The sequence below is a fragment of the Paraburkholderia sp. J63 genome (assembly GCF_905220245.1).
Taxonomy (GTDB): domain Bacteria; phylum Pseudomonadota; class Gammaproteobacteria; order Burkholderiales; family Burkholderiaceae; genus Paraburkholderia.
In genome coordinates, this window is record NZ_CAJMZF010000006.1 from 228352 (window position 1) to 281330 (window position 52979).

Sequence of the window (52979 nt, forward strand, 5' to 3'; positions counted from 1 at the left end):
GACTGCGCTCGGCGAACTGCTCGCCGACATCGTCAGCGGCGCAGATTCCCCGCTGCTCGCCGAAACCCTGCGCTTCGCCGATCCCGGCTTCATTCCGCCGGAACCGATCCGGCGCATCGCCGTGCATCTCAACCTGAAGCGCTTCGCGCGCGAACTCACTTCCGGAGCTCCGTCTTGAACACCTCATCAGCACCGCTCGAGCTGGTTCGATCGAAGATCGTCAATCCGCCTTCCACGCCGATCAGCAACGCGCTCATCGGCGGCAACACGGTCTACACGGTTCAGGTGCCGCGCGATCCGGCGAGCTTCGCGGCGAGCGGCGAGGGTGACATAGAAGTCCAGGCCGCGCGCGTCTTCGATCAGCTGGCGCACGTGCTCGAATGCGCTGGCTCGAGTCTTGCGCACGTGGCGCAGATCACCCTCTATCTCGTCGACAAGGCCGACGCCGCCGGCATGAACCGCGTCTACGCACGCTACTTCACGACGACGCCGTATCCGAACCGGGCGACCGTCGTCGTCAAGGAGCTGCTCGGCGAAAACTGCCGCATCGAGATCGTCGCGCAAGCGCTGCGGGCCTGACGCGAGAACGCCATGGAACAGGTCAGCATCATCGGCGCCGGCATCGTTGGCATGTGCACGGCGCTCACGCTGCAACGGCGCGGCGTCACGGTGCGCGTGATCGACGAGCGCGAACCGGGCACGGGCACGTCGTTCGGCAACGCCGGGCTTGTCAGCATCGACAGTTGCATTCCGATCTCGATGCCCGGCATGCTGCGCAACGTGCCGAAATGGCTCGCCGACGAAAAAGGTCCGCTCAGCGTGCGCCGCCAATATGCGCTGGCCGCCGCGCCGTGGCTTTTGCGGTGGATCCGCTCGGGCGCGAGCGAAGCGCGCGTCTCGCCGCTCGCCGCGGCGTTGCGCGCACTGCATAAGGATTCGATCGAAAGCTATCGCGCGCTGCTCGGCGCCGAGCAATTCGCGCAGTCGATCAATGTCTCCGGCCAGTTGCACGTATGGGAAACGCTCGCCAAATCGCCGGGCGACCGGCTCGCCGATCGCCTGCGCGAAGAGAACGGCGTGACGGTGCGCGAGCTGACCGGCGACGCGATCTTCGAGCTCGTACCCGGCATGAACCGCGCCGTGAAGCGCGCGCAGCACTACGAACACAACGGCTTCGTCGCGAATCCGTATCAGCTCGTCAAACGGCTGTTCGGCCTGTTCATCGACAACGGCGGCGAGTTCGTGCGCCAGAAGGTCAACGGCGTGAATCCGCTGCCGTCGCGGGCCGGCTATCGCATCATCACTGCGTGCAGCGATCTGAGCGCGCGCGAGCTGGTGGTATGCTCGGGCGCGTGGTCCAAGCGCCTGCTGCAAGGTATCGACGTGCATGTGCCGCTCGAAACGGAGCGAGGCTATCACGTCGCCTTCGATCCATCGGCGCTCGATCTGCGGCTGCCGATTCTGCACAAGGGCCGTGGCTTCGGTATCACGCCGATGATCGACAACCTGCGCGTGGCCGGTTTCGTGGAGATCGCCGGTCTCGACGCCGAGCCCGATATGAGCCGCGAGGCGGCATTGATCGCGCAAGCCAAGCGTCTTTTCCCGCAACTCGACGTCGCGCGCAAGCAGCGCTTCTGGCTCGGCTTCCGGCCTTCGCTGCCCGACAGTCTGCCGGTGCTCGGCGAGGTGCCCGGCATGCCGGGGCTCTATCTCGGCTTCGGGCACGGCCATACCGGCATCACCGGCGCGCCGCAATCGGCGGAAATCCTCGCCAACTTCGTGACGCACGCGCCGCAACCCTTCGATGTTTCCCCTTACCGTATCGACCGATTCAGGAGAGCCTGATGAACAACGATGACCGGAACCCACCGCCGAGCACGCAGCGCCGTGCGCTGCTCAAAGCGGCCTGTGTCGCGGCGCTCGCGCCCGCCGTCTGGACTCGCCGGGCGCAGGCCGCGGAAACCGTTGTGATCCGCTCGCCCGGCGGCGCGTACGACGGCATCCGCCGCAAGCTGATCTACGAGCCGTTCGAGGCGCAGACCGGCATCCGCGTGATCCCGGTCGCGACCACCACGGGCAAGCTCGAAGCGATGATCAAGTCGGGCAACATCGAGATCGACATCATCGACAACGACGACAGCGTGCTGCTGCAATGGGAAGATGCGCTCGCGCCGCTGAACTACAACGCCTTCAAGTTCACCGATCCGGCCGACATTCTGCCCGAGTACAAGCACGACAAATACGTCGGCAATTTCGTCTACGCGGACGTGATGGGCTACAACCTCGACAAGTGGAAGAGCAACACGGTGCCGGCGAGCTGGGCGCAGTTCTGGGACTACAAGAAATACCCGTCGACGCGCGCGCTGGCCGACATGGATTCGGGCGCACCCAATCTCGAGTTCGCGCTGCTCGCCGACGGCGTGCCGATGGACAAGCTGTACCCGCTCGACCTGCCGCGCGCGTTCAAGTCGCTGTCGCGCATCAAGCCGGCAATCGCCAAGTTCTGGTCGTCGGGTGCGCTCTCGGTGCAGATGCTGTCGACGCGCGAAGCGGACCTGAGCTCGATCTGGAGCACGCGGATCCTGCAAGGCATCCAGAGCCAGGCGCCGCTCGCGATCAACTGGAATCAGCACGGCGTGCACGTGCAGGCCTACGCCGTGCTCAAGCAGGCGAAGAACGCCGCGAACGCGCAGAAGCTGGTCGACTTCTGCCTGAGCAAGGAGGTGCAGAGCAAGTTCGCGTCGTACTGGAACAGCGGACCCGTGACCAAAACGGCCTATAACGCGCTCACGCCGGAACTGCGCGACAAGATTCCCGGCGGCGAGCGCACGCGCGAGCACGGCTTTCTACTCGATGCGAAATGGTGGGCCACCAATCGCGCAAACGTGAGCAAGGAGTGGGAAAAATGGACGCTCAACGCGTGAAGTCGGCGGGGCGCATTCGCTTCGAGCACGTCGTCAAGCGTTACGGCGACCAGACCGTTGTCGACGATCTGTCTTTCGTGGTCGAGCCCGGAGAGTTCTTCTCGCTGCTCGGCCCGAGCGGCTCGGGCAAGACCACCACGCTGATGATGCTGGCCGGCTTCGCGCTGCCCGACGGCGGGTGCATCTCGCTCGACAGCACCGACATCAGTTTCATGACGCCGCAACAGCGCAATCTCGGCATGGTGTTCCAGAACTATGCGCTGTTCCCGCACATGAGCGTGCTCGACAACGTGATGTTCCCGCTCAAGGTGCGCAACTTCGACCGCCGCGGCGCGCGTGAACGCGCGCAATGGGCGATCGATCTGGTGCGCCTGACGCCGTTTGCCAGGCGCTTGCCGAAGGAACTGTCGGGCGGCCAGCAGCAGCGCGTCGCGCTCGCGCGCGCGGTGGTATTCCATCCGAAGGTCGTGCTGATGGACGAGCCGCTCGGCGCACTCGACAAGAATCTGCGCTACCAGATGCAAATGGAGATCAAGGCGCTGCAGCGCAAGCTCGAGATGACAGTCGTGTTCGTGACGCACGATCAGGAGGAGGCGATGAACATGTCGGACCGCATCGCGATCATGAACAACGGTCGCATCGAACAGATCGGCGCGCCGCGCGACGTCTACGAGACGCCGCGCAACGTGTTCGCCGCGGGCTTTCTTGGCGAGGCGAACATCCTGCCGTACGCGGGACTGCCGCCCGATCATCGCGAACGGATCGGCATGCGTGACGGCGACAATCTCTTCATCCGGCCGGAGCGCGTGGTGCTGTCGCCCGCGCACGAAGTGCCGACGCCGTCGCACGCGGAGCACGGCCTGAGCGGCCAGGTCGAGACGATCTCATTTCTCGGCCATACGATCCGCTATCAGGTGGCGATCGGCGACGGACTCAAGATCTATGCGGACACGTCGAATCTGGCCGACGCCTGCGCGTTCGAAGTGGGCGATCCGGTGTCGATAGGCTGGAAGCGCCACGCCGACGCGAGGATCATCCAACATGGCTGACGTGCTCTCCGACAATGCCACGCTGGCGATCGCGCGGCCCGCGCGATCGGGACCGGACCGGCTGATCTGGCCGGCGCTCGCGTTCCTGACCATCTTCTTCGTAGTACCCATCGTCTGGTTCATCGCGCGATCCGCGTACACCTATCCGGGCAACTTCGCGCTGATGCTCGTGAAAGCGTTCACCTCGTCGCTGTTCGTCTCGGTGGCGCTGCGCACCGTGTGGATCTCGGCGGTCGTCACGCTGCTCGCGCTCGTGCTCGCCTATCCGGTGGCCTGCACGCTCGTGCAGACCCGCGCGCTGCGCTTCACGCTGATCATCATCTGCGTGGTGATTCCCTACTTCACGTCGATTATCGTGCGTACCTATTCGTGGATGATCATCCTCGGCAACAAGGGCGTGGTGAATAATCTGCTGATATCGTGCCATCTGATCGATCATCCGCTCAAGCTGATGTACAACACGACCGGCGTGGTGATCGGCATGACCTATGTGCTGCTGCCTTATTTCGTGCTGACGTTGTTCTCGACGATGAAGGGCATCGACATGCGGCTGTTGCAGGCGGCGCACGGCATGGGCGCGTCGAAGACTTACGCATTCGGCAAGATCTTTCTGCCGCTCAGCATGCCGGGCATCGTCTCCGGCGGGCTGATCGTATTCATTCTGGCGATGGGCTTTTTCATCACGCCCGCGCTAATGGGCGGACCGGAAGACGTCACGATGGCGATGCTTATCCAGCGCAACATCGAGGTGACGATGGACTGGGCGCAGGCGTGCGCGCTGTCGCTCTTCCTGCTGGTCATCACGCTCGTGATCTACGCCGTCTATTGCCGCTACACGGACCTCGACAGGATGCTCGGAAAATGAACGCGATGGCGATGAAACTCACCGGGCGCTTCGGTTTCGCGCAGACGCTGACGTGGATCGTGTGCGCAATGCTGATGCTGCCGATCGTGATCGTCGTGGTGGTGTCGTTCGGCAAGAGCAGCTTCATGCTATTTCCGCCGACGAGTCTGTCGATCCGGTGGTACACCCAGTTCTTCGAAAGCCCCGAATGGATGAGCGCGCTCTTCACGAGCTTCGTGATCGCGATCATGACGAGCGCGATCGCCACGCTGCTCGGGTTTCTCGCCGCGTGGTCGCTGGTGCGCGGTCAGTTCGGGCGCAAGAAGCTGATCATTTCATTCTGCCTGTTGCCGCTGATCGTGCCGAGCATCATCACCTCGGTGGCGCTGTATTTCGCCTCTGCGCCGCTCGATCTGGTCGGCTCGAAAATCTGGATCGCGGTGTGCCACGCGTCGCTCGCGCTGCCCATCGTGCTGCTGATCCTGATCGGTTCGATGCAGGGCATCGATCCATCGATCGAGCGCGCCGCTGCCGGTCTGGGCGCATCCGGCACGCGTATCCTGTTGACCGTGACGATGCCGATGGTCGCGCCGGGGATCGTATCGGCGGCGTTCTTCAGCTTCCTGACCTCGTTCGACGAGCTGATCGTGTCGTTGTTCCTCTCGGGCCTCACGACCGAAACGCTGCCGGTGCGCATCTGGAACAGCCTGACGATGAATATGGAACCGGTGATCGCCGCGATCAGTTCGTTTCTGATTTTGCTGACCACGGGTCTCCTGTTGCTGGAACTGGCGGTGCGGCGGTTCAGGAAATGAACCAGTAAAAAACGCCCCAGGTCTGGATTGACATCCAACCCTTGGGGCGCAGTCCGCGCCCGCACTTCTTCAAGCCTTGCGCTCGCGCTCCTTGCTGGCGATGGTGGCCAGCAGCCACTCCAGCAGCGGTTTCAGCTTCTCCCGATACTCGTTGCGCGGCGGGTGCACCAGGTAATACCCCGCCCCGGTCTCCACCACGTGCGGGAAGGGCGCCACGAGCGACCCGTTCGACAGATTCTCTTCGACCAGATTGAGGTCGCCAAGCGCCACGCCCATGCCGCGCACCGCGGCGCTGAAGGCGAGGTCGAGCGTATCGAATACCTGCTCCCGATACGCATGGCTGGCGAGATCGCCGTGCTGCTGCAGCCATAGCATCCATCCTCGCCGGCCGAAGCTCGAATGCAACAGGGTGTGCTGCTTGAGGTCCTCGGGCCGCGCGAGCGGCGACGTGCCGCCCGCGACCTGCGGGGCGCAAACCGGCGTCAACCGCTCCCGCATCAGACAGGTCGCTTCCAGCCCCTCCCAGTTGCCGGTGCCGAACAGAATGGCGGCATCGAGCGTGCCCTCGCCGAAATTCGTCGGCAGAAACCACGCCGTGTCGATGTTCAACTGCGTGCCGGGCACCTTCTCGTAGAAGTCGTTCAGGCGCGGCAGCAGCCAGCGCGCGGCGAGTGTCGGCGTGACGCGCAGCGTGACCGTCTGGCCGCCCATGCTCGTGATGTGCATGGAGCGCCGGGCCGTGGCGAGCAGTTCCTCGACGATCGGCACGAGCCGGTGGCATTCCGTGGTCGGCACGACCATGCGCGTATGCCGCACGAACAGCGGGCAGCCGAAATAGTCTTCGATCTGCTGGATGTGCCGGCTCACTGCGCTCTGGCTCAGATAGAGCTGCTGCGCGGCGGCGGTGAAGCTCCCGCAGCGGGCCACGACCAGCAGCGTCTGGAGCACGTTGAATGGGGGATAGCGCTCGATCTTCATTTATGCACATCTCGCATGGCAACCATGAGATTTTACCGTTTGCCACCAGGATATTGGCGGTCTTAAATCGCCTTCACAGAGCAGGTTCAATTGAGTCACGGAGACCCGTATGGTCCAACGAAGCGTCGCACTGACAAAGGCTGAAGCCGGGCAGTTCCCCGATAGCCATGCAGATCTTGCAAGTGGTGCAAATGGCCCCGAGGACTGGGGCGACCTTTCGCAACTGGAGCACGTAAAGCGCCGGTACTGGGGGCGCTATGCGGCATCGGCGGTGATCGTCGCGCTGGTCGCCTACGTGGTGCTGGCATTTGCCCATGGGCAGATCGAATGGCGCTACGTGGGGCGCTTTCTTACCGCGCGCTCGATCCTCGCCGGCCTCGGCAACACGATCGTGATGACGGTGCTGGCGATGGCGCTGGGTATCGTGCTGGGCGTCGTCACCGCCATCATGCGTCTTTCGACGAACCCGGTGCTGCAAGCGCTCGCGCAGGGCTACGTATGGCTCTTTCGCGGCACGCCGGTGATCCTGCAGCTGCTGCTGTGGTTCAACCTCGCGCTGGTGTTTCCCACGCTCGGCATTCCGGGGCTGTTCAGCTTGCGCACCGTGGATGTGATGACGCCATTTCTGGCCGCACTGCTTGGCCTCGGGATCAACCAGGGGGCGTACACGTCGGAGGTGGTGCGCGCCGGGCTGCTCTCGGTGGACACGGGCCAGTACGAGGCGGCCAAGTCGATCGGCATGCCGCGCCTGCAGGCGCTGCGCCGGATCATCCTGCCGCAGGCGATGCGCGTGATCGTGCCGCCTATCGGCAATGAACTGGTGGGCATGGTCAAGCTGACCTCGCTCGCGAGCGTGATCCAGTACGCCGAGATGCTGCACAACGCAGAGAACATCTATTACGCCAATGCGCGGGTCATCGAGCTCTTGATGGTGGCGGGCATCTGGTATCTGGTGGTGGTCACGGTGCTGTCGTTCGCGCAGTCGCGGGTGGAGCGGCACTACGCACGCGGCACGGGGCGCACGGCGGGGCGCCAGGTGCGCCGGGAAAGGAGGAAACCCGAATGAATCCGATCGTACGCGCGGTGAACGTGCGCAAGTCGTATGGCGATTTCAGGGCGCTGCAGGGCATCACGCTCGACGTGGCGCAGGGGGAAGTGCTCTGCGTGATCGGGCCTTCGGGCTCGGGCAAGAGCACGTTCCTCAGGTGCATCAACCAGCTCGAGCAGATCAGCGACGGGGCGCTCTGGGTGAACGGAGAGCTCGCGGGCTACCGCAGGGCGGGCAACCGCCTGCACGAGCTCACGGAGCGCGAGGTGGCGCGCCAGCGGCTGGCCACGAGCATGGTGTTTCAGCGCTTCAACCTGTTTCCGCACAAGACGGCGCTCGAGAACGTGATCGAGGGGCCGGTGCAGGTCCTCAAGCGCCGGCGCGCGGAGGCACGGGAAGAGGCCCGCACGCTGCTGGACCGGGTGGGGCTCGCGCACAAGTGCGATGCGTTCCCCTCGGAGCTTTCCGGCGGGCAGCAGCAGCGCGTGGCGATTGCGCGCGCGCTGGCCATGCATCCGCAGCTCATGCTGTTCGACGAGCCCACCTCGGCGCTGGACCCGGAGCTCGTGGGCGAAGTGCTGGCCGTGATGCGCGACCTCGCGAAGAGCGGCATGACGATGATCGTGGTGACGCACGAGCTGGGCTTCGCGCGCGAAGTGGCGAGCCGCGTGGTGTTCATGGATCAGGGCCAGGTGATCGAGGCCGGCCCGCCCGAGCAGGTATTGGGCGAGCCGCGTCACGCACGAACCCGCGATTTCATTTCAGCGGTGCTGGCCTGACGCTGGTCGTGGTGATTGCGCCGATCGCCGCGATCACCACGATCACCACGACCGTCAAATTCGGCCCGGGCCGGGATACGGCCCAACCTTGAACTGGTGGAGAGTATTGGATGAACGCATCGACTCGACTGCGTGGAGCGGTCACGCCTGTCGATAACGCAGAGCCGGGCGCGCCGCGCTGGCCCGGGAGCAATCGTTCCTGTGTGGCGCTCGCCTTCGATCTGGATGGACCCACGGGCGATGCGATGCTCGACGGCTCGATCTGGCGCAATCCCGCGTATTTCACGCTCGGCAGCTACGGGCCCTGGCGCGCGCTCGCGCGCCTGCTCGACATGCTCGACGAGCGGGGCGTGCCGGCCACGTTCTTCGTGCCCGGGTGGGTGATCGAGAACTGGCCGAGGCAATGCGCGGCGATCCTCGAAGGCGGCCATGAAATGGCCTACCACGGCTACCGCCATGAAGCGTTCTGGACGCTCGACCGCGACGGCCAGCGCGCGGTGATGGAGCGCTGCGTCGAGATCTTCTCGCGCTACCTCGGCATCCGCCCGGTGGGCTTTCGCACGCCGTCCGGCGACTGGGGACCGGACACGATACGCGTGCTGATGGAAGCGGGCGTGCGCTATTCGAGCTCGATGCGCGGCGACGACCGTCCGTATCTGCTGCACGCGCCGGGCTTTGCCGAGCCGATGGTCGAGATCCCCGGCCGCTGGGAGCTCGACGACTACGCCTCGCTGGCGTATCACCGCAACCCCGATTTTCCGTCGAGCCTCGACCGCATTGCGAGCTATGAGACGACGCTCGACAACTGGCGGCGCGAGTTCGACGGCTCGCATCGGGACGGTCTGTGCCTCACGACGCTGTTTCATCCGAAGGTATCGGGCAAGCCCGGCCGGATCGCGCTGCTCGAACAACTGATCGATCACATGCGCGCGCCGGGCGATGTCTGGTTCGCCACCTGTCACGATGTCGCGCAATGGTGGCTGGAGAATGAAGCATCGGCCCATCGGGAGGGGGCTTGCGCATGAAATCACATCGCTGGCCTGGGAACGCGCGCTGCGCGGTGGTCGTCACGGTCGACTTCAACGACGACGAAGGCATTCTCACGCAGGCGCCCGCCATTGCCGGACGCGAGAAGTCGCTTTCGGTATGGCGCTATGGTGCGAAGCGTGGCGTGGACCGCATGCTGGACACGTTTGATGAATTCGGTGTGCCAACGAGCTGGTTGGTGCCTGGGCGGGTCGCGCAGACGCATACGGATCTGCTGCAGCGGATCGCGGCGCAGGAGCACGAGATCGGCACCAGCGGTTTTCGCTGCGAGAACTTCGACGCTCTGACGCTCGACGAGCAGAAGAACGCCTTTCGCGCCGGAAAGCAGGCCATCGCGGAGAAGCTGGGCCGCGACGTGCGCGGCTTCCGTTCGTTCTATGGTAACTGGGCCCCCGGCTTCGCGGACTTCCTGCGCAGCGAAGGCGTCATATGGTCGTCGTCATGGCGCGGCGACGACCTGCCTTACTTCCATCTTCGCGACACCGTGGCGAACGCTACGCACGCCGGCCTCGCGGCGCCGCTGGTCGAGCTGCCGCTGCATTACGAGCTCGAAGACGAGCCGTACTTCGTCTACAACCTGTCCCCCGCGGTGCCCGTGGGCCAGCCGCGCATTCCTTCGTATCGCGAAGTGCTCGGCAACTGGAAGCAGGACTTTGCCGCGTTTCATCGATTCGGCCTGTGCTTCGTGCTGCGCCTGCATCCCGAGATCATCGGGACGGCAGGGCGCATCGACGTATTGCGCGCGCTGCTCGAAGACATGCGCCAGCGCGACGACGTATGGTTCGCGACGGGCGAGCAGGCGGCAACATGGTGGCGTGACAATGTCGATGGCAACGAGCCGGGGCATCCCGTCGAAATCTTTGCACGGCATCGGGTGGCCACGTGATGAGTGCGCGCGATCTTTCTCTTTCCCAGCATCTCGCGGCATTCGTCGCGGGCGTGGCCAGTGAAGCCATCCCTGACGCCGTGGTCCACAAGGCGAAGCAGCACATTCTCGACACCCTGGGCGCGGCGCTCGCGGGCGCGGCGGCTGCCGAGCCGCGCAGCGCACTCGCGGTCATGGGCGCAGACGGATCAGGCGAAACACTGGTTTGGGGTACGAATCAATCGCTGGGCGCACGCGGCGCGGCATTCGTCAACGGCGTAGCCGCGCACGCGCTCGAACTCGACGATGCGGGCGGCTGTGATCACTCGGGCGCGGTCGTGCTGCCTGCCGTGTTCGCCGCGCTCAGTTGCACCGCGCGTCCGGTCTCGGGGCGGGAGTTCATCGCGGCCGTGGTGCTGGGCTACGACGTGGGCCGGCGCGTGCTCGAAGCTTGTGGCGGCTACTCCGCGCACAACGGCTATGGCTGGCACTCGACGATGACCTGCGGCGTGTTCGGCGCGGCGGCTGCGAGCGCGCGGATTCTCGGTCTGGACGCGGCGGGCACCGCGGCGGCGCTGGGGCATGCGGGGAGCTTCAGCGGCGGCCTGTGGGGCTTCATCCACGACGCTTCGCAAACGAAGCGCATGCATACGGGCCGCGCGGCGGAAGGCGGCCTGCTGGCGGCCTTGCTCGCGAGGGAAGGCATCAGCGGACCGACGCAGATCTTTGCGGATGCATGGGGCGGCTTTTTCAACGCGTTCGCGCGCGACACGCGCGAGCCGCAGGCGTTGTTGCACGAACTGGGCGAGACGTGGAAGATCATGCGTTGCTCGATCAAGCCGCATGCGTCGTGCCGCAGCACGCATGCCGCCATCGATGCGACGCTCGCGTTGAGGCGCGAGCAGCCCTGCGATCCGCAGCAGTTGCAAGGCGTGCACGTGCGATTGAGCGCGTTCGTGGCGAATATGTGCGGCGGACGCGATCTGCGCAATCTGGCTTCGTCGCAGATGAGCCTGCCTTTCGCGGTCGGTTCCGCGCTCGTGAACGGCCATGCGGGGCTCGCCGCGTACCTCGATCCCGCGCGGCACGATGCGCGCGTGAGCGCCGTGATGGAGCGCGTCGTGCTCGAAGTCGACCCGTCGATGTCCGACCTCGACGAGCCCGTCATCACGCTCACGACGCCCGATGCCCCGCCTCGCTCGCGACAGGTGCTCACGCCGCTCGGCGACCCCGGCAATCCGCTGCCCGAAGCGGACCTGCTTGCGAAGTACCGCTCGCTGGCGGGTCTCGTGCTCGACGCTGCCTCGGCCGGTGCGCTCGCCCAGGCGCTGCTCGAACTGGAACAGCTCGCCGACGTGCGCGTGCTGACCGGCTGGCTGAAAGGCGAAGCGGGTGCGAGACCCGTGCTCCGTTGAACAGGCGCGTGCCATCTGCGCATAATTTCGATCCACGTTCCATCATGAAAGGTCATTCTCCCATGCACAAGTTCGATCCCCTGCGCCATGCATCGCGAGCCGTGGTGCTGTGTCTTTCGACGCTGCTCTTCGGCGCCGCCGCGCATGCTCAGGCACTGCCCGACGCCATCGCGAAGTCCCGCACCATCAAGGTGGCCGTCAACGCAATCTATCCGCCCATGGAGTACAAGGATCCCGATAGCGGCGATCTGGTCGGCTTCGACATCGATCTCGGCAATGCGATCGCCAGGCAGCTCGGCGTCAAGATCGACTGGCAGGAGTCCGCGTTCGAACAGTTGCTGCCGTCGCTCGAAACGGGGCGGGTGGACATGGTGCTGAGCGGCGTGAGCGACGTGCCGGGCCGTCGCAGCGCGGCGGATTTCCTCGACTACCTCAATTCGGGCGCCCAGTTCTATGTGCTCGCAAGCGCCCAGGGCAACGCTATTCGCCAGCCCGCCGACCTGTGCGGCAAGGCGGTCGGCACGAGCCGCAGCACCTCGTTTCCTGCCGACACCGCCGCATGGAGCGCGAAGAACTGCGCGGGCAAGGCGCCGATCTCGGTCGTCGGCACGGAAGATACGTCGTCGGCGCGCATGCAGTTGAAGCAGGGGCGCATCGTGGCGGGCGTGCAAGGCAGCGAAACGCTGCCGTACGCGATGAAACTGGAGCCGAACACCTACCGGCCCGTGGGCGCGCCGTTCGCGACGTCACCCGAGGGCATCGCCTTCGCGAAGTCCAATACGAAGCTGCGCGACGCGGTGCACGGCGCGCTCGACAAGCTGATCGCAGACGGCACTTACGGCAAGATCGTCGCGAAGTGGGGCTTGCAGTCGAGCGCCGTGCATCAACTGACGATGAACGGGGCGCCCATCGACTGATGGCGCGGCGTGGCACGGTGAGACGCGGCGCGGCGGGTGACGGCGAACGTCCGTCGTGCCACTGATCCGGCGCACCGCAGTCAGGAAAGATGGACTCGTATAGATCAGGAATCCGAACAGATAGAGAGGGCATGACCATGAACAGATCCGAACCCGTCGAACGCTTGTGGGGCGGCCGCTTCAAAACGGGCCCATCGGCCGCGCTGGAGGCGCTGTCGCGATCGGACCCAAGCTTCTTCCGGCTCGTACCGTACGACCTGGCCGGATCGCGCGCTCACGCCCAGGAGTTGCACCGCGCCGGCATTCTGAGCGTAGAGGAGCTGCAGCTTCTGCTGGCCGAAATCGACCGCCTCGAAACGGAGCACCTCGCAGGAGAGATCGCGCCTTCGAAGGACGACGAGGACGTCCACACGTTTCTCGAGCGCGAGCTCACGAAGCGCCTGGGGGCGACCGGAGGCAAGCTGCGCGCGGGCCGCTCGCGCAACGATCAGGCCGCGAACGATCTGCGCCTGTATCTGCGGGCCAAGGCCCGCACGCTGACCACGGCCGTGCTCGATCTGCAGAACGCGTTGCTCGAGCAGGCGAGCGCGCACACGAAAAGCGTGGCGCCTGGCTTCACCCATCTGCAGCCCGCGCAACCGGTAGTGTTCGCGCATCATCTGCTCGCGCACGCACAGGCCATCTACCGGGATCTCGATCGCTTCGCGGACTGGGACCGGCGCAGCGCTCGCTCGCCGCTGGGCGCGGCTGCGCTCGCGGGATCGGCAATCTGTTTGCATCCCGAACTATCGGCCGTGGAACTCGGTTATGACGGCCCCTGCGAGAACTCGATCGACGCAGTGGCCTCGCGCGACCATGTGGCCGAATTCGTGTTCGTCGCGAGCATGCTGTCGGTCAACCTCTCGCGACTCTCCGAGGAGGTGATCCTGTGGACGACGCGCCAGTTCGGCTGGGTCGTGCTCGACGACGGCTATGCAACAGGCAGCTCGATCATGCCGCAGAAGAAGAACTCCGATATTGCGGAGCTCACGCGCGGCAAGGCAGGGCGGCTGATCGGCAATCTCGGCGGCCTGCTGGCGACGCTCAAGTCGCTGCCGCTGGCCTACAACCGCGACCTGGCCGAAGACAAGATCGCGGCGTTTGATTGCATCGATACCCTGGAACTCGTGCTGCCCGCCATGGCCGGCATGATTCGTACGATGCGCGTGAACGTCGACGAGATGCGCAGGCAGGCGCCGCTCGGCTTCACGCTGGCGACCGAAGTGGCCGACTGGCTCGCACTGCGCGGTGTGCCCTTCAGCGAGGCGCACGAGATCACGGGCGCGCTGGTGCGCACGTGCGAGGACCAAGGCATCGAACTGGCCGAGGCGTCCGTTCAGACGCTCGCGCAAGTCGATGCGCGGCTGGAGGCCTCCGTGCTCGCGCACGTCACGCTCGATGCGGCGGTGGCGGCGCGCAGCGGTTTTGGCGGCACGGCGCCGGAGCGGGTCGCCGAGCAGATTGCGCGGCTGCGTCAGGCGCTGGGCAAGCAGGCCGAATGGGCAAGCGGCTATCAGGGGCCGTCGTGGTGAGGGTATGCCGCGCGCTGCGGGCATCGCCCGTAGCGACCCGGTTCAACGAAACGACACAAGGGAGTTTTCATGAGCTCAATTCGCCGTCTGTATAAGGTTGCCGCGCTGCTCGCCGGTCTCGTTGCGCTGCATGCCCCGCTGTGCGAGGCGCAAACCGGCGCGGCCTCCATCGGCAAGCCCGTGCTCGTTGCGGCCATCGTGCCGAACTATCCGCCGTTCGAATACAAGGATCCGGCAACGGACAAGTTGACGGGCTTCGACGTCGACCTTGGCGAAGCGCTTGCTGCAAAGCTCGGCGTCAAGATCGAATGGCAGGAGACCAGCTTCGACCAGATGATGAGCGCGCTGAGCACGCACCGGGTGGACGTCATCCTGTCCGGCATGACTGATTTACCGGCGCGGCGCGGATCGGTGAATTTTCTCGACTACATCGCCACCGGCCCGCAGTTCTACACGCTCAAGGAGCACGCCGGGGCGTTCGCGTCGATGGAGGCATTGTGCGGCAAGGCGGTGGGCACGAGCCGGCGCACGTCGTTTCCCAACGACATCGCGAACTGGAGCAACCAGCATTGCGTGAAGGCGGGCAAACCGGCGATCAAGGTGGTGGGCACCGATGGCTCGTCCGATGCGCGCCTGCAATTGCGCCAGAACCGGATCGATGCCGCGGTGCAGGGCGGCGAGACGTTGCCGTATCAAAACTCGGTGGAGCACGATGCCTACGCGCCGATAGGGCAGCCGTTCCTCTCGCAGTACACGGCTATCGGCATGGCAAAGGACAACAGCGCGCTCAACCGTGCACTCGTGAACGCTTTCAACCAGTTGGTGGACGATGGCACGTATCAGAAGATACTCGCCAAATGGGGGCTGCAGCATCACGCGGTGCCCAAGGCGATGATCAACGCGGGGACTTGAGGCCGCGTGCTGGATTGACGTGGGCGACGGGGCCGGGGGGCGCCGTCACCCGACGCCACTCTGGCACCGCTCGTTCCCGAGGCCCTGTATCCACGCTGACGACGCGGACCGATCGGTGGCCGGCCGCCCAGCGCGCGCTCCGTCCCAGGCCAGCCCGGTTTGCACAATCTGGAGCCCGTCGGATACATTATCGAGCGGGTTATAGAGGCCAGTGCCGCCGCACCCGGCATACAGGAGGCAGCGATGGACGAGCGGCAACGCGATCACATCGAAACGGTAGTCCTGACGACCACCCGTGGGTCCGCGGTCGCCGCACGCGCGCACGATGCGATCATCCAGAGTTCATGGCGGCGTTGCGTGCACCAGTACGGTCTCGATCCGTCGCGCATGCAGGAGGCGCGCATCCTGCCCCAGATGCGCCTGCGCGAACACCAGCAGCGTATCGACGATTTCACGCGGATTGCGCGCCATGGCCTCGAAACCCTGTACGGCCAGGTGGGGGCGATGGGCTACGTGGTGCTGTTGACCGATGCCGACGGCGTCACAGTCGACTATCTCGGCGATGCCAACACGGACGCCGCGCTGCGCCGCGCCGGGCTCTATCTGGGCGCCGAGTGGAGCGAGAACGGCGCCGGCACCTGCGCGGTGGGAACCGCGCTGGCGACCGGCCAGGCCTTGACCGTGCATCAGGCCGATCATTTCGATGCAACGCATATCCCCCTGACCTGTACCGCCGCGCCGCTGTTCGATTCATACGGCCGGCTCAACGCGATTCTCGACATCTCCGCACTGAGCTCGCCGCAGGCCAAGGACAGCCAGATGCTGGCGCTGCAACTGGTGCGCATGTACGCCAACCAGATCGAGGACGCTCATTTTCTGCGCCGGCACCGCCAGGACTGGATGCTCAAGCTCAGTCCGGCGTCCGAGTTCCTCGATGTCAATCCCGAGTACCTGATCGCACTCGACGCCGATGGCCGGATCAGCGGCCATAATCGCCGCGCCCAGCAAATGCTGATAGCCGAGCAGGGCGTGGAAGCGATGGGGCCGTCGCTGATCGGCATGCGGTTCGACGCGTTGTTCGATGCGCGCCCGGAGGACCTGGGCCGCTTCGTCTATTCGCGGCCCAGCGAGCAGCGCGTCGTGCGGCTGAGCTACAGCGGGAAACGGCTCTACCTGAGCGCCATGCCGCCGGTGCTGCGTGTGCACTATGGGACGCAGGACAGCGTGCCGTATCCGCTGCCGCCCGAGCTGGCGGCGCTATGCGGCGGGGATGCAGCATTGCAGCAGCAATTGCAACGTGCCGCCAGGCTGATCGATGCGCCCATCAACCTGCTCATCAACGGCGAGACGGGGAGCGGCAAGGAGTTCCTGGCGAGGGCGTTGCATCGAGCCAGCTCACGCCGCAGTGGGCCGTTCATCGCGGTCAATTGCGCGGCGATTCCCGAAACCCTGATCGAGAGCGAGCTGTTCGGCTATCTGCCCCACAGCTTCTCGGGTGCCGGCTCGCGGCCGAGACGCGGCCTGATTGAGGAGGCCAACGGCGGCACGCTGTTCCTCGACGAGATTGGCGACATGCCGCGCGAGTTGCAGTCGCGTCTGCTGCGGGTGCTGTCCGAAGGCGAGGTGCTGGCGATTGGCGCTTCGCGTCCGGTGCCCGTGGATGTGCGGGTGATTTCGGCCACCCACCATCCGCTCGATCATCTGATTAGCAGCGGGCAGTTTCGCGAGGACCTCTATTACCGTCTCAACGGTGCGCGCCTCGTGCTGCCGCCGCTGCGTGAGCGCAGCGATCTGGACTGGCTGCTGCAGAAACTGCTTGCCGTGCCCGCGGGCGAGCGCGCCTTCACGATCTCGGAGGCGGCGCGTGAGCGGCTGCGCGGCCATCGCTGGCCGGGCAATCTGCGCGAACTGCGCAACGCGCTCGAATATGCGCGAGCGGTCTGCAGCCACGGCCATATCGAAGCGGATGACCTGCCCGACAGCATCGGCGAGCCAGCCGTGGCGGAGCGCGTGGCATCCGGCGTCGCGGTGCATTCGGCCGATATGCCGGAACAACCCACGCTGCCGCCCGAGGGCATCCTGCTCATGCAGCACCTGCGCGCCTCCGGCTGGAACCTGAGCGCCGCCGCGCGCACGATCGGCATCAGCCGCATGACGCTGTACCGCCGCATGGCGCGCTATGGCATCCAGTCGCCAAACCGCAGCGACACCGATGCGCAGGATATCCGTCGCTGAGCGCATGGCCCGCGTTTTGCCGATACATCTGTCCACCGTGATGCACCTGCTGCTGTGACACCTGTCACGGCAGCAGGTCGCGCCGCCGCGTTTCATGTCCACATTTCCCGGGTAATCCCCGAGGTTTTCTGCCCGATTCGGGCGGCTATGGCACTGGCATAACAGTTGCAATACCTGCGCCTGTCAAAACAGGCACATCAGGAGACAGGCATGCGCGAACCTTTGCGGGTTCGTCCTGCGCCGATTGGCATTGTCGCCACTCCCATGCCGGCACGCACTGTCGAGATCCGGTGCGCCGACGCCCCGCCAATGGCATCCATGATGCTTGCCGGCGAAGACAAGCCGGCCGATTTCCCAGGGTGAAGAAAGGGGCGAGATGCCCCGGCTCACCTCATTCGAGACCAACCGAGGAGCTTGAACCGTGAAAGCAGCGCGTTTTTATGATCGTGGCGACATCCGCATCGAAGACATACCCGAGCCCGTCGTGGCGCCGGGCACCGTTGGCATCGAGGTGGCCTGGTGCGGTATCTGCGGCACGGATTTGCACGAATTCATGGAAGGGCCGATTTTCATTCCGCCTTGCGGCCACCCGCATCCGATCTCCGGGGAGTCCGCCCCCATCACCATGGGCCATGAGTTTTCCGGCGTGGTGTATGCCGTAGGCGAAGGCGTGGACGATATCGAAGTCGGCCAGCATGTGGTGGTGGAGCCGTACATCGTGGCCGACGACGTGCCCACGGGGCCGGGCGAAAAATACCATCTGTCCAAAAACATGAATTTCATCGGGCTGGGCGGCCGTGGCGGCGGTTTATCCGAAAAGATTGCCGTCAAACGCCGCTGGGTGCATCCGATCTCCAGGGCCATTCCACTCGATCAGGCCGCGCTGATCGAGCCTTTGTCGGTGGGCCATCATGCCTACACCCGCAGCGGCGCCAAGGCCGGCGACGTGGCCCTGGTCGGAGGCGCGGGCCCGATTGGCCTGCTGCTGTCGGCAATTCTCAAAGCCAAGGGCCTGAGCGTCATCGTCACGGAGTTGAGCGCGAAGCGCAAGGAAAAGGCCCACGAATCCGGCGTGGCCGATCACATCCTGGATCCGTCCGAGGTGGATGTGGTTGCAGAAGTGATGAGAATCACCGGCGGCAAGGGTGTGGATGTGGCGTTCGAATGCTCGAGCGTGAACAAGGTTCTGGATACGTTGGTAGCTGTCACCAAATCGGCCGGCGTAGTGGTGATCGTGTCCATCTGGAGCCACCCGGCCAGCGTGAACGTACACAGCGTGGTCATGAAGGAGCTGGACGTTCGCGGCACGATTGCGTATTGCAACGACCATCGGGAAACCATCAAGCTGGTGGAAGAAGGCAAGATCAATCTGGAGCCGTTCATCACCCAGCGCATTCAACTGGATGACCTGATTTCGCAAGGCTTCGACACGCTGATTCACAATAATGAATCAGCCGTGAAAATCATCGTTCAGCCCAGATTGAAGTGAGCGGGAACGCTTGTGCACAGCGATAGTTCAGGAAATCATCATTAGATCAGGAGACCGTATTTAATCGGCGCGTAAATGGAATGGCGACGCTATGGTTAGCGTCGCCATTTATCTGCCCCTTGCGGACAAGGTGCATGCACTCGATGCCTGCCGGCTCAGTGAGTCGCGTCGAGCACCCGCTGTGCGGGTGCGTCGAGCAGATGACTCATGATGTCGGAGCGTCCGTAAACGAGCGGCCCCACGATCCGGTTTGCCATGCCCGCATAGGCCTCGGTCGTGACCACGTCGCCGGCTAGTGGATCCTTGAAGCTGAGCGTTTGCGGATTGTCCGAACTGGCCCCGATCAGCAGGACGAAGTGCGACACGCTCGCTTCTCCGAGCACGCCGCGCAGGATGATCGGCCCGTTGTCCTGGAGCAGTTTGATCCACTGGTCGGCGGTCGTCGGAATGTCGTAGCTCTCGAGGAGCAGATTCGGGGCGTGCTGGTAGTCGTCGTAGGGGTCGTAGGCGATCCAGTCGCTCAGGCGGCTCACCGGTTTCGGCAGCAGGATGTCCTGATACCGCACGTTAGCCTTCTTCTCGTACCAGTACTTGAGCAGCGACTTGAGGCAGTAGCGGCCGCAGGTCGGGTCGATGATGGGCAGGAACTTCGGCACGTACTGGAATCGCTGCGACACCATTTCGGGTATCGGATTGATCGTGAAGCTCGGCATGGTGGTGCTCCTCGTCGGGTGGAAGCCGTCCCCGCCTTGTATGCTCGACGTTCTGCACGACCGGCGGGCCGCGCGGATCGCGCGCCGGTCCGCCTGAATACCATAGCAAACCTGCCGCGGCGTACAAGGAAAAGCGTCGGCCGCGCGATGCGCCATGGATCGCGCGAAAGTCGCTCGGAGAAACCGCGCGCCGATCGGCGCCAATCCCAACGGATCAGATCAGGGTTGGCGTTTTCCGCGGCCACCAGCAGCGGGTTTGCCAGCCGGCTTGCGCGAACCCGCGGCTGGTTTGCTGGCCGGTTTGCTGCGTGGCTTTTGCACGCTGAATGGGCTGCCGCTCAACAAGCTTGCGGTTTCACCGGTGGCAACATCGCGCTGCGCCACAGGCTTGCGTTTGCTTTCGCCGCTTTGCGGGCGCGGCTTTTTGCTCGCCACCTGCGTGGCGGCCGGTGCGGCTTGCGGCACTTTGGGCTTCTTGGGCTTTTTCGGTTTCTTGATGATCTGGCCCGTCGCACTGGTTTGCGGCACGCGGTGTTCGGCTTCAAAACCCGGCTCTTCTTCGCGGCGCAGCGTTTGCCGGATCAGCGCTTCAATCGCGGCCAGTTGCGGCGCTTCATCGGCACACACCAGCGACACCGCCACGCCGCTGGCGCCCGCGCGGCCGGTGCGGCCAATACGGTGCACATAGTCTTGCGCCACGATCGGCAGATCGACGTTGATCACCAGCGGCAGGTCGTCGATATCGAGTCCGCGCGCAGCGACATCGGTGGCGACCAGCATCTGTATTTCGCCCGTCTTGAAGCGCTCCAGCGCACGCAGGCGCGCGGGTTGCGGTTTGTCGCCGTGAATGGTGTCGACCGCATAGCCCGCGTCATCGAGCATGGCCGCCAGGTAATCCACGCCACTGCGGGTTTTGACGAACACCAGCGCGTGCTTCCAGTGGTTCTCCGCCACAAGATGCATGAAGAGGTCGGGCTTGTTCTTTTTATCGACCGTCACCACCCACTGCTTGATCTTGCTGGCCGTGGCATTGGGCGGACTGACGCTGATATCGAGCGGGCCGCGCAGAATGCTTGCCGCCATCGCGCGGATATCGTCGGTAAACGTGGCGGAAAACAGCAGGGTCTGGCGCTGAGCGGGCAACGCAGCAAACACGGCGTTGAGTTCGCGCGCAAAGCCCAGATCGAGCATGCGGTCGGCTTCATCGAGCACCAGCGTTTGCACCTGATCGAACTGCACGGCGTTCTGGCGGTTGAGATCCAGCAAACGGCCCGGCGTGGCAACGAGCACATCCACGCCTTTGCGCAATTTCATCATCTGCGGGTTGATGCTCACCCCGCCGTAGGCCGCCAGAAATCGTAAGTCGAGGCCTTTGCCGTAAGCGATAAAGCTTTGCAGCACTTGCTCAGCCAGTTCGCGCGTGGGCACCAGCACCAGGACACGCGCGCGGTTGCTGGACACCGCCGGGCCGTGCTGCACCAGCCGCTGCAACAGCGGCAGCGCGAAACCTGCCGTTTTACCGGTGCCGGTCTGTGCCGCAGCCATGACGTCCTTGCCATTGAGCACAGCGGGAATCGCCTTGGCCTGCACCGGCGTCGGCGTCTGGTAATTGAGCTCCTGCAGATTACGCAGTAACGGATCGATCAGGCCAAGCGAGGCAAAAGACATGGACATATTCCGGGCTAAAACCGCAATTCTAGCGGTTACCGTGCTGATTGCACCGCGCGGCAACTTCCCTTATGCGTGGCCCTTGAAATGAAACTGAAGGCGGCCGTCCACAAAGGGCAAGCTCGACAGGTCGTCGTTTCCAACCTCGTCCTCGATCAACCGGGCCAGCTTCGCGTTCATTTCCATCATCAGCGCACCGTGCAGACCGGATTGCGTGGCCAGGTTGTTCGTCTCGCCAGGGTCGGAGTAGAGGTCGTACAGTTCGACGTCGTTATCGGCGAGCAAATCCGCGAGCGTTGTCGGCTCGTTGAAGCGCGATAGCGCGAAGTAGCGGCTGAACCTATAACGCCCGTCGAACACGCTACGAATCGCGCCGCGCAAATTCAGGTCCGGCTGTAACGCCGCTGCTTGCCGATGCATCTCGGCCGCTGCAACGCCGCGTTCGCGCATCGTCTTGAACTCGGCAAGCATCCATTCGCTGTCGTAGTAGAGCAGCATCGCGTAGTTAAAGAGCGCCGCTTCGCGAATGGCGTTGAGTTCCGCACGCTCGGGCCGGGCCAGCAGGTGGGCAAAGCTCGATCCCTTGATGTCGGGGCCGGTAATGCTTGCGCGCGTGTCCGGAGGCGCGCCCGTGAACGCCACGAGTGTCGGCGCGACATCGACGTGAGAGGTCAGGGCGCGGCACGATTTCCCGCCGCGAAATGCAGGATGCCTGACGATCATCGGCACGTGGTTTTGCTGGCGATAGGTGTTGGCGCCTTTGTCGATCATTTGATGATAGCCGGCAAGGTCACCGTGGTCGGAAGTGAGCACCACGATGGTCTTGTCCGCGATGCCGAGGTTATCGAGCTCGTCGAGCAGGCGCTCGACATGCTGGTCGCAGTCGCGGATGCAATTGAAGTAATAGTTCTGGTAGTTCCTCACCGTGGCGTCGTCGAAGCTGATCTTGCCAATCAACGCCTCGTGGGCCGCCGAGTACATCGCGTGCGCCTTTGGCCGGCTCGCTGCATCGAGCGGCTGACGCCGCGAGGCCGGCAACGCAACCTTGTCCCAGCGGGCGTCATAGAGACGGCTGGCGGGTGCTGGCCGTGTCGGCAACAGGCCCGATCCATTCGGCCGGCCCGCAGGGTCGGTGTCGAGCCACATCGCATCGTGCGGATTGACGAGATTGACCGCCATGAACCACGGCTTGTCGGCCGCCGGATTGCGCCTTTGTTCCCGAAGCCAGCTGATTGCCGCCTGGGTGGTCAACCCGTCGAAGTTGTAGCCGCCATGCGCGGAGCCGACCAGGTCGCCTACGCCGAAGTAATCGTCGAAGCCGTATTGACGCATGGTCTCGTTGTATTGGGCGACCGGCGCGTTGTAGGGCACATTGGATTCGTGCATGGTTCCGCTCAAATGCCATTTGCCGACGTAGATGGCCCGATATCCGGCGTCTTTCATCATGTGACCGACCGTGCGGATCGAGGTCGGCATATCCGGTTGCCACGGCAGTCCGGCATTGTCGAATACGCCCGTGTGCTGCATGTGCTGGCCCGTGTAGATCGTCGAGCGCGAAGGCGAGCACACGCATGCAGCAATCTGGTGATTGATGAAGCTGACGCCGCTCTTTTTCAGGCGTTCGCGGCCGGGCACGCTGAACGGCCATTCGTCGAAGTACCGCTCCTGATCGACGAGTACAAAAAGAATGTTGTAGCCGGCGGGCAGATCGGGTTGCGCGGAAGGCGTCTCCTGAGCCGGGATACGCTCCGGCCGTCCGGCGCTCATCGATACCGCAGGCGCCACGGCCGCGGTGACGGCTGCTGCTGACATCTTGAGGAATCTTCGGCGTTGGCCGTGAAGTTGCACGGTTTCGATTTCAGGACTAGGTACGTGCGTGTTCTGGTCTGTCATGGTCACATCCATGCGGTTTGAAGAAAGGCCATTGGGAATCCTCGCGAAGACGACAGCAGTAGTGGAAAGGCCTGGTACGAATTTTAATCAGGATAACTGATATTAGTCCATGGATGGCAATGCTGTTCATATATGAAACAAGAGGCGCCAGCCGGCATCATCAAAAACGGATTCCATCGGAAAAAATGAAAAAACCCATATTGTTAGGAATGCTTGCCTACTGTGTGTGCGGTTCGGCCTCTGCGCAAAGCAGCGTGACACTCTATGGCAGTCTCGATTCCGGGCTTGCTTATGTGAACAACAGTGGCGGTCATGCGTTGTTCAAGGCCAATCAGAGCAACATGCAGCCGGATCGGTGGGGCATCACGGGCGTCGAAGATCTGGGTGGCGGACTGCACACTTTGTTCAGACTCGAAAACGGTTTCTTTACCGATACCGGCGCATTGGTCAACACGAACAGCTTTTTCAACCGCCAGGCCTATGTGGGGCTGGAGTCCGACCAGTTCGGCAGAGTGACGCTGGGTCATCAGAGCGCACTGTCGTTCGACCTGCTCACGCCATTCGCAAACGCCTACGCGGGTAATTCATGGAATATGTTCCATCCTGGCAACGTGGATGGTCTCGCCAACTCGGCAACGTCATCCATCAACAATGCGGTCAAATATCGCTCGCCCACGTGGAGTGGTTTATACGTAGCGGCGCTGTTTGGATTCGGCAACACCACGGATTTCCAATACGGCACGACGTCGAGCGTGGCGCTGCACTATGGCAACGGTCCGTTTGAAGCGTCGGTGTTCTATCAAATTCAGCACAACCAGGCATTCTCGCTGTCTCCACTCGCACTCGGTACGTTTCAGCACCAACCCGCCGCGAGCTACGTTGCCGATCGGGCGCAGTTCTGGGGCGCCGGCGCCTCGTATCGGCTCGATGCGATAAAACTGCATCTGCTCTATACGCGCGTGAAGCTCGAATCGAAAAACTTTGCCGATGTGTATCAGTCCTGGGACTCCGGCGCCGAATGGTCCGTCACGGCGGCGAGCACCTTGACCGCCGGGGCCAATACGACGACTCTCGACACTCATCGCTGGACCCAGGTGGGTCTCGGCTACATCTACTCGTTGTCGAAGCGAACCCAGCTCTATCTGCAAGGCGTCTATGAACACGCGAATCCGGGCAGTCTGGCTTCGCTATCGATCGCCGGGGTTTCGAGCACGAACAACCAGTTGCTGTTACTGACCGGTATTCACCACAACTTCTAGTGCGCCGCGGGGGGCGGTCCCCCCGTCAAGCCAGCGCTTCCATCACACGATGAGCTTCTCACACCTTCGAACGACGGGACACCGCATACCCCAATAGTCCCGAGAGATCCCGTGCCGCGCGCTTGACCTCGCGTTCCGTTCGTTCGCGGAGCTCCGGGTCGAGTTCGAAGCGTTGCCCAGGGCCGGCCACGCTGATCGCCGCGACGACGGCGCCGCTGGCATCGAACACCGGTGCCGCGCACGCATCAATGCCGGGTTCGAAACCCGAGAAACTCCACGCACAGCCGCGCGCTTGGTCGGCGCCCAGCATCTCCATCAGTCGCGCGTAGGACGTTGCGCTCTGCGGCGTTGCCGCGGCGAGCGGCTCCGGGCCGAGGAGATCGCGCACCTCGTTTTCGGGCAGATGGGCAATCAACACGCGTCCCGGCGTGATCTGGTGCACCGGTATACGACTGCCGACCTGAATGTTGCTCACCAGCGCGGTCTGGGGCATGTCACGCAGGAGATAGAGGACATCGCGGCCGTCCCGCACGGCGAGATACGCCGACAGCTTCAGCGACTCGCTCAGCGAGGCCAGGACGCGGCGGGCAAAGGTGGTGAGATCCTGGCCGGCCAGCACACTGGCGCCGAGCTTGAGGAACGCGAAGCCTGCCTGATGCCCGCCTTGCGGCAGGCGTTCCAGCATCTCTTCATGCTCCAGCGTGGCGAGCAGACGCATGACCGTGACGCGATTCACGTCGATACGCCGCCCGAGCTCGCTCAGATTGGAGGTCGATCCCCCCTCGGCAACGAACTTGAGAAGCCGCAGCGCCCGGACGACCGGCGTGACCAGCTGGAGTTTGTCGTCGTCTTCGGCGGGATGGGCATCGCCGGCATGCTTGGGTTCGCTTGGCATCGTGACAGGCAGGTGGGAGCGGGCCAGTATCCCATACGGGATCAGTGCAGCGCCACGTTCCAGGCATCGTATTCATAGACCCAGTCTGCGTTGCCGCCTTCCTTGAGCCATACGTTGCTGCGCGACCCGATCTGGATGCGGCTGGTGCGTTCATGACGGGCCGCCTGGTAGCGCGAGAGCGCGGCCGGCACGCCCATCGTTCCCGCCTCGGAGAGGCAGCGCGCCAGCACCACGGCATCTTCGATCGCCATGCCTGCGCCTTGGGCCATGAACGGCATCATCGGATGCGTGGCGTCGCCCAGCAGCGTGCAATGGCCGACCGACCAGGACGGGAGCGGGTCACGCACATAGAGCGCGGATATCAACACGTCGTCGCAGGCATCGAGCAGTGCGCGTGCGTCTTGATGGAACAACGCGTAGGCGGCTCGAACGTCCTCGACGCGGCCCGGGGTGGTCCACGATTCGTGGCGCCAGCTCTCCTGCGCGACCGTGGCGAAGACGAAGATTTCGCGTCCGCGATTCAGCGGGAACGTGACGATCTGCGAAGTGGGCTCGGGGCCCCACCATTTGGTAAAGGCATCCAGGTTGGGGACCGACAGGCGCTCGGCAGGCACCACGGCACGATAAGCGGCTTGCCCGGTAAAAATCGGGTGCTCGGCGCCGAATAGCGCTGCCCGGACGACAGAGTGAATCCCGTCCGCGCCGATCAGCACATCGACCGTTTCCTCCGACCCATCCGCGAAGTGCAGGGTGGCACCGTCGGCACGCGAGTCGATCGAGAGGGCTTTCGAGCTCAGGCGCACGCATTCCGGCGGCAGTGCCTGCTCGAGCGCCGACATCAGGTCGCCTCGATGCATCGTCAACTGGGGCGCGCCATAGCGGGCCTGCGCTTCGTCGGCCATAGGCAGGCGGGAGGTTTCCTCGCCGGTGTCCCACGAGCGGCTGATACGGTGCGTCGGCCGGGCAGCCGTTTCGCGCAGCGCATCGCCCACGCCCAGGCCGTCAAGGGCGCGCACCGCGTTGGGCGTGAGGTTGATGTCCGCCCCTACGCGCGCGAAGCGGGCAGCCTGCTCGAATACCTGCACCTCCAGACCCAGCTTGCGCAATGCGATTGCTGCTGCCAAACCGCCAATTCCGGCGCCGTTGATACCAATTTTCAGAGAAGTCATTCGATCTGTCCTTACGGGCACCGGGTTGCCGCTGCGCCATGTGTTCAAAAATGAACATAATGTTCATAAAAAGAATATGGCGTGAACAGGCGAACGTCAAGACTCGGGTTTACGAGGAAAGGAGCCGCAGTTCTAGGCCCAATTGCTGCAAAAGCTCGAACTCGATCCGTCCGAGTTTCCGCGGTGGGAGCGCTCACGTTGGCCCGAGATGCGCAAACAGTTCGGCGAAATCTTCGTGGAGCGCACGCGCGCGGACTGGTGCGCGCTTCTCGAAGGAACGGATGTGTGCTTCGGTCCGGTATTGAGCCCCGAAGAAGCGGCCAATCATCCGGACATGCAGGCGCGCAACGTCTACTGCGAGCGTGACGGAAGGCTCGAAGCGCGTCCCACGATGAGGCCGCTTGAGCTGGTCATACCGGAAGCGGCGCAGCACCTGCGCGACCCACTCATGACGTTCGCCGGGGCTGGCAGCCGGAGCAAAGTCGAGCGTATGTGTGCCGTCGAGGATGGCGCGCACCTGGTCCAAAGAGCGGATTTGAGATTCGTTCACCTCGATGATCATCCGAGATGATCACCCATCCCCATTACCCTGACGCCGGTCAACGCGTGCGTGTCGGGTCTACAACGGGCTCATTCTCCGTTGGAAACGCGCCAGAAGCTGCCCGCATACACATCCGAAAACACCCGTTCAGGCTCGTGTGCGGTTGGACAGCACCTCAGAACCGCGTCATCATGCCGAGCGCCAGAACGGTTTCGCTGACGCCGAGTGTACCCGGCGCCGTTGGTACACCGCCAAACGGCACGTATGAACCATGCTTGTCGTTGCATAAATACATGAGATTCGCGAAGAGTGTGGTGCGTTTGGACAGGTAATAGTCGTAACCCAGTTCGTACAAGGTGGCGCCGGTACTACCGCCGCTCGTGGCCTGGCCCACGTACATTGCCGGATTGACGGCGACTTGCCCCGAAGGCGTCCTGACCAGGCCGCTCATCGTGCCGCTTCCGCTCCCGGCGCGAATCAACGCGACATTGATGTCACTGAAGCCGAACAGGTAAGTGCCAAATAGCGCCCAGTTGTTGACGCGCAGCCCCGCCTGGCCGCCGTTCACCCATCGCTCGTACGAGAGCTGGGTGAACATCGCGCCGACGCGTGCCTTTCCGATATTCGCGTCGCCGTACAACGCCAGTCCCCGGTCGTTCGTGCCGAATCCGCCGTAATCGTGGTGGGTTTCGTAGGCAGCCATGAGCGTAAACGGTCCCTGCGCATAGGACCCGCGAACGGAGAGCAGATGGGCGCCACTGCCGCCCGCCGAGCCGTCATTCAGTGAATAATGCACGCGGGCCTGGAATCCGTGAATGACGGGAGACCAGTACGCCACCGTGTTCGTCTGCCGGCGCTCGAACGAGCCCATTGCCTGCCCGTTGCCGACGGTATTGCCGATGCCGTTGCCAAGCAATTGCCCGGCATCGAACGTGGTCCCGGGAAACGGAACGCGGCTGAGCAAATCGCGCAGCGGCGTGTCCCAGACGCCAAAGAACACGGTTCCGTAGCGCGCGCTGTCGAGCCCGACGCGCGTGTTGCGTGAATTCAGCGGATTGAAGCCCGGTGGCTGCTGGCCGTTCAGAAAGACATAGCTTTCGAGCTGGAAAATCGCTTTCAGGCCCGCACCCAGATCCTCCTTGCCCTGCAATCCGAAGAACGCGCCATAGGTCGCAAGCCGGCTCGTGTTGCTGGCTGTGTTGCGCACCGCGCTGGAGGCGTCGGCGCCGCTCACGTGATACTGTTCAAGGCCGTCCTGAAGCAGGCCGTACATTGTCACGCTCGATTGCGCGGCGCAGGGATGCAGTGACATTGCCGCCTCCATACAAGTTAGCATTGCGAAATATCGGTAACGCATGGGTCTCCTCTCCGAATGAAAGCATCGTTATATTGTGTTGCGCGACCGGCTTGAGCCGTTAGTGGATGATTAGCGGGTGTAGTGGACGAGCCAGAGCGGAATGTCCGGAAACGCGATGATGAGCGCCAGCGCGAAAATGTTCACGGCCAGAAATGGAATCGTGCCCGAGAATATCGTCTTGACCGGAATGTCGGGCATCACGGATTTCACCATGAACACGTTCATGCCCACGGGCGGATGGATCAGGCCGATTTCGATCATCATGGCAATGAAGATGCCGAACCAGATCAGATCGACGCCCAGCGGCTGAACCACGGCGGCGAATACCGGAACGGTGAGCAGCATCATCGAGACGGCCTCCATCACGGAACCCAGCACGACATAGATCAGCACGATAATGAGAATGACGCCGGTGGTTGGCAGGTGCAGCGAGACGATCCACGTCACCAGCGTCGTGGTGAGGCCCGAGAGCGTCACGAAGTTGGCAAATACCATGCCGCCGAAGGCGATCACGAAAATCGTCGCGGTCGTCCGCCCGGCTTCGACCAGCGATTCGAGCAGCACTCGCTTGCTCAATTTCCCGCGCAGCGCGGTGAAGATCATCGCGCCCGTGGCGCCTATGCCGCCGGCTTCGGTCGCCGTGAAGACGCCGCCGTACAGGCCGCCGACTACCACGAGGAACAATGCCAGCACGCCCCAGACTTTGGCGATACGCTGCAGACGCACGCGCCATCCGCAATAGTCGCCAGCGGGGCCCGCCGCGGGATTGCGGCGCACGGTCCACCAGACCGCCGTCATGAACAGGAGACCGAGCAGAATGCCGGGCGTGATTCCGGCGGCGAACAGCTTGCCGATGTCCTGCTGCGTGATAACCCCATAGATCAGCAATGGAACGCTTGGCGGAATCAACGCGCCGAGCGTGCCCGCCGAGCTGACACAGCCGCTCGCGAGACTATCGGCATAGCGATGGCGACGCATTTGCGGCATCGCCACCTTCGTCATGGTCGCGGCCGTTGCGATCGAGCTGCCCGAGATCGCAGCGAAGCCTGCGCTCGCAAGCACTGTCGCATACGCAAGGCCACCCTTGCGATGACCGAACAGCGAATAGGCCGCGTCATAGAGCTCTTCAGCCAGATTGGCCTTGTAGATGAACGTTCCCATCAGGATGAACATCGGCACGACGGATAGCGCATCATTGGCCGCCAACGCCGAGATCGTCTGTCCCGCCATGACCATGGCGGGCTCGACCCCGCGAATGACGGCGAAGAAGGCCGTGCCGGCCGCGAGCATCGAAAATCCCAGCGGAATGCCGCAAAAGGCCAGTAGCAGAACGGCGGTAAAGCCAAGCAGTGCGAGCGTCATGACGATCTTCCCGATACGAAGCGACGAAAACTGAGAATGTGGGCCGCGACGAGCGTGACGGCTGCGAACCCGGACACTGCCGAAAGTGCGCTGATGGCGTAGTTCAATGGCGCGAGCGGCAGGGCAAGTATCATCGTCGACATGCCGCTCGCGCTCAGGTAGCGTCCTTCGCAAGCGAGTTGCCACGCGATGACGAAGCAGATTGCCGCGCCGAAAAGCAGCGTGCACAGGCGGTAGAGCCAGCCTTTCACGCCACGCAGTTTGCCGTGCAAGATGCTCACGCTGATATGGCTTTCGCGGTAAGTGACCAGTGGAAACGCCGCGAAGATGAGGACCGCCATGGCGTATTGCACGATCTCCGAGCCGCCCTTGATTGGCGAAGCAAACACGTAGCGCATGAAGACGTCCGTGAAGGTCAATCCCATGATGCACAGGATCGATACGGCGACGACGCCTTGCAGCACGTGCTCCGCGGCGCCGATCCAGCGCATTTCCCGGGGCGTGCGCAGTGCCTCGGGTTCGGGCATGTCGATTGGCAGGCTCATTTGTCGTACGCCTGCGCCGCGTGCCGGTACCAGGCAAGTGCCGCGCTGCCGTCAACGTTCGAGGCTTCGGCGCGCGCAAGCCACGCGTTTTCGATCGGCTGCGCCAGGCGCCGCAGTTGCGCGACGAACTGCGGCGATGCCTCGCTGATTTTGAGATTCCCGGCCGCCGCCGTTTTCACGGCATGCGCGTTGATCTGATCGAGCGCAGCCAGCCGGTGCGCGAGCGCTGCGCCCGACACGCTTTCGATCGCCGCGCGGTCCCGAGGCGCAATGTGTAGCCACTTCGCCTGGTTGACGATCAGCGAAAAGCTCGGGGAAGTCAGTCCCCCCGGCACGACGGTTTCGAATCTCGCGTAGCGCATGACCTTCAAGGCCGACGCATCCATTTCGGGAATGCCGGCAAAGCCGTCCACCATGCCGCTCGCGACAATCTCGCTCATCTTCGCCGCAGGTGTGGAAATCACGCCCGCGCGGGCGGCGTCCATCATCTCGGCGGCCACGCCGGGCGTCGTCCAGATCTTGGTGCCGCGCAGATCGTCAATCGAATCGATGGGGTGGCGCAACCCGTAGATCTGCCCGGACGGTACGACAAATAGCGCCAGCAGCGTCACTTCTTTATATTCGCCGGCGTTCTTGAAGAACTTTTGATACGTTTGCCACAGCGCCGCCGACATGGCGCTCGCGGAGGTGGACCCCAGCGGCAGCTGCGCGATCTGCATGAGCGGCAATTGCCGATAGAAGTTGCCGTTGTAGACGTACGCGCCGTCCACCACGCCCGCTGTCACCGACTCCCACAGCTGTTGAGGCGAGGCGAGGCTGGCGGGTGGAATCACGACCGTCACGCGCCCTTGCGTCACGCGCGCGACATCGGCGGCCCATGGCTTCAACACCTTCGTATTGAGCGGATGTTGCGCGGGCAGGTAGGTGTTGATCACGAGCGTGGTGGACGCCCGCGCGAGCGAAAGATGCAGCGCGCAGCATGCGAGGAGGATGAGCAGCCCCCAGCGCAGCAACCGGAATCGATTCATGATGTCTCCGTCTATTTTATTTTCTGTGCGAGTGCCCGCCGCAATGGCCGGCGCGGCGTGCTACCAGGCGCAGATCTGGATGCCTGCTTCCTGTTCCTTGCGTGTCCACGCAGCCATCCTCTGATAGCTGACGGTCGGATGCATCTTGCGCCGGCGCAGCCAGTCGAACAGGCGTTCACGCAAGCGCTCTCTCACCGCCGCATAATCCGCGTCGGCGCCGAGGTCGCGGTATTCGCCGGGGTCGTTTTCCAGATCGAATAGCTGGGCCCGGAGATCGTCGAAGAACACGCACTTCCATCGCTCGTCGCGCACCATGTAGCCGTGGCAGCGGTCGATCGGCTGACCGGTGCGATCGCGTACGAAATCACGGAACGCATAGTTCATTTCACTGAAAGCCGCGTCCCGCCACTCATTGACCGCCTCCCCGTGAAGGAGCGGCTGCAGCGAGCGTCCCTCGAGTACGTGCGACGGCCCAGCCACGCCAAACGCGTCCAGGATCGTGGGAACGACGTCGATTGCTTCAACCAGTTGCGATTGAACCGTGCCTCGCGTGCGATCGGCAGCGCGGCGCGGGTCGTAGATCATGAACGGCACGCGGGCGACCGTATCGTGGAAGAGTTCCTTTTCCGCGAGATAGTGATCGCCGAGATAATCGCCGTGATCGCTGCAAAAAACGATCATCGTGTCTTCGAGCTGCCCGGCCTGCCGAAGCCAGGCCATGAGGCGCCCGATTTCATCGTCGAGTTGCTTGACGAGTCCCATATAAGCGGGAATCACATGCGTGCGGATGGCTTCCTGGGCAAAGTTCTGCGCGCCGGAAAACTGCTGGAACCCGCGCATCACGGGGTGTGCGTTCTCCGTGCGCTCGATCTCGTTGCGCTGCGCGCGAACCACGTCGCGCGCCGTGTACATGCCGTGGTAGGGCGCGGGCGCAACATAGGGCCAGTGCGGTTTGATGTATGAAAGATGCAGGCACCACGGCGCGTCGCCCTGCTCGCGGATGAAGTCGATGGCGCGGCTCGTCAGATAAGGCGTTTCGGCATGCTCTGCCTTCACGCGCGCGGGAAGATGCGCATGCCGCATTTCCCAGCCGGACAGCGTCTCGCCGTTCGGGCCCAGCGCCGAGTTCGCATAGTCGTGCCAGGGGTTGGCGCTGCGATAGCCCTCGTGCGCCAGAAACGCGGCATAACGATTGTCCTTGTTGACAAAGCCGCTCGGCCAGCAGCCGTCATCGCGCTCGAACGGCTCGAAGCCCAGTTCGGCCGCCAGTTCGCCTCGCTCGCCGAGCACGTCGACTCCAAGGCGCGCCATTTCGGACAGGTCGGCCTCCACGTGCGTCTTGCCTGCGACGGCGGTACGTATCCCGTGCGGCCTCAGATAGTCGCCGAGCCCCCTTTCGCGCAGGGAAATCGGCACGAAGTTCCAGATTGCGCCGTGGCTACTGACGTAACGTCCCGTGTAATAGGACATGCGCGAGGACCCGCACACGGGGCCTTGCACATAAGCGCAATCGAACCGGACGCCGCTTTTCGCAAGCGCGTCGATATTCGGCGTATGCAGCGTGGGGTGGCCGTAGCACGACAGATAATCGCGGCGTAATTGATCCGCCATAATGAAAAGAACATTGCGTACCTGGGAAGGCCCATGACTTGCCATTGATGTCTCCGTGTTCTTCGTTCTCGTTGGAACGTGGTGGAGGTGAAGATATTTTTTTTGCCGGAACTGCTCAACCGATTTTTGATAGAGTTTCACGGCGTGAAACTCTAAGAGGCGGATATGTGGGAGCCCAAAGTCAAGACGATTGCGGCACTGGACAAGGGCTTGAGCGTGCTCGACGCCGTGCGTGAAACGGGCGGCGCGAGCCTGCATGAGTTGCACGTGCGTACCGGCATGCCCAAGGCCACGCTCTTGCGCATCCTTGTCACGCTGGAGCGCCGCCGTTTCATCTGGCGCCGGATAGCAGACGGCTTTTTCTGCCCGGGAACCATTCAGGACACCACAAAACAGACGTCCACCTCAATCGCGCTTCTCGCACAATGCGCGGGGCCGCCGCTCGCCCGGTTGCAGGCCAGAATCCTGTGGCCGTCCGATCTGGCGGTGCGTCGCGGCAACATGCTGATGCTGTGCGAAACCAATCGTGCGCAGTCCTATTTCACGATCAAACGCGACGAGATCGGATTTCAGGTCAATTTGCTGCGCTCAGCCGGCGGCCGTGCGTACCTTGCCTTCTGCCCCGACGCGGAGCGCGAGCGGATTCTGGCGGCGCTGCGCCGAAGCGGCCGGCAAGGCGATAGCCTGGCGCGCGATCCCGATGCATTGAACGCCTTGCTTGCGCAGGTCAGAAAGAATGGCTATGCCGAACGCGAACCGACTTTCGGTACCGACTACGACAAGCCGCGTTCCGAAGTGGACGACCGTCTCGATGCGATCGCGGTACCGATCCATGGCAGTAAGCGGATTTACGGCTGCATCACCATTGTGTGGATACGGGGCGTCACCACCGCAGCGCAAATCGCCGCGCAACATCTCGATGCACTGCTAGGAACGGCCGAAGAAATTTCGGCTTCGATGTTGCGCGCGAAGCGTGTAGCGCGCAAAGGTCGTCCAGAGGATGTCGAATAGGTCAGTGTTCGCGCTGTTGCACAGGAATACGACAGAACTCGCGCAGTGCGTCCGTCCAGATTCTTCAGGTCTGTTTGGAATCCCGTTTTTCGCTGTTCTTCACGACGTCCCCTGAGCCTTGAGTTAATTGTCGATGAGCGGGCGAAACGGGGGGAGATCGTCCCGTAGACCTCGGGGCGTCGCTCGTGATCTGCAGGGGGCGTTGGGGCCGGTGTGAAGCGCAACGGGGGTGTCAGAATTTCCGTGTTCAAGGCGGGGTTGAGATTCAGACGGATGGTCGAACGAATCGATCCGCGTAGAGGATAGCGAACTGGTTCATCGCTGTCTTCCAATCGTGGGCGGCACGCCCCCAGTCAGCCGTGATGTTGCACAGTGCCAGCCAGATCAGTTTCGTTGCCGCATCGTCGGTCGGGAAGTGGCCTCGGGTCTTGATGATCTTGCGAAGCTGCGAGTTGATGTTCTCGATGGCGTTGTGTAGATCACCTTGCGCACACCTGGCGGAAACGCAAAGAACGGAATCACGCGGTCCCAGGCATTGCGCCATGACCTGCTGACCGTCGGGAATTTCTGGCCCCATGGCCCTTCGGCAAACGCCTCCAGCTCGGCCTGCGCGGCTTCAGCGCTCGGGGCGGTATAGATCGGCCGGATCGCGGCGGCCAGCGATCTGCGGTCTTTCCAGCTCGCATAATCGAGGCTGTTGCGAATCAGGTGGACGATGCAGGTTTGCAGCGTGGTGGCCGGAAACACGGCTGCCAGCGCTTCGGGCATGCCTTTGAGGCCGTCGGTCACAGCAATCAGGATGTCGTTGATGCCGCGCGTTTTCAGGTCGTTGAACACCTTCATCCAGAACTTGGCGCCCTCGGTGTTCTCGATCCACAGACCCAGGATGTCGCGCGTGCCGTCGGGCAGAATGCCCAGCGCCAGATAGACGGCCTTGTTGCGCACGACGGCATCTTCGCGGATCTTGACGCGCAACGCGTCGAAGAACACGACCGGATACATCGGTTCGAGCGGCCGGGCCTGCCAGGCGGTGACTTCGCCCATCACCTCGTCGGTCACCGAACTGATGAAGTCGGGCGAGACCTCGGTGCCGTACTGTTCCAGCATAAAGCCCTGAATCTCGCGCACGGTCATGCCTCGGGCGTACATCGCGACGATCTTGTCGTCGAAGCCCGTGAAGCGTCGTTCGTGCTTGGGAATCAGCAGCGGCGCAAAGCTGCCGTCGCGGTCGCGCGGCACCTCAATGCGGATCGGGCCATCCTCGGTCAGAACTGTCCTGGCACCTTTGCCGTTGCGCTGGTTCGTCACGCTGGCCGGTTTGGCGCCGCCCGGTGCGTAGCCGAGATGGTGATTCATCTCACCGCCCAGCGCCCGTTCGATCAGCGCCTTCTTGAGCGCCAGCGTTGCGGCATTGATGGCTTCGGCTGTCATCGGGCCACTGCCGAATTGCTCCAGCAGTTCAGCGGGAATGGCCGGTAGCTCTACCGGTGGGGTCTTCGGTTTGCGAGGCATATGTTCTCCTGGGAAGAATCATATGCCTTGAACACGAAATTAATGACAGGCCCAGCGCAACTGATTTTCCGGTCCCCGCCCGGTCCGTTGCGGCGGAGGAGCATTCCTGCGACGGTACCGCTCAGCCCGCGCTTTGAGCCAGCTTGAATGACATGGAATAACTGAAGCGGCTCGCCGGGTGCACGCCCGTTGTCGCTTCGATGACCTTCTCGCGCACGAAATAGGTCCGCACGATGCGCAAGCCCGCCGACCCGCTCTCCACCTGCAAGGTATCAGCGACAGCTCCCTCGAGCAGCAGCCCCTGGATTTCCTGCTCGACGCGCGTGACCTTGATCCCGTACTGCTCCTCGATCATCGTGTAGACCGGCTTGTCGAGCGTCTTCGAGAGACCCGTCAGCTTGCTGTACTCCGCGTTCACATAGATATCGACGAGGGCGATCGGCTCGTCGGCGCCCTGTCCGCCATAGCGCACGCCTTCCAGATGCAGCCACTTCGTGCCCGCGGCGCAGCGCAGCAGCGCGGTCTGTGACGCATCGGCCTGCAACGTGCGGCGCGAGCTTACGCGCAGGCACGTCCCTTTCGCATAGAGGGCGAGATCGGAAAGGGTGTCCATCGACTGCACATAGCGCGTCTGCGGGCGGTCCGCGAGGACCGTCGTGCCCACGCCGGCCTGCCGCGTGATGAGTCCGAGATTGCAAAGCTTCAGGATGGCCTGGCGCACGGCGTAGCGGCTAAGGCCCCACTGCGCGCATAGCTCTGCCTCCGTCGGCAGCATGTCGCCGACCGCAAAGCGGCCCTCGCGGATGTCCTGCATGAGCGTGCGTGCCAGGTCGACATGGCGGGGCTGCGGCACGTCGAACATGGGCGCTTCGGGCGCGTCGGTAATGGGCGGCATGGCGTTGGGCACGAGAGGCGGCGTGTGAGGGCCGCGATGGCGACAGTATAGCAGTCGCCAGGGTAAGCACGAATGTTCGAACAATCGAATAAACATAGAATGCAATCCAAGGAGCCGGAAGTCCCGGGCTCCGTGAATTCCCGGAGAACCCTGCATGTACCCGATCGATTTCCTGTGGCGCGCCGCGCACCGCCATCCCTGCCGGACCGCCATCGTGAGCCCTGACGGCAACCTGACTTTCGAGGCCCTGGCCGCCGAGGTGCTACGGCGCGCGGCCGCGCTCACGCGTCTCGATCCGCTGCCGCGTAGCCGCGTCTGCATCGGCGCGGCCAACTCGGTCGATCATCTGCTTTCGCTGCTCGCCGTGCTGGCGGCGGGCAAGGTGTGGGTGCCGCTCAATCCGCGCAACGGCGACCCCGAGCTGCGCCGCATCGTGGAATTCGTCGCGCCGTCGCTCGTGCTCGCCGACGACGCCATGCTTGAACGCCTCGCGGGCGTGCCTGCGCCGCTGCGTCCGCTCGGCGAACTCGCCCGCGACGATGGCGACACTTCCGCCGTGGCGTTCGGCCCCTATGCGCGCGGCGGTGTCAGCGTCGAAGCCGCGCAGGCGATCAAGTTCACGGGCGGATCGACAGGCATTCCCAAGGGCGTGATCCAGCCGCTGCGTGCGTGGAATACGAACATCGCGACGCAGATCCACGAACTGGGTCTCACGCCCGACGATCGCTACCTCGTCGCCGCTCCCATCACGCACGGCACCTCGACCTACATGCTGCCGCTGCTCGGCGCGGGCGGCGCGCTCGTGTTCCCGGAGTACGCGAAGCCGGCCGGACTGCTCGATGCCGCAAGCGAGCACAGCGCGACAATTTTCTTCGCGCCGCCCACGCTGATTCTCGCGCTGAGAGAAGAGCAGCGCCGCGCCCCGCGTGCGCTGCCGGCGCTGCGCTACCTCGTCTATGGCGGCGCGCCGATGCGCCCGGAACAGATTCGCGATGCGCAATCCGTGTTCGGCCCGGTGCTCTGCACCTCGTTCGGACAGACGGAAGCGCCGCAGATCATCACGTTCCTGCCGCCCACCGAGATGACGGGGGAGCGCCTCGCCTCGGTCGGCCGGCCGACGCTGCTCACGCGCGTCGCGATCCTCGACAAGTCGGGCCAGCCGCTCGGGCCGGGCGAGGAGGGCGAGATCGCCGTGCGCGGCGCTCTCGTGATGAGTGGCTACCTGAACGCCGAAGAGGAAACGAACAAGACCCTCGTGGACGGCTGGCTACGCACGGGCGACGCAGGCGTCTTTGATGAGGAGGGCTATCTGTTCCTGCGCGACCGTATCCGCGACGTGATCATCACGGGCGGCTTCAACGTGTATCCGGGCGATGTCGAGGTGGTGCTGTCGAGTCATCCGGCGGTGGCCGATTGCTCGGTCGTGGGCGTGCCCGACGCGAAATGGGGCGAGGCTGTGCACGCGGCCGTGCAGTTGCGCCCCGGCATGAGCGTCGAAGCCGACGAACTGGTGGCGCTCGTGAAGCGCGAACTCGGCTCGGTGAAGACGCCGAAGTCCGTGCATCTGTTCGACGCGCTGCCGCGCAGTGCGGTCGGCAAGGTGCTCAAGCCCGCTGTGCGCGAAGCGATCCTGAACCTGCGGAGCGAAGCATGAGCGCGATGAACGACGCACGGGCGCCGCGCACGGCGCTCTGCCACTACACGACCGATGCGGTCTACTATGGCGAAGCCGATCTCGTGCGCGATCTGCTCGGTCAGGCGAGCTTCATCGACGTGTTCATGAAGCAGACTTTCGGCCGCGTGCCGAGCGCCGGCGAGCGACGGATCGTCGATGCGGTGCTGGTCACCCTGATGGAGCACGGCATGACACCGAGCGCGATTGCCACGCGCATGATCTATGCGAGCTCGCCGGAAAACCTGCAGGCGGGCGTGGCGGCGGGGCTGCTCGCGGTGGCGAGCCGCTTCGTCGGCACCATGGAGCCGGCGGCGCAACTGCTCGGCCGCATCGCCGCGAGCGGGGACGCCGGGGAGGAAGCGGCGCGCATCGCCCAGGACTACCGGGCGCGGCGCGAAGCCGTGCCGGGCTTTGGCCACCATCTTCACAAGCCCGACGACCCTCGTGCGATTGCGCTGCTCGCGCTGGCGCGCGAGGTGGGGACGTATGGGCCGTACTGCGAGGCGCTCGGGCACCTTGCCAGCGCCGTCGATGCCGCTGCGGGGCGGCATATCACGATCAACGCGACCGGCGCGATCGCGGCGCTGCTGGGCGACATCGGCATCCCTGTCGCGCTGATGCGCGGGTTCGCGGTGCTGAGCCGCGCAGCCGGCCTGATCGCACACATCGCCGAGGAGCAACGCGACCCGTCGGGCCGTTTCATCTGGAGCCTGGTCGACGAGGCCATGACGGAGGTTCCGTCCGCCGGCTGAGCAGCGAGCCACCACTCGCGCGAATTTACGCTAACTCGCGCCATTGCATCAAACATGAAGGAGACGAACATGACCGAAGCACAAGAAGCCATCCTGCGCCACCATCACATCACGCTGTGCGTGGGATCGGCGCAGCACGACTACGATTTCCACACGAAAGTGCTCGCGCTCAAGAGCGTGAAAAAGACGCTGATCTACGACGGCGTCGCGCCTTTCTACCATCTTTACTACGGCAACGACATTGGCGAGGAAAGCACGCTCATCACCTGCTTCCCGGTTGCGCATTTCGGCCGCAAGGGCCATCGCGGTGCGGGGCAGATCGGCGGCCTTTCGCTCTCGGTGCCGGTCTCGGCCATTCCGTTCTGGGAGAAGCGGCTGCGCGATCACGGCTTCGAGGTGAAGCGCTCCGAGCGCTTTGGCGAACCCGTTCTCTCGTTCGCCCATCCTTGCGGCATTCCGTACGAGATGATTGGCATTGCTGACGATGCGCGCAAGCCGTGGTCGAACGGCGAAGTGCCGGCGGATCTCGCGATTCGCGGCCTGCACACGATCAGCGTAAATGTGCGCGAGCTCGAGCCGTCGCAGGAATTCATGCAGCAGGGCTGGAGCGCACATGAAGTGGCGCGCGACGGAACCCACACGCGTTTCGCGTTCGGCGAGGGCGCGGGACATCCGGGCCAGTTCGTCGACTACGTGCTCACGCCGGGTCTGCCGCAGGCGAGCTGGACCTACGGCGAGGGCATCGTGCACCACTGCGCGTTCCAGGTGAAGGATCGCGCGGTGCAGGACAAGGTCAAGGCAAACCTCGAGGGGCTCGGCTTTACCGATACCTCCGAGCGCAAGGACCGCGGCTACTTCGAATCGATCTATGTGCGTACGCCGGCCGGCGCGATGTTCGAGGCGACCGTCTCGAAGCCCGAAGCATTCCTGATCGATGAAACGTATGAGACGTTGGGGTCGAAGGTGCAGATTGCGCCGCAGTTCGAGAGCCGGCGCGCGACGATCATCGCGTCGCTTGAAAAGCTCGAATTCTGAACCGGAGCGATGTGCCATGTCGAATGCCAATCCGCATCTGGCCCAGCCGCCGCAGGTGTATGGCTGCTCGCCGGGGGACGCCGCGCTGGCGGTCATTCTCGTGCATGGGCGCGGGCAGTCGCCCGAGTGGATGCGCGACGCGGTCGTGCGCCGCTTCGGGCGCGACGACCTCGTCTGGCATGCGCCGGCGGCGGACGGGCAGTCGTGGTATCCGCAGCGCTTCATTGCGCCGCTCGAGGAAAACGAGCCGCGCCTGACCCACGCGCTCGCGGGCCTCGATGCGCTCTCCGGCGCGCTGTGCGAACAGGGCTTTCCGTACGAATCGCAGGTGCTGGTGGGTTTTTCGCAGGGCGCATGCCTGTGCAGCGAGTTCGTGTGGCGCGCGGGGCGGCGCTACCGCGCACTCGTTGCGTTCACGGGCGGCCTGATCGGGCCGCCCGGCATGCACCGCGATATCGTCCCCGGCGTATTCAACGGCATGCCCGTGCTGTTTTCCACATGGGATGACGATCCCCATGTGCCCGCGCAGAGCGTGCGCGAGTCGGCGCAGCGCTTTGCCGAGGCGGGCGCGGATGTGACCTTGAAGATCGAGGCCAGCGACGAGCACGGCATTCGCGACGCCGAAATCGGCTATGCGCGCGCGCTGCTCTCCGGTCGTCAGCCGTAAGCCCAGGACATAGAGGAAAGGGTAGTGATCATGCAAATTTTCGTGCACGAAACGCGGGCGGCCCGGGTCGTCTTCGGTCCGGGCAGCCGCCACCAGTTGCTCCAGGAGCTGGAAAACCTGGGCGTGCGCCGTGCACTCGTGCTGACCACGCCGGAGCAGACCGGCATCGGCGAACAGGTTGCCGGGATTCTGGGCGCGCGCAGCGCGGGCGTTCACGGCAAGGCGGTGATGCATGTGCCGCTCGACGTGGCGCGCGAGGCCATCGAGACGGCGCGCCGCCTCGGTGCCGACGGTTGCGTGGCGATCGGCGGCGGCTCGACGATCGGTCTCGCGAAGGCGATCGCACTCGAATCGAGCCTGCCGATCATCGCCTTGCCCACCACCTATGCAGGGTCCGAAATGACCCCGCTCTATGGCGTCACCGACGGCGGTCTGAAAAAGACCGGGCGCGACTGGCGCGTGATGCCGCGCAGCGTGATCTACGACCCCGAACTGACGTTGACGCTGCCGGTGCCGCTCAGCGTGACGAGCGGGATGAACGCAATCGCGCATGCCGCCGAGGGCCTGTATGGCCGTGATGGCAACCCCGTCTACAGCCTGATGGCCGAAGAGGGCATTCGGGCGCTCGCGAGCGCGCTGCCCCGTTTGCGCGAAACGCCCTCGGGGCTCGATGCGCGCAGCGACGCGCAATATGGCGCCTGGCTGTGCGGGACGGTGCTGGGGAATGTGCAAATGGGACTGCACCACAAGCTGTGTCATACGCTGGGCGGGTCTTTCAATCTGCCGCATGCGGAGGTTCACACGGTGATCCTGCCGTACGTGCTTGCCTATAACGCGACGGCTGCGCCGCAGGCGATGGCGCGCATTGCCCGCGCGCTGGGCAGCGAGACGGCCGCCACGGGCTTGCGCGCGTTGGGCGCAACGCTCGGCGTACCGGGCTCGCTGCGGGAGTTGGGCATGCCGGCGCAGGGGCTCGATCGTGCAGCGGACCTCGTGGTCGAGACACCCTACCCGAACCCGCGACCCATCGAGCGTGGCACGATTCGCGAACTGCTGCAGCGGGCCTACGAAGGCGCCGAGCCAGTTTGATCCGTTTAATGCTGCATTCGTGGTCACGGTACGAATCATGGTGAGTCAGGCATGTTGATCGAGCACCGCGTGTACACCCTCGCGCCGGGTACAGAAGCATCGTTCTGGGACGCTCAGCACGAGCGCGGCGAGCATGGGCTGCGTCCCATTCTTGACCGGTTGATCGGTACGTATGCCGCGCGCAGCGGCGCGACCGACCAGATCGTGAGCCTGTATCGCTACGACAGCTTCGAAGACTGGCAGACGCGCCTGTTCGGCCTGTACCGGCAGGCGGAGCTTCAACCGTATTTTCGTGCGGTCAGGCCGCTCATCAGACACCAGGAGAGCCGGCTTCTCGCACCCGCGCCGCTGTCCGAACTGACACCTCTGTGGAGCAACAGCGGTCGCGACTGGCTACCCGCGCATGGGCCTGTTTTCACCTCGTCGCGAGCCAGTAGCGTGATGGATGAATTGACGCTGACCTTTGCCGCGGGCGGTGTTCCGGCATGCTGGGAAGCGATGGCGCGGCACGGCCTGACCGACGACGCCGTCGTCATGACCGGCTTGTGTGCGGGGTTCAGCACCATTGTCGGCACGCTCAATCAGGTCTTGCTGTACTGGCAATATCCCGATCTCGAAGCCTCTTTGCTTCAGCGCACTCACCTGCGGGAGTCGGCTCGCTGGAACGACTTTCTGCGCGAACTCGCCCCGGTCGACGTCCACGCCGAAAGCCGGCTGCTTGCACCGTCCAGAGTGGTGGATATGTCGCCGCTATACGCACAGCGCTGAATGCAGGCTGCGCCTTCGGGCGCTTTCCCCTCAACCGGAATGCAGAGCCGACGAAGCGCCATCATAGTTAGTAATACGAATAATGTAGGCGGGGCAAGCAAAGATTTTTCATGATGTAACCAACACTCCGGCTGGCAGGTCGTGGGCTTGCACGCATGCCATCGGTGTTTCTAGAACCTTCCTGAACAGGTGCCAATGATGGAAATCAGAACGATGACGGACGAGCAGAGAAAGGCTATCGCGCTCGAGTATTTCAAACGAATGGACCGAGGCGGAAACCTCTTCGAACTCTTCGACGACCACGCGGAAGTGTATTTCCCGAAGTGGGGCGTTGCACGCGGCAAGCCGGAAATCGAGCGGCTCTTTGCCGATTTGATGGGTATCTTGTCCGAAGTGTCGCATGACGCGTCGAGCATCAACTTCATTCAGCAGGGCGATCTCGTCGTGGCGGAGGGGACGTCGAGCGGCAGGACCCGAGACGGTACCGCCTGGCGCGCTGGCGTCACCCATGCAGGACGCTGGTGCGACGTCTTCGAGATCCGCGATTTCAGGATTCAACGCTGTTACGTCTACCTCGATCCCGACTATGGCGGTGCCGATACGATGCGCTATCCGTGGCTCGGCTCCGATCGTCCGATTCGTTTCTGACGCGCCCGATTTATATTCCAAAAAAAGAACAAGCCGCACTCGATGCGGCAGGTCATGGAGACAGTAGATGTCACGAAAAAAATTCGTAGTACAGAGTTTATCGATGTGCGCGATAAGTATCGCGCTGAACGGTTCTGCACACGCACAAGGCAGTGTCACGCTGTTCGGTGTCCTGGATGGAGGCCTGCTCTATACGAACAAGACACTGAATCCGGCAACGGGAGCCAATGCGGGCAAGCAGTTCTCCGTGATCGATGGCGGCTCCTACTATTCGCAGTTTGGCCTCGTGGGGACGGAGGATCTCGGCGGCGGATACAAGGCCAAATTTCGCCTTGTCAGCGGGCTCAATATTGCAAACGGTGGGCTGCTTCACTGCAACGGCAATCTGTTTGGGTGCGAGGCCTGGGTGGGTGTCGACGGTCCGCCTGGCGAGATCAAGCTGGGCCTGCAGTTTTCGCCGTTCTTCCTCGCCGTGTACGATTCCGATCCACGTAGTCTTTCGCTATTCGGCAGCGGTGCGATACCACTCGTGGACAATGTTCTGGGAACGGGCATTTTCAACGCCAATGCGATTTCCTATACCAGTCCCGTACTGGGCGGCCTTCAGGCTAGCGCGCTGTTTGCGTTCGGCGGAGAGCCGGGCAACTTTCAGGCCGGGCGGCAATACGCTCTCCGCCTCAAGTACGGGTTGGGCGGGCTGACCGTCAACGCGGCGATCTACGACGGTAACAGCGGCGGCACGGCGCAAACGCCTGTCCCCACGACCGTGCAATATGAAGGCCGGATGTTCGGCGTGGGCTATCAGTTTGGATCGCTAACCGTAAAGGGTTCGTTCGTCAACTACAAGGTTGCGGGGTCGTTCAACGCCAACGTCTACGGCGGCGGTGCCACCTGGTACATCACTCCGGCGTTAGATATCAATGGCGGCGTCTGGGTGACGAGCGATCGAAACCATACGACGAATCACTCGGTGCTTGGCGCGCTGGGGACCGACTATTTATTGTCGAAGCGGACCACGCTCTATGCTCAGGTTGGCATCGTGAACAATCACGGCGCCATGAATACGGGATTATCGATGATCGGCGCTCTCTACGAAGTAACGGGAACCTCGGTCGGTACTGTTGTTGGCATCCGGCATACGTTCTAGCCAGAACAGTCCATGGTTATTTCAAGGGGAAGCAAAACGTGCAGATTATGGCTCTGATGTGGTGGACGACTCCCTCAACCCAGCGAGGGGTTTATGCCAAAATGGAGAAGTCGTGACCTCCACGGCAAAGGAGCGTTCATCATGAACATAGCGACTGTTGGACTGGACCTGGCCAAGAGCGTGCTGCAGATTCACGCAGTGGATTCGCAAGGCCAAATCGTTGTACGCAAACAGCTCAGACGCGCGGACGTACTTCGGTATTTCGCCACGCTGCAACCGTGCGTAATCGGCATGGAAGCGTGCGCCTCGTCGCACTACTGGGGCCGCGAGCTCGCAAAGCTCGGACACACCGTTCGACTGATCGCCCCGCAGTTCGTCCGGCCTTACGTAAAGAGTAACAAGACCGACGCGGTCGACGCCGAAGCAATCTGCGAGGCAATAACGCGACCGAACATGCGTTTTGTACCGCTCAAGACGCAGGCGCAACAGACAGTGCTGTCGCTGCATCGCACACGCGCCGGCCTGGTCAAGTCACGCACAGCACTTGCCAACCAGATCCGTGGGCTTCCTGGCGAGTTCGGTATCGTGCTGCCACAGGGCGGCCATCCGGCTGCTTGGCCAACGGGCCATGGCGGCTCTTTCCATTCGTGACGGTGAGCATTCTGAGCCGTTCCGGGCCTTAATCCAGATGCTCGTCGAGCACTTGCGCGAACTTGGCGACAAGGTGGCGGGTTCTGTCGCAACAAAACGGTCAGATATGCTGAGGTCATGAAAACAGAGGCGACCGGGACGATGATCAACGGGATGAACGCAGCGCTCAGGCGGGTGCTGAAGCGCTTGCACTATCCGCTGGATGTGATGTTGCTGTGCGTTCGCTGGTACGTCGCCTACCCACTGAGCCTGCGAAATCTTGAAGAGATGATGTCGGAGCGAGGGCTGTCGGTGGATCATTCGACTGTGCACCGATGGGCGCTGAAGTTGCTGCCGGTGATGGAGAAGCTCTTTTGGCGACGCAAGCGCCCGGTAGGCAAGAGCTGGCGCATGGACGAAACGTACATCAAGGTCAACGGCCAGTGGCGATACCTGTACCGGGCCGTGGACAAGGATGGCAACACCGTCGACTTCCTGTTGCGGGCTTACCGTGACAAGGTTGCAGCACGGAGGTACTTCGAGAAGGCGATCCGGCGTAACGGCGAGCCCGCGACGGTGACGATCGACAAGAGCGGATCGAACCTTGCGGCGCTTGAGGACATCAACTCAGCACGGGAGCACCGCATCAAGGTTCGTCAGGCAAAGTACCTGAACAACATCGTGGAGCAGGATCACCGCGCGATCAAACGTCGAACGCGACCGATGATGGGATTCAAGAATTTCCGTTGTGCGCGCATTCTGCTCGGAGGTATCGAGCTGATGCACATGATCGACAAAGGACAGATGCAGGATGGCTGCATGAGCCAGACACCCGCCGAGCAATTTTACTTGCTGGCGAAATGAGGAATCCTGTCAATCTAGGAAGACTCCAAAAAAATGCGCCTTATCGCGACAGAACCCGTCGGCGGAGGCATTTCTCTGAGAACACCAGAAGCTGTCTGCGGTGATCAAGCGCCGACGTAAGCCTGGCACGCCGGTTCGAGCACGAAGTCGGAGCGATGTTTGCGCACGGAATAGAGGAGACTAATGACCATATTTAGCGTCTCCTCAATACTGTCAAGGGTGTCAGACCAGGCCAGTGCGCGGCGCTCCGCCGTCAGTTCTTCCGCCATATCGCCATAGTTGCGCAGGCGACCGGTCAGTACGCCTTGATAGTCCAGCAGACGATTGCATTCGACGCTAGCGTCCAGGAGCTCCGCGTAGGCCATCCTTGCCCTAGCAGCATCGTAACCTTCTACACCTATGACCACGACATGTTTGACCGCATCCGCCAGTTTGCTGATGGCATCGCATGCGGCGCTAATCGCCTCGATGAGCGCCTTGATTGGCCGGATTTCCATTGTCATGCCCTCGCGCCGTCGCTCTAGGTTGCGAGTCCGCAACCACTCATCTCATGACGATAGGACGGAACGGGGGCAGTCAAGGGAAGATTTTCGGCGCGATGGTTTCCGTGCCGCTGCCTTGACGATGTCACGTCCGGCAAGGAGGCGGAGAGGGCCGCGAGGGTACCCGGACGGAGAGGCCTTGCGCGGGTCCGAGCGTTGAATGACTGGCGAGCGTATTTTACGCCTCGTGAACCGCAATTTTTTATATCGGCTAACGCCGTCGCGAGTTACCAAGGCGAACATGGAGGGTTGACAGATGAACGCCTGGACTGACGCGAAGCTCAGAAACTGCGCTTTCATCTCGCCGGAGTTGAGGATTGCGAGTTCACTGGCATCGGGCAAGCCGACGGGTTCAGCGGAGGGCGGCCCGCGGGACCGCATCCGGCGATTTCGAAATCGCGAAGTTTAATTGCTAAATAGACACCTTATGAAAAGGATACTTATATTGCGAGGTTGTAGAATTGATCAGCGACGGACAGATACCAGCGTACACAGGTCAGGATCACGTCCAGCGGATAGTGCAGGCGTTTGAGCACTCGGGCCACCGCCGGATTCAACGTCTTCATCGAGCTTTCAGTTTCCTGCCTTTCCGCACATCATAGCGGAACGCCTTACTGCAACACAGAACCCATCCGTTCGACTTCGATCAGTGAGCGATTCGGCCTGCCGGGAATCTCAGGCCAGCGTCCCGGCACACGCGTCGAATTCGCGCGTCCACTGTTCACGCCAGGCGGCGCGCGCCGCGTCGTCGATCCACGCTCCGTCGATGCCGTTGAGCATGAAGGCACGAAGATCGTCGATGCCGAAGGCGAAGTGACTGAACATCAGCTCCCAGGCTTCGCTCGGCGTGACTTTGTGTAGCGTCGGATCGTCGGTGTTTGGATGCAGCTTGAGGCCAAGCGCCCGCATCCGGCGGATCGGGTGGCGGTCGGCCCATTGATCGGCGGGCAAGGTGCGCAGGTAGTACGAATTGGTCGGGACTACGGTGAATACGATGCCGGACTCCGCGTAGCGCGCGGCCAGTTCGGGATTGTCCACGATCGTATAGCCGTGATCGACCCGATCGACCTTCAGCAGTTCGACCGCTGTCTCCACGTTGCGCCACGGCATGCCGAACTCGCCCGCATGCGCGGTGGTCCGGAACCCCGCCGCGCGCGCGTTCCGGTAGGCTTTCCAGAACAGCTCGGGTGGCCGGTCGTTCTCGCGATAGTCGATGCCTAGCCCCGCCACCTCTTCGGCGCGGTGCTGTTTCATCCATTCCACCAGCGCCACGGCCTCGTCCGGATCGGCTTCGCGGTCGATGCTCGGGATGAGCCGCGCCGAGACGCCGAAGTCGCGCGCGGCGTCGCGAATCGCCGTTACGATTGCCGCCTGTGCATCGCCGTAGGCGATCCCGGAGACGCGGACGGTGCCTGTGGGGTTCCAGAAGAACTCGGCGTGACGCACGTTGTGCGCGGCGACGTCCTCGAGATATTCATAGGCGATCCGGTGCAGGTCGCCGGGCTCCAGGAGCAGATGCTCGTCGAGCGCGCGCAGCACGCGCAATACGCCGACCGGTTTTTCTCCACGCGTATAGAACGCATCGATCTCCTCGCGCGCGATGGGCGCTCCGCGCTTCGCGGCGAGGTCGAGGAAGGTTTCGTAACGGACCGCGCCGAGCAGATGGCAGTGCAGTTCGACTTTCGGAATCGCCCGGAAGAAAGCCCGGTGGGCCGGCGTGATGGTGATGCCCGTGCGGGAAGCGGGCACGTTGCCTGGTGTTTCGTTCATGTTCTTGATGAGTTGCGATGATGCGGATTCAATGCGGCTTGACGACGGTCCAGAAGTAATAGCCGAGCGGAACGGCCAGCACGGCGAGGCCCCACGGCACCTCGCGCACGCGTCCGGCCAGCAGCTTCACGAGCACGTAGACGAGCAGGCCGCCGGCAATGCCCGTGCCGAAGCTGTTCGACATCAGCGTGAGCAGCACCATGAAAAGCACGGGTACGGCGTCGGTAAAGTCGCTGAGCTGCGCATGGCGGATCGTGCTGAACATCGAAAGTCCGATCAGGATCAGCGCGGGGGCCGTAGCTTCCTTCGGAATACTGAGCGCTACCGGAACGAGCAGAAGGGTCATCGCGAACATCGCGGCGGCCGCAAGCGAGGACAGGCCGCTGCGGCCACCCGCCTCGGCGCCCGCCGCCGATTCGACGAGCGCGGTCAGTGCCGGAATGCCGAGCACCGGGCCGAGCATCGCCGCAATCGAATCGACGAGGAACGGCCGGTTGATATTGGGCAGGTTGCCTTGCTCGTCCAGCAGGTTCGCCTTGGCGCCCACCGCGAGCGTCGTGCCGAGCGTCGAGAAGAACTCGGAGGCAAAGAATGCGAACAGATAGGGCAGGGCAGCCGCAGTCAGCGCACCGCGAATGTCGAGCTTGAAGGACACCGGCATGATGTCGTGCGGCAGCGCGATCGGAGAGGCCGGCACATGCGTGACGCCGAGCGGCACGCCCACTGCCGCGGCGATCAGGATGGCCCAGAGAATCGCGCCCGGCACGCGGCGCCCCTGCAGCACGACGGCGGCCGCGAGACCGGTCAGCGCCACGAGCGTGCCGGGACGAGAAAAGTCCCCAAGCGCGAGCGCGTTGGTTTTCGCGTTCGCGACGACCATGCCCGCGTTGCGGAACCCCAGCACGGCGATAAAGAGGCCGATCGATGCACCCAGGCTCAGCTTGATCTGCGTGGGAATCAGCCGCACCACGAGACTGCGGGCGCCGAGCAGCGTGAGGACGAGAAACAGCGCGCCCGACACGAAGGCGATGCCGAGCCCCGTTTCCCAGGCGACGTGTTCGGTCGCCGCGAGCGTGACGCCGACGATCACCGAACCGCCGATGCCGGGCCCCACCATGAAGGGCAGATTGGTGTAGAGCCCCATGAAAACGGTGCCGAGCACGAACACGACGATGGTCGACGTCGTGGCCGCGCCGCGGTCCATGCCGCCGGCCGCGAGCAGCGACGGGATCACGACGAGCAGGTAGGCGGCGGCGAGAAACGACGTGATGCCGGCGAGCACCTCGATTCTGGGCGTCGTGTTGCGCGCGCGCAGCGCGAAACGCCGGTCGAGCCAGCCGCCGCCCGGCTGCGCGCTTGCTTCGCGCTCCGGCGGCGCACCGACGTCACGCGGTACGAAAGAGTCCTTGTTCATCGAATGTTTTCTCCTCTTGAGATTCAACCTTATACTGCGGCGCATCGCGTCCTTCCAGCGTCTTTCCGGCGCTCCGCCATGTCCAACCGCTCGTCCCCGCTGCCCGCGCTCACGCTCAGGCAGATCCAGTATTTCGTAGTGCTCGCGCATGCGGGCAGCTTTACGCAGGCCGCCCGCGAACTCGCGCTGACCCAGCCGGCGCTGACCGCGGCGATCCGCCAGATCGAGAACCTGCTCGGCGGCCCGCTGTTCGCGCGCTCGGCCCATCGCCTGACGTTGACCGAAGCCGGCTCGAGCGTGCTGCCGCTCGCCGAACGGCTGCTGAACAACGCGCGCGGCACCTTCGACGACATGACGAGCACCTTTGCCGAACACGCCCAAACCGTGCGCATCGGGCTGATTCCGTCGGTTGCAGGCCGCCTCATGCGGGCCCTGACGACGCTCGGCGAGCGGGACCCGTCCTTGCGTTTCGTTGTTCAGGACCTTCCCAACAGCGCGCTGCTCGAAGCCATTCGCGAAGGCCGCGCCGATCTGGGCGTCGGCGTGCACGAACCGGAAGTCGTCGACACCGACGACATGCTGCAATATCAACCGCTCTTCGAAGACGAGATCGTGGTCGTCGTGCGGCGCGACGATGCCCTGGCCAGGCGCCGGTCGGTGGACTGGAGCCGGCTGATCGACCGCCCGCTGGCCGTATTCGTGCGCGGCAGCGTGAGCGACGCGCTGCGACGCACCGGCATGGCCGAGAATCTGCGCCTGACCGTGAGCTACCGCATGGAGTACACCGAATCGCTCTATGCACTGGTGCGCAACGGTCTCGCGGTCGCGGTGCTGCCGAGCCTCTACACGATGCATCTGCACGATCCGGAACTCATTGCGATACGGCTCGACAAGCCGCGTGTCACGCGCGCCATCGCCCTGATCTCGCTGGCGGCCGCCGACCGCGGGCCGCACGTGCGAACCTGCCACGAGTGGATTGCCGCGAACTTCTGAGCGCCACTATACGGATTCGCAGAATAAAAAATAATTTTGTTTTTTTATGGGTTCGAAGATTGAATCTATAGAGGGGTGTTCCGTCTGGCACGGCACGCCTGGGCACCGGGCGGCAACCGCTAGAATAAAATTAATCTATAGACGGATAAGAATAATAAGTTTTTGTTTTTCTTCCGGCCTGCATACACTGCGGACAAATCGACGATTCGGTGGCCGGCAATCCGCATGGTCCCCCGAAGCAGGCAAGCGGTGCGCGCGCATTGGAGAAATAAAGTAGGTGTCCTGTTCAAATGGCGTTTCATACCATCGGCGCGCGCTTTCGATCCGGTTCGACCAAAGCCAAATCACACCAAAATGGGGATCTCTTGTATGAAAAAGTGGCTTTTCTGCGCCGCCGTGCTGGGCGCGTCCAGTGCCGCCTACGCGCAAAGCAGTGTGACGCTGTACGGTCGCATCGATACGGGACTGCAATATCAAACCGGCATGCCGCAAGGCAACGCATTCACCATGGAGAGCGGCAACTGGGACTCGCCGCGCTTCGGCATGATGGGCACGGAAGACATCGGCGGCGCAACGAAGGTGGTGTTCAAGCTGGAGGCCGGCTTCAATTCGCTGAACGGCGGCATCGGCAGCACGCTGTTCAGCCGCGAGGCGACGGTTGGCTTGGCCAATGACACCTGGGGTACGTTCAAGGTCGGCAATATGGGTGCCTATGAGCTTCAGCAGGACAGTTTCGACCTCGACCCGCAGTTGATGATGCTCTACGGCATCCAGACGCTCGTGCGCGGCCGTAACTGGTCGACGGCGTCGAACGGCCTCGAATACGCGTCGCCGCTGCTCGGCGGTCTGCGCGTCAAGGGGCAGTACGACCTGACGAACAGCACGACCTGGAATGCCGGCAATCCGGGCAGCGGTCCTGGGCAACTGGGCGGTGCGCAAGGGCGCTCCGGCGGCATCGAGTTGACCTACGACACCGCCAGCGCGCACCTGATGGCGATCTACGACGAGATCCGCGACAGCAACGGGCAGTTCGACAACGTCTACGTGAACTCGCGCTCGATCATGGCGGGCGGTACATACAGGATCGGAGCGGTGACGCTCTACGGCGGCTACCAGTTGCTCGACGCGCCGCAGGCTTCGAACGAGGGCTATTTCGGTGACGGCGCGCCCACCTCGCTGCCGGCGGGTACGTCGCCGCCGACCCAGGCTTCGCAGGAGTGGTTGGGCGCGCGCTGGTACGCCACGGCAGCGACCTCGTTGGGCGCCGCCGTATATCACACCAACGCGAATCACGGCAACGGCAACGCCACCCTTTACACGTTGACGGCGACGTACTCGGTTTCCAAACGCACGACGTTCTATTCGGAAGTGGCGACCGTGCGCAACAGCGCGACCTCGAACATCGGGCTTGGCGACGGGTATAGCGATCCTTATGGCGCAAACGGCGTCGACGATTCGGCGAGCGCGACGACGAACACGCGTACCAATCCGAATTTTGGCGGGTCGCAGACGGGTGTGTTCGCGGGGGTGGTTACGCGGTTTTAATCGCGTGTTCCAGATTTGCGCGTAGTGACATGGTGGGAGCCGCCGGGGTTTGATTCGCGGCTCTTTCTGTTTCGGGCTTTTCTTGTTCGCACCATTTACCACGAGGCTGGCGCGATGCCGCTCGCGTAAAGCCGCGTCACGCATCCTCGACCATCTGCATGCGATCGATCGCGGCTGCCATGAGGGCGCGCGCGATGCCGTCGAGCCGCTGATCCACCAACAAGGTCGCCAGCCCGTGCACGTAGGCCCCATGCCGCCGTCATCGCGATGGCCTGCGCGGTGTCGATAGGGGGACCGGGGCGGCGCAGGCAGCGGGGTCCGTGACCTCGTCGAATACGCCCGCGAGCGCGCGCGCCGACACCTGCCGCGCGCACGAGCGAGGGCCGCTCTTGATCGAGCAGCTCGTTGCGCGACATAAGCCGGAAAGGATCCGGATGGCCAGCCGCGAAGTCGACATAGCCCTGCGCCGCAGCTTGCCCGGCTTGATTCTGATGTGATGGACGACTCCCGCAACCCAGCGAACACTCAGAATGATGATCTCCCGATCAAAAGACGTCCACCGAACAACTCATCCAGACTCTCCAGCTTGCTCATTGCGGGTCGTCAGTTCGTTTTGCTCCGACAACGCTAACCGGTTCGCCGTCCCTATTTGCACCAGAGCGTTCTGAGCGAAGCCTACGTACCGGACGTGGTGTCGTCGAAGAAATTCAGCAGATCCATGACGGTTTTCTTGCTGACGCGCAGTTCCGGGCCGAAGCGGTAGTTCACCACGCATCCGTCGAACACCAGCACGAGAAATTCGACGAAGCGTCGGCGCCGCGCAGCGTCAGCGCGCAGGCCCGGCATGGCCGACTTGATCAGCAGATCGAGCCGCTGCATGAGCCAGGTGACAAGGCTCCAGTCGTGCTCGTCCGAGACTGCCGTGGAGAGTGCCTGGATCAGGTTGTTACTGAACCCGTTGTCGGCCGCGGGCAACTCGCGCAGGAGGCCGTCAAGCAGAACGCGCAACTGCTCGCGCGGCTGCTGCGCAGCGCTCACGCGGGCTTCGAGCAGCGCGACCTGGGCCTCCAGCCACACTTTATAGACGCTGAAA

General features: G+C 63.4%; 46 protein-coding genes and 4 pseudogenes (1 of these 50 running past the window's edge). 32 read left to right on the plus strand and 18 right to left on the minus strand.

The window, feature by feature from the left end:
• The 7 genes in view from U5775_RS09620 to U5775_RS09650 are tightly spaced (at most 12 nt apart) and all read left to right on the plus strand, a layout consistent with a single transcriptional unit that may run on beyond the window.
• On the plus strand, positions 1-178 hold the final stretch of the coding sequence (locus U5775_RS09620; RefSeq protein WP_322057896.1) for an FAD-binding oxidoreductase. Its footprint begins 1118 nt before the window's first position; the window shows 178 of its 1296 coding nt (coding positions 1119-1296); its start codon lies beyond the left edge, outside the window; its stop codon occupies positions 176-178.
• Positions 175-579 (plus strand): RidA family protein, encoded by a 405-nt coding sequence (locus U5775_RS09625; RefSeq protein ID WP_322057897.1) that lies wholly within the window; start codon positions 175-177, stop codon positions 577-579. Before U5775_RS09620 ends, U5775_RS09625 begins: the two co-directional genes overlap by 4 nt.
• A gap of 12 nt (positions 580-591) precedes the next feature.
• Positions 592-1845: an FAD-binding oxidoreductase gene (locus U5775_RS09630; protein ID WP_322057898.1), complete on the plus strand. Its 1254-nt coding sequence runs from the start codon at positions 592-594 to the stop codon at positions 1843-1845.
• Positions 1845-2924, plus strand: coding sequence for an ABC transporter substrate-binding protein (locus tag U5775_RS09635; RefSeq protein ID WP_322057899.1), 1080 nt, complete (start codon positions 1845-1847; stop codon positions 2922-2924). The genes U5775_RS09630 and U5775_RS09635 overlap by 1 nt, the downstream gene beginning before the upstream one ends.
• Entirely contained in the window at positions 2906-3973 is a 1068-nt protein-coding gene (locus U5775_RS09640) for an ABC transporter ATP-binding protein (RefSeq protein WP_322057900.1), read from the plus strand. Before U5775_RS09635 ends, U5775_RS09640 begins: the two co-directional genes overlap by 19 nt.
• Positions 3966-4838 (plus strand): ABC transporter permease, encoded by an 873-nt coding sequence (locus U5775_RS09645; RefSeq protein ID WP_322057901.1) that lies wholly within the window; start codon positions 3966-3968, stop codon positions 4836-4838. Before U5775_RS09640 ends, U5775_RS09645 begins: the two co-directional genes overlap by 8 nt.
• On the plus strand, positions 4835-5632 hold the full coding sequence (locus tag U5775_RS09650) for an ABC transporter permease (protein ID WP_322057902.1): 798 nt from the start codon (positions 4835-4837) through the stop codon (positions 5630-5632). Before U5775_RS09645 ends, U5775_RS09650 begins: the two co-directional genes overlap by 4 nt.
• Positions 5633-5701: 69 nt before the next feature.
• On the opposite strand, the gene U5775_RS09655 is transcribed toward U5775_RS09650, so the two are convergent.
• Complete coding sequence (locus tag U5775_RS09655) at positions 5702-6610, minus strand: LysR substrate-binding domain-containing protein (RefSeq protein ID WP_322057903.1); 909 nt, start codon at positions 6608-6610, stop codon at positions 5702-5704.
• A 109-nt stretch (positions 6611-6719) separates the two neighbouring features.
• Between U5775_RS09655 and U5775_RS09660 the strand changes: the two genes are divergently transcribed.
• From U5775_RS09660 to U5775_RS09705, 10 genes are all read left to right on the plus strand, one after another.
• Positions 6720-7676: an amino acid ABC transporter permease gene (locus tag U5775_RS09660; protein ID WP_322057904.1), complete on the plus strand. Its 957-nt coding sequence runs from the start codon at positions 6720-6722 to the stop codon at positions 7674-7676.
• Positions 7673-8437: an amino acid ABC transporter ATP-binding protein gene (locus U5775_RS09665; protein ID WP_322057905.1), complete on the plus strand. Its 765-nt coding sequence runs from the start codon at positions 7673-7675 to the stop codon at positions 8435-8437. Before U5775_RS09660 ends, U5775_RS09665 begins: the two co-directional genes overlap by 4 nt.
• A 110-nt stretch (positions 8438-8547) precedes the next feature.
• Complete coding sequence (locus U5775_RS09670; protein WP_322057906.1) at positions 8548-9462, plus strand: polysaccharide deacetylase; 915 nt, start codon at positions 8548-8550, stop codon at positions 9460-9462.
• Positions 9459-10370, plus strand: a complete 912-nt coding sequence (locus U5775_RS09675) for a polysaccharide deacetylase (protein ID WP_322057907.1) — start codon at positions 9459-9461, stop codon at positions 10368-10370. Before U5775_RS09670 ends, U5775_RS09675 begins: the two co-directional genes overlap by 4 nt.
• On the plus strand, positions 10370-11764 hold the full coding sequence (locus tag U5775_RS09680; protein ID WP_322057908.1) for an MmgE/PrpD family protein: 1395 nt from the start codon (positions 10370-10372) through the stop codon (positions 11762-11764). The genes U5775_RS09675 and U5775_RS09680 overlap by 1 nt, the downstream gene beginning before the upstream one ends.
• A 44-nt stretch (positions 11765-11808) precedes the next feature.
• Entirely contained in the window at positions 11809-12681 is an 873-nt protein-coding gene (locus tag U5775_RS09685; protein WP_322057909.1) for an ABC transporter substrate-binding protein, read from the plus strand.
• Between the two features lie 137 nt (positions 12682-12818).
• Positions 12819-14252: an argininosuccinate lyase gene (gene argH, locus U5775_RS09690; RefSeq protein WP_322057910.1), complete on the plus strand. Its 1434-nt coding sequence runs from the start codon at positions 12819-12821 to the stop codon at positions 14250-14252.
• Positions 14253-14321: 69 nt separating this feature from the next.
• The gene (locus U5775_RS09695; RefSeq protein WP_322057911.1) at positions 14322-15164 is read left to right on the plus strand and encodes an ABC transporter substrate-binding protein; all 843 of its coding nucleotides are present in this window, start codon (positions 14322-14324) and stop codon (positions 15162-15164) included.
• 243 nt (positions 15165-15407) lie between these two features.
• The gene (locus U5775_RS09700) at positions 15408-17399 is read left to right on the plus strand and encodes a sigma-54-dependent Fis family transcriptional regulator (protein WP_322057912.1); all 1992 of its coding nucleotides are present in this window, start codon (positions 15408-15410) and stop codon (positions 17397-17399) included.
• 421 nt (positions 17400-17820) lie between these two features.
• On the plus strand, positions 17821-18888 hold the full coding sequence (locus U5775_RS09705) for a 2,3-butanediol dehydrogenase (protein WP_322057913.1): 1068 nt from the start codon (positions 17821-17823) through the stop codon (positions 18886-18888).
• Between the two features lie 155 nt (positions 18889-19043).
• Here the strand turns inward: U5775_RS09705 and U5775_RS09710 are convergent, their stop codons facing one another.
• The 3 genes from U5775_RS09710 to U5775_RS09720 form a co-directional block, all read right to left on the minus strand.
• On the minus strand, positions 19044-19601 hold the full coding sequence (locus U5775_RS09710) for a papain-like cysteine protease family protein (RefSeq protein WP_322057914.1): 558 nt from the start codon (positions 19599-19601) through the stop codon (positions 19044-19046).
• A 219-nt stretch (positions 19602-19820) separates the two neighbouring features.
• The gene (locus U5775_RS09715; protein ID WP_322057915.1) at positions 19821-21269 is read right to left on the minus strand and encodes a DEAD/DEAH box helicase; all 1449 of its coding nucleotides are present in this window, start codon (positions 21267-21269) and stop codon (positions 19821-19823) included.
• A gap of 69 nt (positions 21270-21338) precedes the next feature.
• Complete coding sequence (locus tag U5775_RS09720; RefSeq protein WP_322057916.1) at positions 21339-23174, minus strand: sulfatase-like hydrolase/transferase; 1836 nt, start codon at positions 23172-23174, stop codon at positions 21339-21341.
• A 101-nt stretch (positions 23175-23275) separates the two neighbouring features.
• On the opposite strand from U5775_RS09720, the gene U5775_RS09725 reads away from it, so the two are divergent.
• On the plus strand, positions 23276-24421 hold the full coding sequence (locus tag U5775_RS09725) for a porin (protein ID WP_415913544.1): 1146 nt from the start codon (positions 23276-23278) through the stop codon (positions 24419-24421).
• 58 nt (positions 24422-24479) lie between these two features.
• Here U5775_RS09725 and U5775_RS09730 read toward each other — a convergent pair whose 3' ends face one another.
• Positions 24480-25316 carry an IclR family transcriptional regulator gene (locus tag U5775_RS09730; RefSeq protein WP_322057917.1) on the minus strand — a complete coding sequence of 279 codons (837 nt, stop codon included), beginning with the start codon at positions 25314-25316 and terminating at the stop codon, positions 24480-24482.
• Positions 25317-25357: 41 nt separating this feature from the next.
• The gene (locus U5775_RS09735; RefSeq protein WP_322057950.1) at positions 25358-26485 is read right to left on the minus strand and encodes an FAD-dependent monooxygenase; all 1128 of its coding nucleotides are present in this window, start codon (positions 26483-26485) and stop codon (positions 25358-25360) included.
• Between the two features lie 208 nt (positions 26486-26693).
• On the opposite strand from U5775_RS09735, the gene U5775_RS09740 reads away from it, so the two are divergent.
• Positions 26694-27056, plus strand: coding sequence for a CoA transferase (locus U5775_RS09740; RefSeq protein ID WP_322057951.1), 363 nt, complete (start codon positions 26694-26696; stop codon positions 27054-27056).
• A 145-nt stretch (positions 27057-27201) separates the two neighbouring features.
• Here the strand turns inward: U5775_RS09740 and U5775_RS09745 are convergent, their stop codons facing one another.
• From U5775_RS09745 to U5775_RS09765, 5 genes are all read right to left on the minus strand, one after another.
• The gene (locus U5775_RS09745; RefSeq protein ID WP_322057918.1) at positions 27202-28338 is read right to left on the minus strand and encodes a porin; all 1137 of its coding nucleotides are present in this window, start codon (positions 28336-28338) and stop codon (positions 27202-27204) included.
• A 114-nt stretch (positions 28339-28452) separates the two neighbouring features.
• Positions 28453-29745, minus strand: coding sequence for a TRAP transporter large permease (locus U5775_RS09750; RefSeq protein ID WP_322057919.1), 1293 nt, complete (start codon positions 29743-29745; stop codon positions 28453-28455).
• A complete protein-coding gene (locus U5775_RS09755) occupies positions 29742-30290 on the minus strand; it encodes a TRAP transporter small permease (protein ID WP_322057920.1) in 549 nt (182 codons plus the stop codon). The genes U5775_RS09750 and U5775_RS09755 overlap by 4 nt, the downstream gene beginning before the upstream one ends.
• The gene (dctP, locus tag U5775_RS09760; protein WP_322057921.1) at positions 30287-31318 is read right to left on the minus strand and encodes a TRAP transporter substrate-binding protein DctP; all 1032 of its coding nucleotides are present in this window, start codon (positions 31316-31318) and stop codon (positions 30287-30289) included. Before dctP ends, U5775_RS09755 begins: the two co-directional genes overlap by 4 nt.
• Positions 31319-31378: 60 nt before the next feature.
• Positions 31379-32974 carry a sulfatase-like hydrolase/transferase gene (locus U5775_RS09765; protein WP_415913545.1) on the minus strand — a complete coding sequence of 532 codons (1596 nt, stop codon included), beginning with the start codon at positions 32972-32974 and terminating at the stop codon, positions 31379-31381.
• A 171-nt stretch (positions 32975-33145) separates the two neighbouring features.
• Here U5775_RS09765 and U5775_RS09770 point away from each other — a divergent pair, with 171 nt between their 5' ends.
• Complete coding sequence (locus tag U5775_RS09770; protein ID WP_322057952.1) at positions 33146-33940, plus strand: IclR family transcriptional regulator domain-containing protein; 795 nt, start codon at positions 33146-33148, stop codon at positions 33938-33940.
• A 265-nt stretch (positions 33941-34205) separates the two neighbouring features.
• On the opposite strand, the pseudogene U5775_RS09775 reads toward U5775_RS09770, so the two are convergent.
• A pseudogene (locus U5775_RS09775) lies at positions 34206-35452 on the minus strand (IS256 family transposase).
• Positions 35453-35573: 121 nt separating this feature from the next.
• Positions 35574-36347 carry a GntR family transcriptional regulator gene (locus U5775_RS09780; protein ID WP_322057923.1) on the minus strand — a complete coding sequence of 258 codons (774 nt, stop codon included), beginning with the start codon at positions 36345-36347 and terminating at the stop codon, positions 35574-35576.
• A gap of 154 nt (positions 36348-36501) precedes the next feature.
• On the opposite strand from U5775_RS09780, the gene U5775_RS09785 reads away from it, so the two are divergent.
• The 10 genes and pseudogenes from U5775_RS09785 (at position 36502) to U5775_RS09830 (ending at position 45622) form a co-directional block, all read left to right on the plus strand.
• On the plus strand, positions 36502-38001 hold the full coding sequence (locus U5775_RS09785) for a class I adenylate-forming enzyme family protein (RefSeq protein ID WP_322057924.1): 1500 nt from the start codon (positions 36502-36504) through the stop codon (positions 37999-38001).
• Positions 37953-38774: pseudogene (locus U5775_RS09790) on the plus strand (citryl-CoA lyase); the annotation flags it as partial. The gene U5775_RS09785 and the pseudogene U5775_RS09790, both read left to right, overlap by 49 nt.
• 69 nt (positions 38775-38843) lie before the next feature.
• Entirely contained in the window at positions 38844-39809 is a 966-nt protein-coding gene (locus U5775_RS09795) for a VOC family protein (protein WP_322057925.1), read from the plus strand.
• 16 nt (positions 39810-39825) lie between these two features.
• Entirely contained in the window at positions 39826-40476 is a 651-nt protein-coding gene (locus U5775_RS09800) for a phospholipase (RefSeq protein ID WP_322057926.1), read from the plus strand.
• Positions 40477-40506: 30 nt separating this feature from the next.
• A complete protein-coding gene (locus tag U5775_RS09805; RefSeq protein WP_322057953.1) occupies positions 40507-41565 on the plus strand; it encodes a maleylacetate reductase in 1059 nt (352 codons plus the stop codon).
• Between the two features lie 51 nt (positions 41566-41616).
• A complete protein-coding gene (locus U5775_RS09810) occupies positions 41617-42333 on the plus strand; it encodes an NIPSNAP family protein (protein ID WP_322057927.1) in 717 nt (238 codons plus the stop codon).
• 198 nt (positions 42334-42531) lie between these two features.
• Complete coding sequence (locus tag U5775_RS09815; protein WP_322057954.1) at positions 42532-42981, plus strand: nuclear transport factor 2 family protein; 450 nt, start codon at positions 42532-42534, stop codon at positions 42979-42981.
• 103 nt (positions 42982-43084) lie between these two features.
• Positions 43085-44128 (plus strand): porin, encoded by a 1044-nt coding sequence (locus tag U5775_RS09820; protein WP_415913546.1) that lies wholly within the window; start codon positions 43085-43087, stop codon positions 44126-44128.
• 141 nt (positions 44129-44269) lie between these two features.
• Positions 44270-44728 (plus strand): annotated as a pseudogene (locus U5775_RS09825) (IS110 family transposase); the annotation flags it as partial.
• A gap of 204 nt (positions 44729-44932) precedes the next feature.
• Complete coding sequence (locus tag U5775_RS09830) at positions 44933-45622, plus strand: IS6 family transposase (RefSeq protein WP_415913547.1); 690 nt, start codon at positions 44933-44935, stop codon at positions 45620-45622.
• 104 nt (positions 45623-45726) lie between these two features.
• Here U5775_RS09830 and U5775_RS09835 read toward each other — a convergent pair whose 3' ends face one another.
• The 4 genes and pseudogenes from U5775_RS09835 to U5775_RS09850 all read right to left on the minus strand — a co-directional run bounded on the left by U5775_RS09835 (position 45727) and on the right by U5775_RS09850 (position 49348).
• On the minus strand, positions 45727-46125 hold the full coding sequence (locus U5775_RS09835) for a hypothetical protein (protein WP_322057929.1): 399 nt from the start codon (positions 46123-46125) through the stop codon (positions 45727-45729).
• Positions 46126-46637: 512 nt separating this feature from the next.
• A pseudogene (locus tag U5775_RS09840) lies at positions 46638-46730 on the minus strand (IS6 family transposase); the annotation flags it as partial.
• Between the two features lie 109 nt (positions 46731-46839).
• On the minus strand, positions 46840-47934 hold the full coding sequence (gene add, locus U5775_RS09845) for an adenosine deaminase (RefSeq protein ID WP_322057930.1): 1095 nt from the start codon (positions 47932-47934) through the stop codon (positions 46840-46842).
• A gap of 28 nt (positions 47935-47962) precedes the next feature.
• Positions 47963-49348, minus strand: coding sequence for an NCS2 family permease (locus tag U5775_RS09850; RefSeq protein ID WP_322057931.1), 1386 nt, complete (start codon positions 49346-49348; stop codon positions 47963-47965).
• Positions 49349-49426: 78 nt separating this feature from the next.
• Here U5775_RS09850 and U5775_RS09855 point away from each other — a divergent pair, with 78 nt between their 5' ends.
• Together U5775_RS09855 and U5775_RS09860 are read left to right on the plus strand one after the other, a co-directional pair.
• Complete coding sequence (locus U5775_RS09855; RefSeq protein ID WP_322057932.1) at positions 49427-50341, plus strand: LysR family transcriptional regulator; 915 nt, start codon at positions 49427-49429, stop codon at positions 50339-50341.
• Positions 50342-50710: 369 nt separating this feature from the next.
• On the plus strand, positions 50711-51886 hold the full coding sequence (locus tag U5775_RS09860) for a porin (protein ID WP_322057933.1): 1176 nt from the start codon (positions 50711-50713) through the stop codon (positions 51884-51886).
• 675 nt (positions 51887-52561) lie between these two features.
• Here U5775_RS09860 and U5775_RS09865 read toward each other — a convergent pair.
• Positions 52562-52979 (minus strand): hypothetical protein (locus tag U5775_RS09865; RefSeq protein WP_322057934.1); only part of this gene is annotated, 418 nt, incomplete at its 5' end.

Coding starts and splice junctions, on each gene's coding strand:
- U5775_RS09630 (WP_322057898.1), top strand. CDS start 592: ATGGAACAGGTCAGCATCATCGGCGCCGGCATCGTTGGCATGTGCACG.
- U5775_RS09635 (WP_322057899.1), top strand. CDS start 1,845: ATGAACAACGATGACCGGAACCCACCGCCGAGCACGCAGCGCCGTGCG.
- U5775_RS09640 (WP_322057900.1), top strand. CDS start 2,906: ATGGACGCTCAACGCGTGAAGTCGGCGGGGCGCATTCGCTTCGAGCAC.
- U5775_RS09645 (WP_322057901.1), top strand. CDS start 3,966: ATGGCTGACGTGCTCTCCGACAATGCCACGCTGGCGATCGCGCGGCCC.
- U5775_RS09650 (WP_322057902.1), top strand. CDS start 4,835: ATGAACGCGATGGCGATGAAACTCACCGGGCGCTTCGGTTTCGCGCAG.
- U5775_RS09655 (WP_322057903.1), bottom strand. CDS start 6,610: ATGAAGATCGAGCGCTATCCCCCATTCAACGTGCTCCAGACGCTGCTG.
- U5775_RS09660 (WP_322057904.1), top strand. CDS start 6,720: ATGGTCCAACGAAGCGTCGCACTGACAAAGGCTGAAGCCGGGCAGTTC.
- U5775_RS09665 (WP_322057905.1), top strand. CDS start 7,673: ATGAATCCGATCGTACGCGCGGTGAACGTGCGCAAGTCGTATGGCGAT.
- U5775_RS09670 (WP_322057906.1), top strand. CDS start 8,548: ATGAACGCATCGACTCGACTGCGTGGAGCGGTCACGCCTGTCGATAAC.
- U5775_RS09675 (WP_322057907.1), top strand. CDS start 9,459: ATGAAATCACATCGCTGGCCTGGGAACGCGCGCTGCGCGGTGGTCGTC.
- U5775_RS09680 (WP_322057908.1), top strand. CDS start 10,370: ATGAGTGCGCGCGATCTTTCTCTTTCCCAGCATCTCGCGGCATTCGTC.
- U5775_RS09685 (WP_322057909.1), top strand. CDS start 11,809: ATGAAAGGTCATTCTCCCATGCACAAGTTCGATCCCCTGCGCCATGCA.
- argH (WP_322057910.1), top strand. CDS start 12,819: ATGAACAGATCCGAACCCGTCGAACGCTTGTGGGGCGGCCGCTTCAAA.
- U5775_RS09695 (WP_322057911.1), top strand. CDS start 14,322: ATGAGCTCAATTCGCCGTCTGTATAAGGTTGCCGCGCTGCTCGCCGGT.
- U5775_RS09700 (WP_322057912.1), top strand. CDS start 15,408: ATGGACGAGCGGCAACGCGATCACATCGAAACGGTAGTCCTGACGACC.
- U5775_RS09710 (WP_322057914.1), bottom strand. CDS start 19,601: ATGCCGAGCTTCACGATCAATCCGATACCCGAAATGGTGTCGCAGCGA.
- U5775_RS09715 (WP_322057915.1), bottom strand. CDS start 21,269: ATGTCTTTTGCCTCGCTTGGCCTGATCGATCCGTTACTGCGTAATCTG.
- U5775_RS09720 (WP_322057916.1), bottom strand. CDS start 23,174: ATGGATGTGACCATGACAGACCAGAACACGCACGTACCTAGTCCTGAA.
- U5775_RS09725 (WP_415913544.1), top strand. CDS start 23,276: ATGGCAATGCTGTTCATATATGAAACAAGAGGCGCCAGCCGGCATCAT.
- U5775_RS09730 (WP_322057917.1), bottom strand. CDS start 25,316: ATGCCAAGCGAACCCAAGCATGCCGGCGATGCCCATCCCGCCGAAGAC.
- U5775_RS09735 (WP_322057950.1), bottom strand. CDS start 26,485: ATGACTTCTCTGAAAATTGGTATCAACGGCGCCGGAATTGGCGGTTTG.
- U5775_RS09740 (WP_322057951.1), top strand. CDS start 26,694: ATGCGCAAACAGTTCGGCGAAATCTTCGTGGAGCGCACGCGCGCGGAC.
- U5775_RS09745 (WP_322057918.1), bottom strand. CDS start 28,338: ATGTCACTGCATCCCTGCGCCGCGCAATCGAGCGTGACAATGTACGGC.
- U5775_RS09750 (WP_322057919.1), bottom strand. CDS start 29,745: ATGACGCTCGCACTGCTTGGCTTTACCGCCGTTCTGCTACTGGCCTTT.
- U5775_RS09755 (WP_322057920.1), bottom strand. CDS start 30,290: ATGAGCCTGCCAATCGACATGCCCGAACCCGAGGCACTGCGCACGCCC.
- dctP (WP_322057921.1), bottom strand. CDS start 31,318: ATGAATCGATTCCGGTTGCTGCGCTGGGGGCTGCTCATCCTCCTCGCA.
- U5775_RS09765 (WP_415913545.1), bottom strand. CDS start 32,974: ATGGCAAGTCATGGGCCTTCCCAGGTACGCAATGTTCTTTTCATTATG.
- U5775_RS09780 (WP_322057923.1), bottom strand. CDS start 36,347: ATGCCGCCCATTACCGACGCGCCCGAAGCGCCCATGTTCGACGTGCCG.
- U5775_RS09785 (WP_322057924.1), top strand. CDS start 36,502: ATGTACCCGATCGATTTCCTGTGGCGCGCCGCGCACCGCCATCCCTGC.
- U5775_RS09795 (WP_322057925.1), top strand. CDS start 38,844: ATGACCGAAGCACAAGAAGCCATCCTGCGCCACCATCACATCACGCTG.
- U5775_RS09800 (WP_322057926.1), top strand. CDS start 39,826: ATGTCGAATGCCAATCCGCATCTGGCCCAGCCGCCGCAGGTGTATGGC.
- U5775_RS09805 (WP_322057953.1), top strand. CDS start 40,507: ATGCAAATTTTCGTGCACGAAACGCGGGCGGCCCGGGTCGTCTTCGGT.
- U5775_RS09810 (WP_322057927.1), top strand. CDS start 41,617: ATGTTGATCGAGCACCGCGTGTACACCCTCGCGCCGGGTACAGAAGCA.
- U5775_RS09815 (WP_322057954.1), top strand. CDS start 42,532: ATGGAAATCAGAACGATGACGGACGAGCAGAGAAAGGCTATCGCGCTC.
- U5775_RS09820 (WP_415913546.1), top strand. CDS start 43,085: ATGTGCGCGATAAGTATCGCGCTGAACGGTTCTGCACACGCACAAGGC.
- U5775_RS09830 (WP_415913547.1), top strand. CDS start 44,933: ATGAACGCAGCGCTCAGGCGGGTGCTGAAGCGCTTGCACTATCCGCTG.
- U5775_RS09835 (WP_322057929.1), bottom strand. CDS start 46,125: ATGACAATGGAAATCCGGCCAATCAAGGCGCTCATCGAGGCGATTAGC.
- add (WP_322057930.1), bottom strand. CDS start 47,934: ATGAACGAAACACCAGGCAACGTGCCCGCTTCCCGCACGGGCATCACC.
- U5775_RS09850 (WP_322057931.1), bottom strand. CDS start 49,348: ATGAACAAGGACTCTTTCGTACCGCGTGACGTCGGTGCGCCGCCGGAG.
- U5775_RS09855 (WP_322057932.1), top strand. CDS start 49,427: ATGTCCAACCGCTCGTCCCCGCTGCCCGCGCTCACGCTCAGGCAGATC.
- U5775_RS09860 (WP_322057933.1), top strand. CDS start 50,711: ATGAAAAAGTGGCTTTTCTGCGCCGCCGTGCTGGGCGCGTCCAGTGCC.